The organism is Caloramator mitchellensis (assembly GCF_001440545.1).
GTDB lineage: Bacteria > Bacillota > Clostridia > Clostridiales > Caloramatoraceae > Caloramator > Caloramator mitchellensis.
In genome coordinates, this window is sequence record NZ_LKHP01000015.1 from 1 (window position 1) to 42,903 (window position 42,903).

The window sequence follows — 42,903 nt, forward strand, 5'->3', positions numbered from 1 at the left end:
TGGAGCAGGTAACGGGAATCGAACCCGCATAGCCGGCTTGGGAAGCCGGAGCTCTGCCATTGAGCTATACCTGCACCATAATATTATTATAAATCTTCAGAATATTTTACACAATTAGTAAATTCATTAAATATCTACAAAAAGGATGAGTTTTCTAAAAAAATCTTATTATAGATTTTTTTTATTGATTTTTTCATAAAATCTAGACGTTTGAAATATACTTATTATTGTGCTAACTTCAAATTAAAGGGGGATGATTACAATGCACTACGTTAAATACGAAGTGAAAAACAACATTCCACACTTCAATTGCTCCTTTTGTGGAAAATGTTTAGGCTTTCTAGAAGCCACTTCCTATTTAACAATCAAATCAAGGGGATGTTGCTGGTATTTTCCAAAATACAAACTAATCGACATAAAAAATATACTCGACATAGGAAGAGAGGATTTCATATATGAAATTTACAATCTTCCCTATACAAAAATAGAAAAATACTTCATTGAAATACTTGGGTTCTTTGATGAGGAAAAATATAATAAATCAAAAATGAACAACAATGAATTCGACTCAAAATTGTTTTTCAGGCTGTGCCCCTTTTTTGAGAAATCCGGATGCAAGCTTTATTTTGCTCTAAAACCTCATCCTTGCAACCTGTATCTATGTAGAGGAGTAATAGATGCTTGTGGTGAAGATTATGAAAAATATAATCGTGAAAGAAAAGATTACTTTGCATATTGCAATTATTATAATGATTTAATGCAGAAGGAATTTGAGACAAGAAAAATAAGTCTTATGAAAGATTTCGACAAATCAATAGAGTTTCTTAAAATGATGCAAATACCAAAATTTGATTTTAGAAAACTTGAGGTTTTAAGGTTTAATATAGATTTGATTTCTATTGTAAGTTCAGACATTGTTGTAGCTGGATGATTATAGGTGGGACTTAAGCAAATGTATGTCTTAAAATAATTTCTTGTAAAATTTCGAAGTATTGCTACAAATAAGCATAATCTAAAATATTTCTACTGAGCCTCATGAAAAGTATGAAAACAGCATCCCTCACGAACCTTTGCGACTCTTACTTTTAAACTTTATGGAGATTTTCTCAAATAAAAGTTAAAAGTTGCTCAGTTCAGTGAAAGAATTCCTATAATGTAATTCATGAGGCTCAAAATAGAAAAACTTTAATTGTCAAACAATTCAAGAAGTCAAGAAATCAAGTGAATGTCACAGCTATCCTTGTATCCCTTTATTTCATTTATAAGTTCAGGAAGTATTTTATACAAATCTCCAACTAGTGCTACATCTGCTATCGACATTATAGGTGCAGTTTCATCCTTGTTTATGGCTATTATAAAGTCGCTCTCCTGCATTCCTGCAAGGTGCTGTATAGCTCCTGAGATTCCACATGCTATATATAGATTTGGCCTTACAGTTTTTCCTGTTTGTCCAACCTGATGATCCTTTCCAATCCATCCTGCGTCGACCGCTGCACGTGAAGCTCCTACTACTCCGCCTAATAAATGGGCAAGTTCCTTTAAAAGTGCAAAGCCCTCCTCATTTCCTACTCCTCTTCCTCCAGATACTATTACCTTAGCCTCAGTTATGTCTACCTTATCCTCAAGTGACTTTACTATCTTTTCTACAACCGTCCTTATATCGCTTTCCTTTATCTGTGCAGCAACCTTTTCAATTTTTCCTTTCCTTCTATCATCAGCACATGGAACTGCGAAAACTCCTGGTCTTACAGTTGCCATCTGTGGCCTGTGGTTTGGACATTCTATGGTTGCCATTAGGTTTCCTCCAAAGGCTGGTCTTGTCATCAAAAGATTTTTAGTATTCTCATCTATATCAAGCCCTGTGCAGTCTGCTGTAAGCCCTGTCTTTAGCCTTGCTGCAAGTCTTGGCCCTAAATCTCTTCCTATATTCGTAGCCCCAATGAAAATTATCTCTGGTTTTCTTTCCATCGCAATCTGGGCAATCGCCTTTGTATATCCATCAGTTGTATAGTTCTTTAAAAGAATATGGTCCAATATTATTACCTCATCAGCTCCATGTTTTATCAATGTATCTGCTATCTTTTCTACTTCATAACCTGCAAGAACTGCGACAAGTTTTTCTTCAAGCTTATCTGCTATCTGTCTTCCCTTTCCTAAAAGTTCTAATGATACCTTCTGCAAAGTTCCTTCCCTTTGCTCTGCTATAACCCAAACGCTCATCATTATCCCCCCTATATAAAATGCTTTTCCTTTAATTTATTTGCTGCATATTGTGCTGCCTCAACTGGAGGAAGGTTTATTATCTCTCCCTTGCCCTTTGGCTCTTTAGTAAAGGTCTTTCTTACCTTAGTAGGTGAGCCTGAAAGTCCTATTTCTTCTTTATCTAGCTCTAAATCCTGTGTTGTAAGTATCTTTATCTCCTTTTGATAGCATGTGAATATATCATATATGTTCATATATCTTGGGTTGTTTAATTCCTTTATACATGTTAAAAGGCATGGCTTTTGTATTCTTATAATTTCATATCCATCTTCCAGGGCTCTTTTAATTCTCAATGAATCCTTTTCTATTTCTACCTTTTCTACATAGGTTACCTGTGGAATATTTAAATGTTCTGCTATCTCTGATCCAACCTGTGCTGTGTCACCGTCTATTGCTTGTCTACCTGCAAATATCAAATCATACCCTATTTTTTGTATTGCCCTTGCAAGCGTCAAAGAAGTAGCCCATGTATCTGCTCCTGCAAACAATCTATCCGTTAAAAGATATGCCTCATCTGCTCCCATGGCTAAAGCTTCCCTTAAAACCTTTTCAGCCTGTGGCGGTCCCATAGTTACTACTATAACTGTTGCACCATATTCATCCTTTAACCTCAATGCTTCTTCAAGAGCGTTTTTATCGTCCGGATTCATTATGCTTGGAACGCCTTCCCTTATCAAAGTCCCCTTTACTGGGTCTATTCTCACTTCGTTTGTATCTGGAACTTGCTTTATGCAAACTACTATTCTCATACTATCCCCCCATTACTTTAATACGTGTGCTGATATTACCATCTTTTGAACTTCACTTGTCCCTTCATATATCTCTGTTATCTTTGCATCCCTCATCATTCTTTCAACTGGGTAATCCCTTGTGTAGCCATAGCCTCCAAATATTTGAACTACCTTAGTTGTAACTTCCATCGCTGTTTCTGATGCGTAAAGTTTTGCCATAGCTGCATCAAAGCTTATCGGCATATTATTCTGTTTCTTCCATGCAGCTTTGTATACCAAAAGCTTTGCTGCTTCTACCTTTGTTGCCATCTCAGCTATATACCATTGAAGCCCCTGGAAGGTTGCTATTGGCTTTCCAAACTGTTTTCTTTCCTTCATATATTTAACTGCTTCATCAAGGGCTCCCTCTGCTATTCCAAGTGCCTGTGCTGCAATACCTATTCTTCCTCCATCAAGTGTCGCCATCGCGATTGAAAATCCTTTTCCTTCCTGTCCTAACAGGTTTTCCTTTGGAACCCTGCAATCCTTAAAAATCAGCTCTGCTGTTGATGAACCTCTAATTCCCATCTTTTCTTCTATCTTTCCTATCTCGAATCCTTCAAATCCCTTTTCTACTATAAAGGCTGATATTCCCTTTGTTCCTTTGCTTCTGTCTGTCATTGCAAATACTATGAATACATCTGCATATCCACCGTTAGTAATGAACACTTTGCTGCCATTTAATATGTAATAGTCGCCCTCAAGCTTAGCAACCGTCTGCTGGCTTGCTGCATCCGTTCCTGCATTTGGTTCTGTAAGGGCAAAGGCTCCTAGTCTTTCACCCTTTAAAAGTGAAGGCAGATATTTTTTCTTCTGCTCCTCGTTGCCAAAGTTATATATAGGCCAGCAGCATAGGGATGTATGGGCAGATAATATTACCCCTGTTGTTGCACATGCCTTTGATATTTCTTCAACCGCCATAATGTAACTTATGAAGTCTCCTCCGCTTCCTCCAACTTCTTTAGAAAACGGGATGCCCATGAGTCCTAACTTTGCCATTTTTTTAACATTTTCAAGCGGAAAAGTTTCCTTCTCATCAACTTCTGCAGCCATAGGTTTTACTTCGTTTTCTACAAATTTCTCCAGCATTTCCTTTACAAGTTCCTGTTCCCTTGTTAATTTAAATTCCAAAACCATCACCCCATTGCGGAAAAATTTTAATTTTTCAGATTTTTCAACAATTATATTATACTATAAAAACATTTTTTTAACAAATAATTTTGACCATTTTGTCTTTTGATAATCATGTAGAATTATGTAACATATTATCATTTTATGAATATCTTATTATAGGAAAAAAATCATTGGAGGGATTTATTATGAATACAACTAACACTACAGTAAATCTTTATACTTTAAAAGAATCTGAAACCAGAGAACTCAAGAATGAAGGTGAGGAAATTCGTATAGATTTACAGCTGTTTGACAATCCAAATTTAGAATCAGGTTCAGTCTTTGGGACTGTAAAGGATGAAAATTGCAATCCAATATTAGGTGCAGTCGTTAAATTGCTTGACGAAAATGAAAATCTTTTAGCAGTTACCTACTCAGATGCAAAAGGATATTTTGTTTTTTCTCCCGTTCATTCAGGTGTTCAATACAAGATTGCAGCTATTGCTAATGGATATTTCTTGTCCGATATAGTTCCATTTACATTACAAATACAGCAACAACTCGAAATCAACTTTACTCTTATTACAAATTCTAAGTATAACTTATCTGTTATTGCAGGAAATGTATTAGATTACCAGGACAACCCTATAGATGGTTGTTCTCTTAAATTATTTACGATAAACGAAGACATGCAAGAAGGGCTTTTTTCTACAACATTTACCAATGAAAGTGGACAATTTTTATTTGCAGATGTCCCGGTTGGGATATATAAAGTGATAGCTTCTAAATTAGGTTACGAAAATGAAATCACTACTGTTAGAGTAGACAGAGTTAATAATGTCACAAGATTATTAGTAAGGCTCAGACAATATCCAAAAAATTCTAGTGCTGCTATCTTTGGTGTAATAAAAGATAATAATGATAAGCCCATTCCAAATGCAATAGTAACTCTTTACAGAATTGAAGTTAATTCATTAGCAACACCTATTTGCTATACAAGATCAAACAATAATGGAGTATATATTTTTACAGATATTCAGCCTGGATATCAATATAAAATTGCTGCTACTAAAATAAATAAAACAGAATAAGGAGAGAAATTTTTCTCCTTATTCTGTATATTAATTGATTAAACGATAAAACTCAAACGGTAATGAATATCATTTAGTATTTTATTCAATTAAAGTTTTGATTGTGACTTAAATTTTTTACATTCAATCATTCCTAACATTTAATCATCTAAAATATCAACAATTATGTCAATATATTTTAAATTGTTAGTTATTAAAAGTTTTTGTAAAAAAAGGCAGGTAATCCTGCCTAAAATCAATTTATATTTTCTAAAATAGATTTCCAAGCTTCTTTATTTATTATTTGATATAACCGTCTAAAACCTATGTTGCTAATAAGCATAATAATAAATTTTTCAATGTCCTTGTCACATTCAATTTTTCCATCAACAATTTTAAATTTGGTAGGGGCTATTTTTTCAAAGGTTTTCATTTCAACACTTGTAGGTTCAAGCTTAACTTTGAAACATGGTTCCTTTTCGAGTATTTTTTCCTCCATTGCATCGATAATGAATTCATCAAGGGCTTGACTTAAAGTTAATGCAAGTTCTTCATTTCCGGAATCAATTGCTAAATAAAGCGCCTCCTTAAGCTTTTCGATTCTTTCTCCGTTTCCAGTCCCATGAAAATCCCCCCTATAAATATTTGCAGGAAAAACATAAACTTCCTGCATTATATATATTATTCTTTCTAAAATTGTAATTTCCTTCTATCAATAAGTTAAGATTTGTTAAAAAATTATAATACTTTTCTTCAATAGCATGTCCAAATTGTTAAACAACTCAAGAACTCAAGAAATCAAGTGAATGTCACTAAAAGATGCTTAAGTCGAGTTCCCTTGAAAGTTCTTCAAGGACTTTTAGACCGCCGATGCTGTTTCCTTTTGCATCAAGGGATGGACCATAGACTCCAATGCCCATTCGGCCTGGAACGGATGCTAAAATTCCTCCGCCAACTCCACTTTTTCCTGGTATTCCTATTCTAACTGCAAATTCACCTGATGCATCATACATACCGCATGTGACCATTATGGTTTTTACAATTCTTGCTATTTGTCTTGGAATTATTCTTTCACCGCTCCAGGGCATAACTCCATCGTTGGCAAGCATGGCTCCTATCCTTGCTATATCTTTGCAGGTAACTTCGATTGAGCACTGCTTAAAATAGACGTCAAGGGCATCTTCAACGCTTCCCTCTATTATACCGGTGCTTTTCATGAAATAAGCAAGAGCCCTGTTTCTGTCTCCAGTTTCTTTTTCTGATTTATATACATCGTAGTTTATATCGATTGTTGGATTGTTAGTTATCTTTCTTGTAAACTTTAATATTCTTTCTATTGCTTCGCTTCCGTCTTTACCGCTTATCATGGATGATGTAACAATCGCACCAGAATTTATCATTGGGTTTAATGGCTTGTTTGGATTTCTTTTTTCAAGGCTGCTTATAGAATTAAAGGTGTCCGCAGTAGGTTCCATATCAACCTTCGAGAAAACATATTCCTTTCCATTGTCTAATAGTGCAAGCATTAAGGCTACGACCTTTGATACGCTTTGCATTGTAAATTTAACATCGCAGTCCCCTGCATAATATTCTTCATTATCGATGGTATATACTGCAACACCTAAATGTTCTTTATTAGCCTTTGATAATTCAGGTATATATGTTGCAACATTTCCCTTTTTAGTCCATTCTCTGTTGTTTTCAATCGCTGCTTCTAATAGCCTCTTCATATGCATTCCCCCAGTTTTTCAAGTTTATATATTATATATGTTGCTGCAACTAAATCCGCCGACCCTCCCGGGCTTATATTTTTGTTTATAAACATTTTGCCCATAAATTCTATATAATTTCTCCCGATTTTAGATTTCATCAATCCTAAGTATATCGCATTTTTAGCCATGCTCTTGGCAAAATATAACCCTGCAATTCCTTTCCTGTTTAAAATAGTAGTATCATCTGTTTTAGAAATAATAACTATAAGCGCATTTATAAGCGAATCATTTATGTTTAACCCTGATTTTAGCGCCCCTTCAAATTCAGGCAGGCCATATTTAATAACAGTTGGGAGTCCATTTTCAACCTCTCCTCTTATTCCTTCAACTCCATATTTTATATAAAGCCTTTCACCATTTGTCAGGTCTTTTTTTGAGTATGCGCTTTTTAATTCCCTCTCAACTATTCCTTTGGTTGTTTCCTTTATTATATTTGACAAATTGTATCTATCTAAAGTTGTCCCAAGCCTTCTGCACCTTCCTGCTGCTACTCCTATTAATGCAGATAAAAAAAGAATTCCCTTTTGAGTATTAATTCCATTTGTGGCCTTGAACATGTCTTTTTCTGCTAAAATGCCAACTTCTCTTATCCTTTGTAGTAGTCCCTCGTTATAGTTATAACCTATACTTACAAACTCCGACATGTATTTTGAAAGTGCTGCCGTGCTTTTTAAAAAGGTATTATAGTCCATATCCCTGTGGCTCCCATTGGAAAATGGTGAGACAAGTCCCGGAGATGGATGGGATATAACCTCTAATATCATACCTTCTATTATAATCTGTGCTGTAGTTTTAGCAAATTCTTTGATATCTAAATCCTTATCTAATAACACTGAATTCAAACTTCATCTTCCTCTGCTTTTGTTTGTAATTGGTCTTATATTAATCATTGTTTTTATTGCATCGTTTTTAGGATGCTTTGAACCGAGCGGTCTATCAATTATAACCTTTACTTTTTTGCCTAAATATTCTTTCATAGACACCTCTAAACATACAAAATGTTTCATATTCTCTTTCGCCTTCTGAAATTGCTTTTCCTATCGCTGTTGCCTCTGCACATACAGCAATATAATATTTTGAGCAGCTTTTATAAGTTCTCTATCTTTTTCGTCAATTCTAATAACTGCCACGTTCTTCCCTGCTTTCCCCATTATTTTTAAAATCATAACAATATCAAACCTTAATGACCAATATTTAAACCATATCATTTATAGACTCATATTTCGCAATATATCTTCTAATTCTGCTATTAATAAAACTTAAAACCTCATCAACTGTGTGCCTTAACTCCCTTGCACACACCCTTGCATCTTCGCCGCAGACTATGCATCTTCTCTCTTTAAATCCCAAATCTTTGCGTGAAACAGATTTTTCTCCCTCATAAACATCTATGTCGAAAATTCTACCTAATGAGTGAGTTTCTTCTATTTCAACTGCCATTTTTTTTATTTTCATTTTGTCTAAATTCAATACCATTAAAACGCTTTTTCCGTCAAACCCATCATCTACTTCATTATGAATTGTATATTCTCTGAACTGTTCAATCAATAGAGAATATAACACATTAAAGGCAGAAACTGCCTCTAATGTGTTTTTGTTATTTCCCGGGTAATTTATTTTTCCGACAAGAATCGGAAAGCTATATTTTTCATAAAGCGACAAAACCTTAAAAAATCTTTTTTCTCTATCCTCAAGTATCCTCTTCAATGTGGAGTATCGCTCCTTTTTATTTTATCTATAATTTCTTTTGCTTCGTCTGAAACTAAAAAATTAAAGGTAGTTTCAGGGACATATTTGTAAGTATCCTCAATTTTTCCTTTTCTAATAAGTTCCCTGACAAAGGAGGCACTTACTGCCGTATTATCAATTTGTTTTCTTTCAACAATCCTAACTTCTATGCCAAAGGAAGGCAGAACATCCACAAGAGCATTATTATAGGCATCTGTTACATTGCAATACGGTTCTGTTCCTACATAACGTTTATCAATATTAAATTCCTTTGCAATATACTTTCCAAATATAGCTGCATCCAGCCTTGTATAAGCCCTCAGCCTTTCATCCTCCTGCCTTAAGAAGTAGCTTGGAAATGTAGCAGATGATATAATATATCTACCTCCGGGGATTACAGCTACATTTTTTAAATCCTTTACACCCTCTTTTACCAGGTTAAGCCTTACATCAAAAGGGAAAAGCGAGCGATTTTCTTCCACTATGAATACCACAACCTCATCATTTTCGTAAGATGCAGTTTCGATAAGGAATCTATGCCCAAGTGTAAAAGGATTGCAGTTCATAACAAGCGCAGCCTTTTTACCATTTGAAAGTCCGCTTTTCTTGAACATATCCTTAACATATTTTTCAACATTTGCTGTTCCACCTTCTAAAAGGACTACGTCATCGTTTCCTTCAACAAATCTATATCCAAGCCCCTCGAATATATATTTGTTTTCAGGCTTAGTGAATATAAATGTATCATAAACCCCTTTGTCAAAAAGCTTGTTTTGAATAAAGGTCAGCAGCTTTGCTGCAACACCTTCGTTTTGATATTCCACTGATACTGCAAAGTCCTTTATAACATGCCCAGCAGCTGAACAGGTTCCAATTATTTTATCGTTTTCTACCGCAACAACAGTCATATCAACATCCTGTTCAAGCCTTAAATCAAATCCCTCTAAAAATTCCCTGACCTCATCTAAATGCTTGGTTTGATAAATTTCCATAGAATCACCTAACCTGCCTTACTACATCTATAACCGTTCCGTCCCTATACTCTACAATTGCAACAATTTTATCTTCAAATTCAATCTTTTCTGGAACTCCAGTCATCTTTTCTGCCATTTGTTTAAGCTCTTCTATAGTAAATATAGGGAGTTTGCTTTCTTTAAGTTTTTCTAAAAGGTCCAATCTTTTTGGATTTATTGCAATTCCCCTCTCAGTAACTACAGCGTCTATTGTTTCACCTGGTGTAGTAACTGTAGTTACCCTGTCGACTATAATAGGAAGTCTTGCTTTGGTTAATTGAGTTACAACTATTGCAAGCTTAGAACCAGCTGCTGTATCCGAGTGACCTCCAGAGCCTCCCATTATAACTCCATTGGAACCTGTTGTAACATTTACATTAAAGTCAGTATCTATTTCAGTTGCTCCAAGTATCATTACATCGAGATTGTTGACAACTGCGCCCCTGTTGTGGGGGTTTCCATACATTGACGAGGACATTCCCTGATGTGCTTTATTGTTTTTGTAGCTCTCAACTGCCTTTAAATCAAAACATTGAACATCGAATAGTGACCTGAATAGCCCTTCTTCGAACATTTCAACGATGTATCCAGTTATTCCGCCTGCTGCAAAGCTTCCCTTAATATTATTTTTCTTCATCATTTCCTTTACAAAAGCTGCAACCGCAAGGGATGTTCCACCAGCACCTGTCTGAAATGAAAATCCGTCCTTTAATAGTCCCGATTCCTCAATTAGCTGTGCTGCAAGTTTTGCAATTTTAAGTCCTACTGGGTCCTTTGTAATTCTTGTTGTCCCTGAAACTATTCCCTTAGGGTCTCCTATAGCTTCAACCTCTACTATATAATCAACATACTCCTGGCTGATCTCGATTGGACATGCTGGATATGGCACTAAATTATCAGTTATAGCAACAACCCTATCTGCATACATAGCATCTGGAATAGCATATCCCAAACTGCCACAGGCAGATTTTCCCTCTACTCCATTTATATTCCCATAGGTATCACAGGCTGGAGATGCAATAAATGCGATGTCAATGTGCAAATCTCCGCTTTCGATTGCCCTTGCCCTGCCTCCATGGGTATGCATAATTGCCGGATACTTTAGTATTCCCTTTGATACAGCCTCTGCAACAGGGCCCGACATATAGTTTGCATAAATTCCTGTTACTACACCATTTTTTATATGTTCAACAAGAGGTGCGTGGCATGGGAAAATTGAACTTGCTGCAACCTTTATGTCCTTTAGTCCAAGCTTTGCAATCTCATCAACAACCATATTCAAAACAAAATCACCATTTCTTAAATGGTGGTGGAATGAAATAGTATAACCATCCTTTATTTCACATTTTAAAAGAGCCTCTTTTATTGAGGATAGAACTTTATCATCCCCAGGCTTTACACTTTTAAGCTTAACCGATGATTTCACAACCTCTTTATAATTTTCAAATGCTCCAGCAAATGGCTTAACTTTTCCATAACCTTCTATATAATCAGGTAAGTTTCTTCCTAAAGCGTTAATCATAGCATCGCCCCCTATATCAAACCTACTGCCTTAGCCTTTTCAATTACATTTTTTGCCCTTGCTAAAATTGGAGCATCTACCATTTTTCCATCCAGTGAGAATACACCCTTGCCTTCTCTTTGTGCTTCTTCATATGCCTCTATAACCCTTGTTGCCCATTTTAAATCATCTAAACTTGGTGAGAAAACTTCATTTATTATATCAACCTGTCTTGGATTAATAGCCGCCTTTCCCGTCATTCCTATTAGTTTTGCCTTTTCACAGTCTTTTAAAAGTCCATCAAAATCGTTTACATCGGTAAAGGGAGTGTCAATTGCATCAACCTTAAGTGCCTTGCATACTGAAACTATTCTGCTTCTTGCATAGAATATTTCCTCTCCCTCTTTAGTCCTTTTTATCTCCATATCAGCCGTTAAATCCTCAGCACCCAAAAGGACTGCTTTAACTCTCTTTGAAGATTTTACAATATTGAAAACATCCTCAAGTCCAAATGCAGTTTCTATAAGAGGAATTATTTTAATGCTTCCAAGCTTAAATCCCTCTTCCCTTTCAATAGTAGAAAGAAGCTCATCTATCTCTTCTATAGCATCCTCACTTGCTTTGGGCACTAATATTGCATCGGGTTTTACCCTTGCTATGCAGTCTATATCATCGTATCCAAGCTCCGTTGCTATGCTGTTTATTCTTACAACCTTTTCAGCGTCCCCAAAATCCAGGCTCAACAGTGCATTCCTTACAAGATGCCTTGCCGCATCCTTTTCATCTATACTTACCGCATCCTCCAAATCCAGTATTATGCTGTCCGCCCCGAGTATTGGAGAATTCTGCACCATCGAAGGATTATTCCCCGGTATAAACAACATACTTCTCCTCATAATGCACCTCCATAAGTGACATTCACTTGATTTCTTGACTTCTTGAATTGTTTGTCAATTCAATCCTACTCGCTTGCCCTCTTTATAGCCGTCTCCATCCTTGCCCTAATAGTATAATCAAGCGCTCCTCTATCCTTTGCAACTACAAGAGCATTATCAACTTCAAGTTCGTTTAATGTATCCATTATTACCCTTTCAATTGCCTTTCCAAACTGCTTTAAAACTATGCTATCAAGCTGAATCTCATTCCCATTTTCGTTTGGGTATATCATTATGTATATATCATTTGACTCCATCGTCCCTGCTTTAGCTGGCCTTACTATCTTCATAGTGCACCTCCATGAGTGACATTCACTTGATTTCTTGACTTCTTGAATTGTTTGTCAATTCAATATACTCCCTCTGCCCTATTTCATAATAGTTATTGCCCTGGCTGTCTATTACAACAACAAGTGGCAAGTCCTCAACATATAGCCTTCTAATCGCCTCAGCACCCAAATCCTCATATGCAACCAGTTCGGATTGCTTAACACATTTTGCAGTTAATGCTGCTGCACCACCAATTGCAGCAAAGTATACAGCACCGTTTTTCTTTATAGATTCGACTACCTCTGCACCTCTTTTTCCTTTGCCTATCATTCCCTTCAATCCCTTTTCAAGAAGCGCTGGAGTATATGAATCCATTCTATAGCTTGTTGTTGGCCCTGCTGAACCTATCGGCTGTCCTTCCTTTGCAGGAGTCGGCCCAACATAATATATTACTTGGCCTTCTATATCAAATGGCAATTCTTTTCCTTGGTTTATCAAATCCACCAATCTTTTGTGTGCAGCATCCCTTGCGGTGTAAACATATCCAGTTAACAAAACGCTGTCTCCTGCCTTAAGATTATTTATTTGTTCCATGGTAAGGGGTGTTGTAATTTTTTTGCTCATCCTCAATCCTCCCCAATTTTTTCTTCTATTATACAAATTAATTGAAACTAGCTTTAAAATTCAATCTCTGCATGCCTTGTGGCATGGCAGCTTATATTAACTGCAACCGGAAGACCTGCTATATGAGTTGCAAATGCTTCAACATTTACTGCAAGAGCAGTAGTCCTTCCTCCAAACCCTTGAGGCCCAATTCCAAGCTTGTTTATGCTGTCCAAAAGTTCCTCTTCAAGTTTAGCATAAAATGTATTGCTGTTTCTTTTATCAATTGACCTTAACAGCGCCTTTTTAGCAAGATATGCCGAATAATCAAATGTCCCTCCAATTCCAACTCCAACAATAATAGGAGGGCATGGATTAGGTCCAGCTTCCTTCACGACCTTCAAAACAAATTTCTTAACCCCTTCAATTCCATCTGCTGGTTTTAACATTTTAAGCTGGCTCATATTTTCGCTTCCAAATCCCTTTGGAACAACCGTTATCTTTATTCTATCCCCTTCAACAATATTTGTGTATATAACAGCAGGGGTATTGTCCTTTGTATTTATTCTTTCAATCGGGTCGCCTACAACTGATTTTCTTAAATATCCTTCTATGTATCCTTTTCTTACCCCTTCGTTAATCGCATCGTTTAAATTTCCACCCACAATATGAACATCCTGTCCTAAATCTATAAAAACAACTGTCATCCCCGTATCCTGACACATAGGCATATTTTCATTTGCAGCAATCTCAGCATTTTTAATCAATATATCCATTATATCTTTCGCAAGCTTAAATTCTTCTTCGTCGCTCGCCTTCAGAAAGGCATTTTTTATATCTTCATTCAAATAATAGTTAGCCTCTATACACAAATCCCTAACAGCCTTGGTAATCTCCGATACTTGAATCTCCCTCATTATACCACCTCTTTCAATAGCTGTAGTAAATCAAATGGGCTGTCTCAAAATATAAATTGTTTAAATAATCATAGAAAGTTTTTTATAAACCCAAGATATGATTTCGGAAGGGCATCTCTCATGAGCCATAGTAACTCTTGCTTTTCGACTTTTAAAAAACAAAGAAAAGCTTAGAGTTACTTGGTATAATGAGCGAATGACCGGAGAAATCATATCTTGGGGTTCACATAAATAACAATCTTAAAAAACTTTATTTTGAGACAGCCCTACTTATTATCTTTTTATAGCCTTATTTATCCTATCTCTATTTTTTTCAAGCTGCAATACCCTTTGCATTTCGTTGTAAACTATCATAAATCCTTCGTCTACTCCCATTCCTGGTTTTGCAAGGCATTGGTCTGCATCGCAAGCTATTGCAATATTTGTTAGAACCTGTGCTGAACGGTCTGTTTCGTTGCATGTTCCGCCGCAGTATGCTCCAACTCCATGCTTTTTGCAGTAAAGAATCGACTCTGCTACATTGTTTATACCGCCTAAATCAGGAGTCTTTATCTGAATCATGTCAGCTGCACCTTCGTCAACGAACAGCTTTATATCTTCCCAAGTGTTGCACCATTCATCTGCAACAAGTTCAACGCCTATTCCCTTTTGCTTTAATATATTTCTTAGCTTTTTAAGTGCTTCACACTGTCCCTCTCTGTTTTCAACATCCATTGGACCTTCTATTCTTAACTTAAATGGCTTTGCTGTCTCTTCAAGCTCTCCCAAATAGTTAGCCATTTTTTCGTAGTCCATGTTGAATGCAATTCCAATTGTTCCATATACATCTATGTGCAGAACAGGGTTGTATTCTTCTGTTGTCCTAAGCTTTAGTATTCTATCCCTTAACCAAGCCACATATTCCTTTAAAAGCTCTCCATTCTCACCTAATTTTTCCTTAACATTGTTTATAAGCCCGTGTGGCAATACATCCGCACCCTTTAGAATCATCTTATCAACATTGTTGTATCTATCGTCGCCGGATTGAGTAAAAATAGGTATCTTCTTAAACTCAACTCCTGTTGCATACTCTTCCCTGATAACTTCCGCCATTGTAAGCCTTTTTGCCTTTGCCACAGCATCGAGTATTGCCTGTGTAACTCCGTATCTTATTGCTGTATGAAGTCTTTTGCCTTCTACTTCCATATTGTCGATTTCTTCTGCCATTTCCTTGAAGGTTGTAATTTCTCTTTCTATAAGCTTTGGAGCTATATGCTTTTCAATTACTGGAATGAATTCTTCTGCTAAAAACAGAGGGTCTCTTCCTCCTGCTCCTGAATATTGAACTGCTGCACAATCACCATATGCAACCTGTCCATCCTCAAGTATAAGCATAACCGATATCGATTCTCCAGCCATTCTTATCTTCTTAAATCCTTCTGTTACCGGTTCCCCTACATATACAAATCCATCGTGAGCTGCTCCCATTTTAATCGCCCTTTGGTCATCGAAGAAAAACCCAGTTCTTCCTGCTGATAAAACAACGTCAACTATTTTCATTATGATATCCTCCATTCGTTTTCATTAGTATTATAGATTTGGTCGTCCAACCAAGAATCCCTTTCCAACTGCATATATATCATCTACAACCATCTGGAATCCTACTTCTCTGTTTTCAACCTTTGCTCTTGCTTCTAATAGGCTTCTGTGGAAATCCTTTATCTCCTTAGTAAATGGAATATTTCCAAACTCAAGTATTCTTACAGCACCATTATTATCTCTTGCTGGAAGTATCTTGCCTGCGTTATATTTGCTTGGCGCAAATGGTATATCGAGTATACCAAGCTCAAATGCCTTTACAGCACCTACTGCTAAGTCTCCATTTCCTACTTCAAACACCTTATCAAGTATGCACTTTGTTTCAGCCTTTATTAGCTTGATTTCCTCTTCAAGTTCCTTGGACATTGGAAGTCTTTGTCCTCTTAATAGGTTCAATGTCTGCTTTGTTGCCTTAATTCCTGCTGCATTAGCCTCTTTAGTTGGAATTCCAACTGCCTCATGAGGAGTTTTAACAATAACCTTAGTTGCGCCAGCAAGGGCTGCCGTCGCTGAACCCCATGAAATAACCCCAAATGCCTTTGATTCGTCCTGTGGGAATCCACCCATCCATTGATGGAATACAGTCGTTAAGTAAACGTCATATCCATACATTTTGAAGTATTCATTTGCCTGCTCCTCAAGCGCCCTCATCGCCGCAACGTCCTGAACCAGATTACCGCATTGTCCATAACCTAATGTCAAGTTCCTTACTCCCTGCTCTGCGGCAAGCAATCCTTCTATTATTGCAACTGCGTTTGATACGCTTGGTGGCACAAGTGTTCCAGTCAAAGGTCCAAATGGTTCTCTGTTTAAAGAGATTCCCATTTCTTCATAAAGTCCTGCTAATCTATCGCAATACTGCCAGTCGAGGATTGTCTTTTCAAGGCTTACGCTCTTTGCATAAGGTATATTATATGATATACCGCCGCCTTCGTTTGATGTCCAGCCCGATGCGTGAATTATTTCTGATAAAAGCCTTGCATCAGGTGTTCCGTGTCTTGCCTGAAGAGGTAGGTTTACAGCTTCAAAAACTCTTCTACAGCCTTCAACGCCATGGTTTACAGCAGGAAAGCCGTTTAGCATTGAACGTCCTGCTTTTCTGCTCTCTTCAAGTCCAACCTCGCATTCGTTGTATCTGTTTTGTCTTGTATAACTGTCGATTGTGGATGGTAAAAGGTCTGCCTCACCTTCATTTTGAAGATATGTTAAAAGATTTATATGGTCCTCAACAAGCGCAACCCCAGCTCTTGGCTGTGCAAGTGTTATTCCCTCTTCCTTTGCCTTTTTAAGTTTTGCTGGAAAACTCTTATGTTCTGGCACCTTTTTTAGATACTCAGCAGCATCTTCTAAATTTACGTCCTTTCCAGTTGGCCAGTGATTTAATATTTCCTCTCTTACCTTAAAAAACTGTTCTTGGCTCCATTTTTTATTTTTAAGCTCCATATATAAACCTCCTCAAGCCTTCACAATATATTTTTTCATTATTCTTATTGCCTTATCAGGATATTTTTCCGCCAAAAGCCCCATAGCTGATAATATATATGTCTTATCTATTAAAATCTCTGGATTAGTTGGTTTTAAATAGTTAGGAGATTCCATAGTAAATTTACCTGCCGATAAAATCTTTTTGGGATTTTGGCTGTGGACTATAACTCCGCCTGTTCCAATTAAATACCTTACATTTAAAAGGTCCTTACCAACCTGTGAATATATAATTCCCATTGGGGTATATACGCTCTCTATAATCCCAACATGCCTTTCCATGGCCATTTCAGTAGCAACCATACCCATAGCTTCGTCAAATTCAACATCCTCTTCCTTTTCAGGGATGAAGTTAACATTAGCCTGAAGGTATCTGCATCTGTCCTCTATTTCGTATGGCGTATTCGGAACAAACTTTTTAATCCTTCTTGTTCCTGCAGCCTCCCAAAGGGATACTGCGCTAACCCTCATTCCAAGGTCTCCCTCAACTGTTCTTTTGGCATAGGGCTCCTGAAGCCCTCTTAGAGTAACTCCTGCCTTCGATGGTTCACCGCTTGCTATGGAATGAACGTCTGTAGTTGCGCCGCCAATGTCTATTATGATGAGCTCTCCAATTCCCTCTTCCTTATCCGTTCCATCAGCAAGAACTCTTGCAGCCTTCAAAACTGCCGCTGGAGTTGGCATCAAAATCCCCCTCACAAAGCTCTCGGCCTTTTTCATTCCCTTTGCTTCAACTATCTTTTCCATAAATATTTCTCTTATAACTTCTCTTGCAGGCTCAACATTTATTTGGTTAAGCCTCGGCATAACATTTTCAGTTATCTTAAAATATACTCCTGCTTCCTTGAATATTTCCTCTATCTCTTCCTGTGCATTTTTATTTCCTGCAACAACCACAGGAACACTTCCTATGTATTTTGCCAACAATTTTGCGTTGTGGATTATGCAGTCCCTGTTGCCTCCGTCTGTTCCTCCAGCAAGAAGTATTATATCTGGATTTTTGCTCAATATTTCATCCATCTCGTGTTTGGTAAGCTCATAGCTGTATACCCCAAGTATCCTTGCACCGGCACCCAATGCAGCCCTTTTTGCTGCCTCCGCTGTTAATTCTGGCACAAGTCCAATTGCTATCATCTTAAGTCCACCTGCAGCTGATGAACAAGCCAATTTTTCCACAAAATTTACATTGCTTAAATCAATTTTCTCCTTTAACTTATCAAATGCTTTATTAAAACCAATCATTATATCCGTTTGAACAGTTGTCAAATCCTTTGCTGTAGCAAGTATCTCTTCATTTTCCAAATCAACTGCCGTCAATTTGGTATAGGTGCTTCCAAAATCAATCAAAAGCGCTGCATCCATAAAATCACCCTACTATAGCCCTAAATCGTTTTTTAAATCTTTAATTCCAATTTCTGGTGAAGTTCCTGGTGGGTAAACCCTGTTAAATCCCATTTCTTTAAACCTTTTTTCAACTTCGCTCCAATCCTGCTTACCAACAACAAGGTTTCCGCCAGCGTATAATAATATATCTTTAAGTCCTGCTTCTTCACATTTTTCCCTTAACCCTCTGCAGTCAATTTCACCATGTCCGTATAAGGATGAAACTATAATCGCATCTGCGTTTGTTTCTATTGCCGCGTTTATAAACTCTTCCTGCGAGCACATAACTCCTATGTTGATAACGTTAAATCCGGCGTCTGAAAACGCCCTGTCTAATATTTTGTTACCTACAGCGTGGCAGTCTGCACCAATAACTCCTAAAATGATAGTTTTGCTCATAATTGGCCTCCTTATAATATATTTTTTGTTTCAATTATTTTTGACATAATAGCCTTTACAGACCCCTGGTCAAGGGTATAATCAAAACTTATTACTTCTTTATTATTTGCAATTTTTAAAGCATCCTCTCTTCTTCCTGGGGAAACTATTATAACATCTGATGAGTCGATTAAATCCTTCACGTCCTCAGTCCTTTTGCTTATCGACGCACGTATATCCCCAACTTCAAGCCCGGCACTTTTTAGTGCATTTTGAACCTTGAATGCAAATTCCCTTGAAATGCATAAAAGCCCAAAATTAGTCCCCTTGGGATACCGTGCAATTTTTACAATAGTCTCAAGACATGGATTAATAGCAACACCTAATACTTCCTTGTTTAAATGGGAAGTCAGCGTCTTAACCTCATTGACATGGTTGAAAGTTGCAATTATAAGATGGGATTGGTTTAACATTTTTTCTGTCTTTTCATCCATTTCCTTTAAATCCGATATGGTAAGTGGATTTACGTTCATTTTAGTATAAAAGCCCAGTTCCTTTGCAAATTCCCTAGCCTGTTCTATATTGCACTCAACAAATACTGCGTTAATGCTCTTTAAAAGTTCTTCCTTTTCATTTATTCTCTGCTGGACTAATGCCAAAAATTCCTTTGGACTTAAGCCAAGTTCCAACGCTTCTTCAAGCCCTAAATCAACAATCTTCAATAATTTTTCCCTTACATTCTGCTGTTTCCATGTAGTCCCTTCCTCTGCAACAAATGTGCCTTTACCCTGATACGAAACTAAAACACCTTCAGCTTCAAGCAAATTATACGCTGTGCTAATTGTGTTTCTGCTTGTCTTAACCTTTTGGGCCAATTCCCTTTCAGTTGGCATTTTATCGCCTATTTTTAGATTTCCATTCTTAATCTCGCTCATTATTTGATTTTTAACCTGTATATATAATGGGACCTCACTTTTTTTATCAATATAAATGTTCATCTTTTCACCCCATTAGTCCATTTAGTAATTGGCTTAGTCCAATTATATTGTAACATATATGTTTAACATTGTAATTTTCTAATTTGACGATTTTACTTCATATTTCCCCAAAAAAGACGATTAAATTCTATTATTAATAATTTTTTGAATTTTTTCTTTCATTATTGAAAGTTAAGAGCCCCTAAAATATTATTTAGGGGCTCAAACATCCAAAACAACTCAATCAAACAATAGCAGGAATATTCTTTAAAATATAATCCAATTTCATAAGTTTTCTTGATTCATTTTCAATCTTTTGCTTTACTCTCTTGTATTCATAGGATATGCTCTCTAACATATTTTTGTCATCCAAATCTGAAATTTTAATGTCGAATATATTCTTATAAGCATTTCCTGAAATATTTATTCTTATTCCTCTTAAATTAACAATGCATTTTATGTCCTTTAAAAAACCCTTCTTAAACGTCCCATCTCCATCCTCTATGATGGCTATGCTTTTAATTTCTTCTTTTATATGTTCCTTTATATGTTCCTTAATCGCCATCAAAATAGCATAGTGCATATAAAAAGACGCACACCTGGGTTTTTTTATAGCTAATATTTCTCTATTTTTGATTAGTTCCTCTTCCCATTCAGCATCAAATGTAAATTTCACCTGGCTGTATTCAAAAACCCTTTTTAGGTTATTTTTCTTATTTACTGCGTATATTTCTTCATCTGTTAGAAATAAAACATCGTATAATGTTTTTCTCCCCTTTAAACTTACCTTCAAAAAAATCACCCCACTTTAAAACACATGAGGTGATTATAGCACTTTAATATGTCCTATTCAAATGTAAATATTGCATTATTTATCATATAAAATCAGCTTTTCCTCCAAGGCCCACCTTTTGTTTAAAACGCCCTTTAACGATTGCTGCTCCATTGTTTCAAAAATAATATTCAAATCTTCAAACTTATCTTTAATATCCTTTAAATTCTTTATTGTCATTGTATCCTCAATACAACTCAAATTATCAGTCTTTAAAAGTGCCCGCAGCGTTACGTTCAAATTATTACAAAGAGCACTTCTGATTGCATTTAATATAGTTTTTTCCTGAATAAATGGCTTATGAAAATAATCATACTCTATTATAAGTCCATTAAGTCCTATCTTTTTTAAATCGTTTAATACAGAATAATATATATCGATATCTCCCCAATATCCATTAGTTACAATATATTTTTTTAAACAATAATTTTTAATCTTTTTTAAATACTTATAAACCCTTGCGATATCTAAAAAAGCTTCCCCGCCTTCAATTATTATATAATCCCTATATCCCTCTTCAAAAGCGCTTAAAAAATGCTCATAAAATTTATCAACCGGCATAAACCCCTTTTTAAATGGTGCACACTTAAATCTGCATATGCTACACATAAAATTGCAGCTATATGTCACAACAAACCTTATCCCCTTCACCTTACCCCTCCATCGAGAGTTAAATAAATATCTGCAAATTCTATATTTATTTTTTCAACCAAATTGTATTTATTATTATTATCTTTTCGTTCCATTCTTTCTATTATTCTGACAGGAAGTTCTATTGTAAATTTTGTTCCCCTTCCCTTCTTGCTCTCTACATTAATTTGGCCATTATGCATCTCAACTAATCTCTTTACAAGTGAAAGTCCAAGCCCAGTTCCTTCATTTTCTTTGTAGTTTTTCTTCATATTCCTAAATTTATTGAATACATCCTTTAAATCTTCTTTATCCATTCCTACTCCATTGTCCTGAACTGTTAAAATTACTTTTTCGTTTAAATCGATTATTTTTACAACTATTCTGCCTCCAATAGGCGTAAATTTAAGTGCATTTGAAATCAGATTCAATAATATCCTTTCAATCTTATCCGGGTCAAACGCCATTAGTTTTTCAGATACATTTGATGTTACAGAAATTCTTATGCCCTTTAAATCGGCATAATCTCTTACTGAACTTGTTATATTCTTTATAACTTTAACTATATCAGCATTAACAAACTCCATGCTGAACAAATCCGAATCAATCTTTGTCAAATCTAATATATTATTTACAAGCCTAATTAATCTTAGGCTGTTTTGCTTCATCATACTTGAGTATTTTTTAAACAGGGTTTTATCCTCATAAAGTCTTCCTGTAACATCGTATAGTTCCATTATCTGCAAAGTACTTAAAATAATATTCAGGGGAGTTTTTAAGTCATGACAAATGCTGTTAAAGCTCTCAATAATATTAAGCGGACAATTTTGATTTTCACATTCAACATTTTTCCCCTTCGAACAACTGCACGGAGACTTAATCTCACTCATCCCCACACCCCCAAAAATTTATTTAATTTTTCCATTTATAATATTCTACACAAGTTTAAATTTTCCTTTTATTTCTATTAAAAATATTAAAAAATTGTGAACATCTTCCAATAAATTATCAGGAGAATATTGTAACAAGTTATTTTAGTTCAGCATAAATTATATTAGAAACTAAAACAAGGGAGGGTGAGAAATGGATGTAACAAGTCTTTTATCAGGATTAAATTTTAGCGGCAAAGATGACAATAATTTACTCAGCATATTAATTTTCCTGGCTATAATATTCTTCTTTGGCGAGGAAGATTCATGCTGCCAGGAAAAGTGCTGTTGCAAAAAACATCATAAGCACCATAAACATCATAAATGCTGCTCATGCGGCTGTGGAAGAAGGGGCGGTTTTGGTTCAGGCTTTTTCGGAGATGATTCATTCTTCTTAATATTACTAATAGCATTAGTTTTTCTACTAAATAACTCTAATAACCACAATGTTTGCTAATTAATTTTATATAAAGGGGGGTTTATATATGTCAAGAAGATGCAGAGACAGACATGAACATGGAGATTTTAACAGCCTACTTGCTTTAATCTTAATCGTAACTCAGTTTGGAAGAGTGCCAGGTCTTTTAGGTCAAGGACAAGGACATGGACACGACTGCAATGAAGGTGGATTAGTTGACAATAGCTTACTCTTCATCATCGCTCTCTACCTTGTAATATGCGGATGTTGTCCATTCAAAAGAAGTTGTTAAGGATAAGTGAATATGGATATGGCAATACCATCAAATCCTTGATGGCATTGCCATATCCATAAAATCAATTTTTAGGAGGATATCTATGCCCCATAAAAAAAGACACAATAATGAAAGAGATGATAATGTGAAGAACATTCAAATTCCTGATTTAGATTTGCAAAATTTTAATCTTGAAGATGTTTTAAAAAACATCGACAAAGAAAAATTGAATAATTTATTAAGCTTACTTAACACAGCTAAAAAACAAAGCGGCAGAGAAGTTGAAGTCTTAGCAGCTCTGAAAGAATTTTTACCTGAAAGAAGACGAAGAATCGTCGATAAATTAATTTCCGTTTTAAGTGGAGAAATATACGAAAATTAATTAGCCTGACAAAGGAAGATTTAGCACTTTAGCAGCTATTATCAATACTACAGAGATAAAATTAAACACAACATGATTTAAAACCGCAGCCCTATATCCAAACTTGTCGTATAAATAGCAGTTTAAAATTCCAACAGCAAAAAAAGATAAAGAACCTGCTAGGTTATAATGAAGTAATGTAAATAATAAACTTGTAAAGATAACTGCAAATGCCTTATTTTTCTTTTTTACCCCCCTATACAACATATGCCTGAATATGAATTCTTCAACTATTGGTGCAAATATAACTGTAGTTATGCTGAGAAAAATAACCTGAATCCAACTTGCTTTCAAGAACATTCCAATAACTTCTTGACTTTCAACAGTAAAACCTAACTTTGTGAGTAAAAAAACATAAATAACGCTTAAAATTGTAATCGCAAATTTAAACAAAACTGCAATACCTATTATCTCTGCCGTCCATCCTTTTAGCGATCTAAAATGAAACATTAGCTCTTCATCATTCTGTTTTTTAATAAAATATAAAGTTAATATCACGGCAATAAATGGCAATAGATTCTGTGTAAATAGTGTAGCAACAACATACGGAATAAAAATTAAAAACCACATATATTTTTTCTTCTTAAATAAATTAGAATACCTAATAAGCGCCAAAAATGGAGGCAGTGCAAGAAGAATAAGAATACTAAGCATCTTTATTATTTCAAAATACCAATTATTGAACATAACATCTCTCCTTATGTCGCTAAACAAAACTATATGTTTAATATTCTTTTATTAAGCCCCATGAATGATTTCTGTGGCTCGCTCATTGCACCAAGATACTTTAGCTTTTCTTTGTTTTAAAATCCTTAAAAAATTACGGACATTTTATAAGCCTAACGCTAAGAGCTACTAAGGTTCATGAGAGACGCCTTTTGAAATCGAATCATGGGGCTAATATAATGTATCACTATAAGCTATCCAATTTATTAATCAAAATCATATATATTGCTCGATTTTGTTTAGCAACTCTTCTCTACCTATTTTTTTGAGGGAAGAAAATTGCAAAAGTGTATCCTCGGAACTTAGCTGCAATTCCTTCTTAATCATATTTATATTCTTATTAAGTTCATTTCTTGTCAATTTATCAGTTTTTGTCATCACCACTATTACTTTTTTATTGCTGCTTCTGATATACTGAAGCATCAGTTTGTCGTCATCAGTTGGATTATGCCTTGAATCAACAAGCAATACTACTAACCTTAGCTGTTGCCTGTTGTTTAGATAATCCTCTATCATCTTCCCCCACTTCGCCTTTTCTTCCTTAGACACCTTTGCATAACCGTATCCAGGAAGGTCAACAAAGTAAAATGCGTCGTTTATATTATAAAAATTTATGGTCCTTGTTTTACCTGGAGTAGAACTTATCCTTGCTAATGATTTTCTATTTACAAGGGTGTTGATAAGAGATGATTTTCCAACATTCGAGCGCCCTGCAAGTGCAATTTCCGGGCGACCGTCCTCTGGATACTGTCTTTGGTCCACTGCTACCTTCTCAAGTTCAGCCTTAATTATCTTCATTATTCTTCACCCTTTAACGCAATTTCTAATACTTCTTCCACTTTCTCAACGAATATATATTTTATCTTCTTTCTTATGTTTTCTGGGACCTTTTCAATATCCCTCTTGTTTTCCTTTGGAAGTATCACCGTTTTAATTCCTATCCTATATGCCGCAAGAGACTTTTCCTTAACTCCACCTATCGGCAATACCCTTCCTGTCAGCGTTACCTCACCAGTCATTGCAATATCGCTTCTTACTGGCCTTTTAGAAAGCGCCGATACCATTGCAGTAACCATCGTAATGCCTGCTGAAGGTCCATCCTTTGGGACCGCTCCCTCTGGAACATGAATGTGCAGGTCAATCTTTTCGTAGAATTTTGGGTCAATACCAAACTTCTCTGCATTTCCCCTTATATAGCTATAACCTGCCCTTGCTGATTCCTTCATAACATCTCCAAGCTGACCTGTTAGCTCAAGTTTTCCGCTTCCCGCCATCGTCATCACTTCAATTGGAAGTGTATCTCCTCCAAAAGGAGTCCATGCAAGTCCCGTTGCAACCCCAATCTGGTCCTTATTTACTCTATCCTCTGGCTTAAACCTTGGTATTCCGAGATATTTTTCAAGGTTCTTATTAGTAATCTTTACATTCTTATCGAGATTGTTTACAACTTCAATTGCAACCTTTCTGCAAATCGAACCTATTCTTCTTTCAAGAGTTCTAACACCCGATTCCCTTGTGTAAAGGTTTACTATATCCTTAATAACTGATTCCGACAATGTTATATTTTCTGCTTTAAGTCCATTTTCTTTTATTTGCCTTGGTAGTAAATATCTGCTGCATATTTTAACCTTTTCTTCATCTGTATAGCCCGATATTTCAATAACTTCCATTCTATCAAGAAGAGGCCTTGGTATAGTATCCAAAGTATTGGCTGTTGTAATAAATAGAACCTTGGATAAATCATATTGAAGCTCTATATAGTGGTCTCTGAAACTGTGGTTTTGCTCTGCATCTAAAACCTCTAAAAGTGCATCAGCTGGGTCACCTCTAAAGTCAGAGCTAAGTTTATCTATCTCGTCAAATAGATAAACTGGATTTTTAGAGCCTGCCTGCTTCATACCATATATTATTCTTCCTGGAATTGCTCCAATATAAGTTCTTCTATGACCTCTGATTTCTGCTTCGTCCCTAACTCCTCCGAGCGATATCCTTACAAAATTCCTTCCAAGTGCGTTGGCTATTGACCTTGCAATAGAAGTTTTACCAACTCCAGGAGGTCCTACAAGGCAAAGTATCGGCCCCTTCATAGTTTTGTTTAATTTTCTAACTGCTATGTATTCGAGTATTCTTTCCTTAACTTCCTCAAGCCCATAGTGTTCATTTTCAAGAACTTCCTTAACCTTATCAAGGCTCTCTACATCCTTTGTCTCCTTAGCCCATGGAAGGTCGAGAACCCAATCGAGGTATGTCCTAATAACTCCACTTTCTGGAGAATTCGGTCCAATTCTTTCCAGTCTTTTTAATTCGTAATTAACTTTATCTTTAGCTTCTTTTGGCAGCTTTGCCTTTTCAAGTTTTTTCTTATACTGCTCAATCTCCTCTTGTATGCCTTCCTTTTCCCCAAGTTCTTCTTGAATTACTTTAAGCTGCTCTCTTAAGTAATACTCCTTTTGCATTTTGTCAATTTTCTTCTTAACCTTAATACCAATTCTCTTTTCAATCTTTAATATGTCTATTTCCCTTGATAAAATTTCAAGCAGCTTTCTAAGTCTTGCAATTGGGTCAATAGCTTCTAAAAGCTCCTGTCTTTTTTCGGTCTTTATATTCAGATATGAAGTGACAACGTCTGCAAGTTTACCAGGTTCCTGTATGTCCTCAACGGTTCCAAGTATTTCGTCGGGTATAGTGTTGTTTTGGTTTATGTAATCTTCGAATGTCTTGACAACCTGTCTCATCAATGCTTCAACATCAACAGTCATTTCAATAGGCTCTTCTTTAAAAACCTTTAATCTTCCAGCTATGTATGGCTCCCTTTGAGTGAATTCCTCAAGTTCAGCTCTATATATTCCCTCTACTAAAACTCTTATATTATCTCCAGGAAGTTTTAGTATCTGTTTTATCTTTGAGATAGTGCCTATCTTATATACATCATCCACATCAGGCTCTTCAACCTTTGCATCCCTTTGGGTTACTAAAAAAATCATCTGGTCGTTTACCATCGCCTCTTCAAGTGCAAGTATCGACTTTTGTCTTCCAACGTCAAAGTGCAATACCATGTGTGGAAAAATAGTAACTCCCCTAAGTGCTATCAAAGGCAGTTCATTATTTTTTATTTCCTCCATCTATATCAACTCCCTTCATTATGAGTATTTCCTATTTAGACTAATATATTATACCTTAATTTAGCAGTTTTTGTGAATACCCATAAGAAAATAAATATTAATTGATAGGATTTATAGAAAATCCCATGATTTGATTCCTAAGGTGCAATAAAAAATCTCAGGAAATCAATCATGGGATTTAATTTTTTTAAAACATTTAAATGAATTTTGCACTACGCTGTATTTTTCTTCATAATAGTTCGCTTCTCGATAAGTGCCTCCGATATTACTTCTTCAATTCTTTCAACTGGAATTACCTCGATATCAAATTCTGCGAAGTTTTCCTGATAGTTCTCCTTTGGTATTAATACCTTTTTAGCTCCAGCCTTCTTAGCTGCATCTATTTTTGCAATTATCCCACCTACAGGTTTGACAAATCCTCTTATTGATATTTCTCCAGTCATTGCTATTTCGTTGTTTACTGGAATACCAGTGATAGCGCTGTATATTGCAGTTGTTATCGTAATTCCAGCAGAAGGTCCGTCTATTGGCATACCTCCTGGGAAATTGACGTGAATATCATAATTTTTAGGGTCAATATCCAGGTTTCTTTTTAACACAGTCAAAACATTTTCGACAGAACCCTTTGAGGTGCTCTTTCTTCTTAGTTTTCTGCCATAGCTTCCTGTTTCCTCTTCGTCTATTATTCCGGTGATTGTTATGTTTCCTCTTCCCTTTTCAACCTCTGTTGCTGTTGCTTCAACTTCTAATAAAACGCCGAGGTTTGAGCCTACAACTGCAAGACCGTTAACACAGCCAACCTGAGGTGTGTTTTCAACCTTTTTATCCGGCCTTGGACTGTAGTGCCCACTTTCTATAACATATTCCACGTCCAGCATTCTTATATTCCATCTGTTTTCGTTTATAGCAATACCACCTGCGATTTGAACTATATTAACTGCTTCGCGTCCATTAGTTGCATATTTGGCTACCGTCCTTACAGCCTCATCTTCAATTGAAAATCCTCCCTTTTTAGCGGCGTTTCTTGCAATCACTTCTATCTCATCCTGAGTAAGTGCTCTAAAGAATACTTCAACACATCTTGAACGTATAGCAGGAGGGATTTCTTCAGGATTTCTTGTCGTGGCTCCAACAAGCCTGAAATCTGCTGGAAGTCCATTTTCAAATATATCTTTAATATGGGTTGGAATATTTGGGTCCTCGGTTGAAAAATATACGCTGTCCAAAAATACCCTTCTATCCTCAAGAACCTTCAATAACTTATTCATCTGAATTGGATGAAGCTCGCCTATTTCATCAAGGAACAGTATCCCACCGTGTGCCTTTGTTACAGCCCCAGGCTTTGGCTGAGGTATTCCTGCTACACCTAATGGTCCAGCACCTTGGTAAATAGGGTCGTGAACAGAACCAATTAGCGGGTCTGCTATACCCCTGTCGTCAAATCTAACCGTTGCTGCATCCACTTCTATGAATTTGGCATATCCTTTAAATGGCGAAATAGGATTTTTCTTGGCCTCCTCAAGGACAAGCCTTGCTGCAGCAGTTTTGCCTACTCCCGGTGGTCCGTAAATCAATACGTGCTGTGGATTTGGTCCGCAAAGAGCAGCTTTAAGAGCTTTTATTCCCATCTCCTGGCCTATTATCTCTTCAAAGGACGATGGCCTTGTTTTTTCTGACAAAGGTTCTGTAAGCCTTATAGACCTCATCTTGTTTAATTTATCAAGTTCCTTTCGGCTCTCCTTTTCTATGTAGACCTTTGTGCTCTGCTGCCCTTTTATAAGGTTGTAAAAATATATGGCGATTATAGCTGTAAAAATAAGGTTTAATACGACAAGAAGTTGACTTGCAATCATACTCTCCCCTCCCTTTTGTTACAGCTATATTATTAACACTTTTTGCTAAAATTATGCAAAAAAATGAGGCTAAATTTAGCCTCACGAAACTATCTGCGTTTTAAGTTTTGAACGTTTTGAACTTGCCTTCTTTTTCTTTAACGATTCTCCAATCACTATTTGAGGAGGCTGCTTATTAACAACCGTATCAAGGGTTACGATGCACTTTGCAACATCATCCCTCGATGGTATGTCAAACATGACATCAAGCATTAACTCCTCCATAATTGCCCTTAATCCTCTTGCACCTGTTTTTCTCTTAAGTGCTTCATCGGCTATTGCCTCTAAAGCTTGCTTTTCAAATTCAAGCTCTACTCCGTCCATTTCAAAAAGCTTAGCATATTGCTTTACAAGTGCATTCTTAGGCTCAGTTAAAATATTTATCAATGTATCTCTATCAAGCTGATTTAATGTTACTACTATTGGAATTCTACCAACGAGCTCTGGTATAAGTCCAAATTTTAAAAGGTCTTCAGGCAAAATATTCTTTAGTATTTCGCCTATTTGCTTTTCCTTTTTGCTCTTAATTTCAGCTCCAAATCCTATTGAATTTGTATGCATTCTCTTTTCTATTATTTTGTCAATTCCTTCAAATGCACCTCCGCAGATGAACAATATGTTAGTTGTGTCAATCTGCAGGAATTCCTGATGAGGATGCTTTCTTCCTCCCTGAGGTGGAACATTAGCAACGGTTCCTTCAAGTATCTTTAAAAGCGCCTGTTGAACTCCTTCTCCGGAAACATCCCTTGTAATCGAAGGATTTTCTGATTTTCTTGCAATTTTATCTATTTCATCTATATAGATAATTCCCTTTTCAGCCTTTTCAATATCGTAATCGGCATTTTGAATCAGCCTTAAAAGTATGTTTTCAACGTCCTCACCGACATAACCTGCTTCGGTTAATGTAGTTGCATCGGCGATAGCAAATGGAACGTTTAACATCTTTGCAAGTGTTTGAGCAAGAAGAGTCTTTCCTGAACCAGTAGGTCCAAGTAGTAATATATTGCTCTTTTGAAGTTCAACATCATCTTTTCTTCCCTTTGGAGCATTTATTCTTTTGTAGTGATTATACACGGCAACAGCAAGGGCCTTTTTGGCTTCATGTTGTCCTATTACATATTGGTCAAGGTATTCCTTAATCTGCTGCGGTTTTGGCAGGTCGTTTGATTCGTAATCATAATCAAATTCAAGTTCTTCGGTTATTATCTCAGAACACAATTCAATACATTCATCACAAATATATACTCCCGGACCTGCGATAAGCCTCTTTACTTGTTCCTGAGCCTTACCACAAAAGGAACATTTTAACTTTTTTTCATCAATTTTTGCCATCAAAACACCCCGCAACTATTTATTAATCTTCTTTGTTATTACATCGTCTATTAGTCCATATTCTTTAGCTTCAATTGCTGACATGAAGTTATCTCTGTCTGTATCCTTTTCAATTCTCTCTATTGGCTGACCTGTCTTTTCGCTCAATATTTCATTCAATCTCTTCTTTAATTTTAATATATGTTCAGCCTGAATTGCAATATCCGTTGCCTGACCTTTAGCTCCTCCGAGAGGCTGGTGTATCATTATTTCGCTGTTTGGAAGTGCAAATCTTTTTCCCTTTGCTCCTGCAGCTAATAATACTGCTGCCATTGAAGCTGCCATACCAACGCATATCGTTGAAACATCTGGCTTTATATACTGCATAGTATCATATATCGCAAGACCTGAAGAGATTACCCCACCTGGGCTGTTTATATATAAATAGATATCCTTATCTGGATCTTCTGATTCTAAAAAAAGAAGCTGTGCAATCACAAGATTTGCTGTCTGGTCGTTTATCTCATCCCCTAAGAATATTATTCTCTCTTTTAAGAGCCTTGAATAAATATCATAGGACCTTTCTCCTCTACTTGTTTGCTCAACAACAATTGGAACCAAACTCATTTTATCCCCTCCTGAATTTAATTTAAAGCAATTGCATAATGCAATTGCTTTATTTATTAGCCTATTATATTGCTTTTCTTTACAACAAGGTCGATAACCTTGTTATTAACTATTTCTTCAGCAATAAGTGTTCTTTGTGATTCCAATATAGCACTCTTCATCTTTTCAACGTCCTTAGTTCCATATCTCTTTGCTATTTCTTCAGCTCTTTCGTTTATTTCTTCCTCTGTTGCAGTTATGTTTTCAGCCTTTGCAATTGCTTCTAATACAAGACCGGTCTTAACTCTGCTTGTAGCCATTTCCTTTAAGTCACTTCTTAAATGGTCCATCGTTATTCCCATCATTTGAGTATACTGGTCTATGTTAAGACCTTGATATCTTAATCTATAGTCCATATCCTTAATCATGTAATCTATTTCTTGATTAACCATAGCTTCAGGAATTTCGACCTCTGATGATTCAACAACCTTAGCTATAACTTGGTCTTCAAATTCTCTTTTTGCTCTTTCACCGTTTTGTTCTTCAAGCTTCTTTCTTAAATCAGCCTTTAATTCATCAAGTGTATCAAATTCTGATACTTCCTTTGCAAATTCGTCATCTACAACTGGATATTCTTTTGCTTTAATTTCATGAACAGTAACCTTAAATAATGCTGGTTTTCCCTTTAATTCTTCTGCATGATAATCTTCTGGGAAAGTAACATTTACATCAACTGTTTCACCAGTTTTTGCACCAACTAGCTGGTCTTCAAATCCTGGAATAAATGTTCCTGAACCTATTACAAGTTCATAGTTTTCTCCCTTTCCACCTTCAAATGGTGTTCCATCTATAAATCCTTCAAAGTCGATAACTGCAGTATCTCCTTTTTCTATTGTTCCATTTTCTTTAGTTATAATTCTAGCATTTTTTTCCTTCAACATATTTATTTCAGACTCAACATCTTCGTCAGTAACAAGGTAGCTTATTTTTGAAGCTTCAACTCCCTTGTATTGTCCAAGCTTAACTTCTGGCTTAACTGTAACCTTTGCACTGTATATTAAGTCGATATCCTTTCCAATTTGGATTACATCAAGCTCTGGATAATCTACAGGTGTTATGTTGTTTTCTTCAATCGCTTTTGGATATGTTTCTTCTACTGCAAAATTTATAGCATCTTCATAAAAAACGCCTTCACCGTAGTATTTTTCAATTACGGACATTGGTGCCTTACCCTTTCTGAATCCTGGAACGCTAAACCTTGCAGCATTCTTTTCATATGACTTTTTCATAGCAGCCTTAAAAGTTTCAGCAGGAACAGTAACCTCAATCTTTACTACATTGTTTTCTATTTTTTCTACTTTTGTGTTCATCAAAAATCCTCCATTCTATATATTCAATTATTTTTTACAATTTTAAACACACAACTATCATATCATACATATTTTAACCATTCAAGTGTTATAAATCAATGGATATCATTAATAATTATATCCATTTTAGCATTTTTTTCAAACATCATTTTAGCAATTCAATATTCTGCCCATCCATAGCAAATATTATCGTTCCACTTTCATCCGTCCTTAGAATATTTATTCCTAATGAATTTAAAATTTCTAAAGTTTCTTTATGAGGATGCCCATAATCGTTATCCCTACCGCATGATATCACAGCATACTTAGGGCTTACCTTTTTGATAAAACTTTTCCCTGTTGAAGATACGCTTCCATGATGACCTATTTTTATTATGTCTGCCTTTACATCGTATTTTTTTATTATTTCACCTTCTGATAACTTTTCTGCATCACCCATTAGCAGCATCGTATTGTTGTTATAGGTAACCTTCAATACTGCACTATAGTTGTTTAAATCCTCGTATCTATCTTTGTTTGGAGCTAAAAAATCAAACCTTACTCCATCAACTTCAAAACTCTGACCTGCCTTAGCAGTCGTAATCTTTAGGTTCTTAGACTTAATCGCCTCCATAAGCTTCTCAAAAGTTTTAGTATTTGCAGTTACCTTTGGCATGTATACCTTTTTGACATCATAATTATTAATTACATAATCAATATTTCCAATATGATCCTCGTGAGGATGAGTAGCAATGACATAATCTATTTTAAAAATATCATTTTTATCCAAAAAATCGATAAATTTCCCTTCTTCCTTTTCAGAACCTGCATCTATTAGCACAAAGTTTTCATTAGGCGTTCTGATAAGGAGCCCATCCCCCTGACCAACGTCAATTGTATAAAAAATAAGTTTCCCTCTAAGGTCAACTTTTATTATATTTGTATCGATTTGATTACAGGATATGGTTCCTAATAAAATTAATAAAACCAAAAATAATTTTAAAAATTTTTTCATTTTTACCTCCAAATTTTTTTCCTTTCATGTATAAATTTTTAACTGATGGATAAAATACTCATTAGGTGCATTAAATAAAAGGCAATCCCATTCCTGTTTTGTTCCTGTTTCCTGTTTCAGTGCTGCCGCCTCATCTTGTTTAAGGGGTTGCCTTTTTAACCTTCATAATTAGAACAAGCCTTATATTTATCAGTTGTAACACTAAATTTATTGCATAATTGCTCCCCATCAAAGTATTTACAACTTGCACAATACAGATATTTAATGTTGTCATATGGATAATCTTGAATTTTATAATAGTAGCTTAAGAGGCTGTCAAAATACTTATATGGATTGTTCTTGAGCTTAGCTATATCATCATTCATATTTAATCCTGACTTTATCAAAATTGCTTGTTTTATAAAATTTATTGCCTTATATATATCCTTTCTTTTTTGTTCAACCCCTAAGATTTCAAAACAATTATAGGTGCATCTATCATTTAATATTTTTTCTCCCGTAATTATCTCAGCATTTTTAAAAAGTTCATATCTATTAAATAGTATTCTATCTATCATACTCTGAAATCTTTTTTCATCATAAAGGAGCATATATATTTGTGCCTTTAAATACCATAGCTGTTCAATCCATGATACATGGTATACTCCAAGTTCATCCCCCAACAAGACATCCCTTGACCAGTTTTTCTCTGCCCTTTCTATAAAATTCATAGCTTTGTCTAAATTTCCTTCTTCAATATATTCTTGGGCCAACACGTAAAGGTTCCATATCAGTAAATTTCTTTCCAACAAGTTTTCTGTATCATCCTCAATTGAACTAATTATTTCAAGCGACATATTTATTCCTTCGTGTCTTATCCCAAATGTCCTGTGGAATCCTGCAACGATTGATGATAATAGAAAATTTCTAAAATTTTTCTTGTAATTTTCGATTATATTAGGTGATGCTATCCTTTCTATATCGTCCGTATCGTGATATCTTAGCATATAATCACCACAAAGATTGCTTAATATAATTATATGATACAAACCATTTATTGATAATGGAATTTTAGGAGAACTGTGCAATTTATTTGCTTAATTTGTTCGAGCCGATGCTTAATTTATAAATTGCATTACCCACCTTAATCTTTAAATTTGTTCCTTCGTATCCCATATATTCAATAAGCTCTAGTTTGTCCGTTCCAAGGGTGCCTATTCTTTTAGTTTCTTTTTTATTTAAATCATAAGACCATAGATAAAATTCAGCAGTGCTTTTAAAATATGGAAGCTGAGAAATATATATTACTCTGTTATCATTGGTTATGAACGGTTTAGCAGCCCATATATACTCCGGCTTATATTTTAATATGTCCTTTCTATATAAGTTTTTGTTTAAACTTTTTGACCTGTAATAATCCTGCGATATTTCAGCAATATTTCCATTAACATCACACATTAGTATTTGTCCAGCCTTTATATCATCAAATACAATAAAATCTTTGCTTTTGTCAATTACGTAATTTGTCCTTTCAGATGTATCATTTAATTTAAATATTTTATTCGTTGAAGCGTCGATTAATATTTCGATTATCTTGCCGTCCGCCTTTGTATATTCAACTTTTTTATATTCAACCCTATCTTCAGGAACTGTTTGATTTGATGGTTGGTTAGAATTGTTTTCCTGCTTTTTTTCTTCGGCCTTCTTTTCAATCTTAGGAAAGTTAAAGCTTATTTTAGGAATTTTAATATTTATATTCATCAATGCAAAAATTCTATCTCCAAAGAAATAAAATATACTTATAATCAAAAGAATAAACAACATTAAATTTACTCTTCTTCTTCTCATTATTTTATAATAATCCCTGCTGAATCTGCTTGGTTTCAAATCCTAACACCTCCAAACTATGTCTACATTTAGATTATACATTATTGAGTCTTTTTATTAAAGTAAAAAAAACTTAATCTTTAGTGCCAGGCACTTAAGATTAAGTTTTTTGGTGGACCATCGGGGACTCGAACCCAGGACACCCTGATTAAGAGTCAGGTGCTCTACCAACTGAGCTAATGGTCCATGTATATAAATTTTTATTTACTGGTGCGCCCAGTAGGATTCGAACCTACGACCTCCAGATTCGAAGTCTGTAACTCTATCCAGCTGAGCTATGGGCGCTAATCACAATTTTATGCATCTGTAAATCGCCCATTTTAAATAAATGGTGGGCCATCGGGGACTCGAACCCAGGACACCCTGATTAAGAGTCAGGTGCTCTACCAACTGAGCTAATGGCCCATGCATCATTAATGGTGCGCCCTAAGGGATTCGAACCCCTGGCACACGGCTTAGAAGGCCGTTGCTCTATCCAGCTGAGCTAAGGGCGCTCAATTTGGAGCGGGTGATGGGAATCGAACCCACGTAACCAGCTTGGAAGGCTGGGGCTCTACCATTGAGCTACACCCGCAAATTAATGGAGCGGGAAACGGGACTCGAACCCGCGACTTTCACCTTGGCAAGGTGACGCTCTACCAACTGAGCTATTCCCGCAAGTGGTGCGGGCAGAGGGACTTGAACCCCCACGCCGTAGGCGCTAGATCCTAAGTCTAGTGCGTCTGCCAATTCCGCCATGCCCGCATGTAAACTTCTATATTTATTTTTGGTGAGCCACCGGGGAATCGAACCCCGGACACCAAGATTAAAAGTCTTGTGCTCTGCCGACTGAGCTAGTGGCTCTAATTTGGCTGGGCAGGCAGGACTCGAACCTACGCATGCGGGAGTCAAAGTCCCGTGCCTTACCGACTTGGCGACTGCCCAACGTTTATGGGGTGGATAGTGGGACTCGAACCCACGGCCTCCAGAGCCACAATCTGGCGCTCTAACCAACTGAACTATATCCACCATATGGTGCGCCCTAAGGGATTCGAACCCCTGGCACACGGCTTAGAAGGCCGTTGCTCTATCCAGCTGAGCTAAGGGCGCTCAATTTGGAGCGGGTGATGGGAATCGAACCCACGTAACCAGCTTGGAAGGCTGGGGCTCTACCATTGAGCTACACCCGCAAGTAACAGCATAATCTATTATATCAGCTATTTTGACTTTGTCAAGCGGTTTTTATTTAATGGTCGGGGTGACAGGGATTGAACCTGCGACCTCATGGTCCCAAACCACGCGCGCTCCCATCTGCGCCACACCCCGATTCATTATGCCGTCCGCCTGACGACATAATAGAGTATACAACAGATTGAGTTGTGTGTCAATACTTTTTATCAAAATTTTTTTATGTAAATTTAATATTCAAATCTAATAGGCTCTATATCTACTTCCCCATTGTCTAGAATTGTCATCTTTATGCAGCCCGGATTTCTATCCCTTGGAAGTGATGTGCTGCCCGGGTTTATGAATAATATGTTGTTTATCCATTCTATATGTTGAACGTGAGTGTGTCCATATAGAACAACATCGGCTTCAAGTTCTGCAGCTCTATAATATAGCCTATCTAGCCCAAAATAGACATTGTATTTATGGCCGTGGGTTAATAGTATTTTCTTACCCTTTAGAACTATTAACTTTTCACTTTCGCCTTCTCTTAAAAAATCGTTATTCCCTAATACCGCTTCATAATCTAAATTATATTTGGTATTTATCTTTATCAAATCCTCTTTGCAGTCCCCAAGGTGAATTAACAAATCAATATCGCCCATTAGTTTAATTGCTTTATCCAGCATAAACAAATTTTTATGCGTATCACTAACAATTCCTATCCTCAATGTCCTTCCCCCTGATTACCTTTTCCTCAAATATTCTAATAAAATTATCAAGTGCTCTTTTCCTATGGCTTATTTTATTTTTTTCCTCGGATGATAGCTCTGCAAATGTTTTGTTTAATTCTGGATATATAAACAGTGGGTCATATCCAAAACCATTGCTGCCCTTTTCTTCAAATGCTATTTTGCCTAAAACCTCTCCCCTTGCAGTAAATTTTTCGCCCTCAGGTGATACGAACGCAATTACAGTAACAAATCTTGCACTTCTCTCCTCCTCAGGAATATTTGAGAGCTCTTTTAATAGTTTTTCATTATTCTTTTTATAATTTCCATGCTCTCCGCTATACCTTGCAGAATAAACTCCAGGCTCTCCGTTTAATGCAAAAACTTCTAATCCAGAATCATCTGCGATCACAGGTAGGTTCGTAATTTTGCAAATTTCAACTGCCTTTTTCATTGCATTCTCCTCGAATGTCCTTCCATCCTCCTCAACTTCAACATCTATTCCTGCTTCTTCTAATGACAATACATCTATATTAAATTGCTTTAGAATTACCTTAATTTCATCAACCTTGTGTTTGTTATTGCTGGCTAAAATCAACCTGTCCATTTTCATCAATTATTTCCTCCTCGCCTATTCTTGCTGCTCCTTCTTTAAGTGTATTCCTTTGTAAGTTTATAAGCTCCTTTATTCCCTTTTCAGCAGCCTCAATTAATTCAAACATTTGTTCCTTTGTAAACGGTGAATCCTCACCCGTTCCCTGAATCTCAACAAATTCTCCCTTGTCTGTCATAACAACGTTCATGTCTACCTTGGCATTCGAATCCTCCTGGTAGCATAAATCAAGCAAAATCTCATCATCTACTATTCCAACGCTAACGGCAGCAACAAAGCTTCTTATTGGATAAACTGCAAACTTTTCCTGTGCATCAATCTTGTTTATGGCATCCACAAGAGCAATAAATGCGCCAGTTATTGAGGCTGTTCTTGTCCCTCCATCTGCCTGTATGACATCGCAATCAATCCATATTGTTTTTTCTCCAAGTTTTGTAAGGTCAACAATAGACCTTAAAGCTCTCCCTATAAGCCTTTGAATCTCTGCTGTTCTTCCGTCTATTTTTCCCTTTGCTGCCTCCCTTGGTTTTCTATCGTTTGTTGACCTTGGCAGCATGCCATATTCGCAGGTTATCCATCCTTCTCCTGTTCCCTTTAAAAACGGCGGAACCTTATCGTCGATTGATGCAGTGCAAATGACCTTTGTATCACCAAATTCTATTAAAACTGAGCCCTCTGCGTGTTTTATGTAGTTTCTTGTAATTTTAATTGGTCTTAAGATTAAATTTTCCCTACCATCAATTCTCATAGTCATCCTCCTCAAAAATTAACTTTGTATATTTCATCCGACTGTGGTTGCTGGATTTCCGTTTCAATTCCGTTTTCAACGACAATGCAGCCCTTCTCTGTTATTTTTCCTATTATTTTTGCTTCTATTCCTTCTTTGGATAATGCATCACAAAGTTTAATTCCATCCTGAGTCGTAATAATCATCGAACCGCTGGAGATTAATTTATACGGGTTTAAATTTAAAGCATTGCATATCTTTATAGTTTCATCCAATATAGGAATTTGTTCTTTGTAAATTTTAACTCCCATTTTGCTTGCCTTTGCCACTTCCCAAACAGCTCCAAAAATTCCCCCCTCGGTTGCATCATGCATTGAATGAACACCAAATTTTCCTGCTATTAACCCTGCTTTTAAAACGCTCAAATCAGGTGATGAATTTAAAAATTTTACCAAAGTGTTTTCTCCAACGATGTCTTTTAGCTTTGAATAATACTCATTTGCAAGTATATATGTCCCCTCAAGTCCAGCGTAGCCGGTCATAACAATGTCATCTCCTACCTTTGCGCCCGAGGTGGTAACAAATTGATTTATTTTTCCTTTCCCTATAGCAGTTATCGATAAAACAATCCTATTAACTGCATCAGTAATTTCGGTATGCCCACCCAAAATATCAACTCCAAGTTCTTTGCTTGTATTGATTACCTCCGTCATAATGCTCTCAATATCCTCTATTTTAGAGTCGGGGGGTGCTAGAAGTGTTACTGTTATGCCTATGGGTCTTACCCCTGATGAAGCTATGTCGTTTGTATTTATTATAACCCCAAGACGCCCCACATTTTTAGTCGCCGCAGTTATAGGGTCTGTAGTCACTACACAAACATCTTCGTCGAATCTAATAGCCCCGCAGTCCTCTCCAATAGATGGCAAAATATAAACTTCCTCATTAATTCTTTTAATATTTTTCAAAATGCTTTCGTGCAAAACTTCATTGGGTAATTTTCCGATGTCCATAATATTACCTCCAATCTATATTATTATAAAATAATTTCGCAAAGTTTTAAACTAAATTTATTTTTAAATTATTTTGTAACTTTGCTTGTCCTAAAAGCATATTATATATATAGAAATCTGTTTGTCTGGTGGTGTGTGTGGAAAATTATGATAACTTAAAAGAACTCTTTACAAGGTTAGAATATTATGCGATTGATAATTTATTTTGGACACTCTTTTATTCTGGATGCGGTTTACCCTACTTTTTCAGCGAAAAGGAAATAAGCTACTTGAACTCATTTGGCGACGAAGATAAGGAATTTATAGAAAATCTTATGCCCATTAGATGCCTTTACAAAAAAGCAAAAGCAGTATTTTCTGAGGCACCTCATGAAATATTAAATGCTGGAAAATATGTTTGGGATTTCGAGTCCTTCGATAAGGAAATCAGTGTTCAAACTCAAGTGTTTGCTGTTTTATCGATGATGCAGCTTTTAAATTACAACAAATTTAATAATAAGTTGTTTAAATATGTCTCAAACAGGCAAATTAAAAATTTTATAGACTTTTTGACAGCCTATATGAGGAATAAGGATGGATTGTTTGTTGATGTTGTAGATAAAACAAGATATTTAAATGAAGAACTGAAAATCAAGCAACAGAAGGATTTAAGACTTATAAATCAATTCTTTGCACTTGAAGCGATGTTATCATACTCAAAATTCGTAGAAATTAACAATAATCAAATTTACAATAGCGAAGCCAATTCAATCTTTAAATATATTTTTGAAAATTTCAATTTTGTTTTAGATTTAACTACAAGAGAAGTATGTTTAATTGCTTCATCTCTATACAGAGCTAGCAGCATGGCTCAGGATGATGCAATGATAACCTCAATGAGTGAGCTTATTGCCCTATGCTGTGCTGAAATTGAATCCAGAATAAAAATAAATGGAGAAATTGAAAAGTCCAGCAATAATTATTCTCCTTCTTCTTTAGTCACTCATTTTAGAGCAATAAGTGCTCTTTTGGAGGGTTACAAGCAGACGAGAATTGAAAAATTTAAACATTCTGCCAAAAGAATAGCTGATTTTTTAATTGATTTATTCGATGAGGATATTATGCTTTTTAATACATTTGAATCTGAATATAAATACACTATAAGGGACATATCAGAGATAATAAAGGCATTATTGCTTTTAAGAGATGTTCTTGATGATGAAATGGCTCTTGAAGTGCTTAAAAAATTTGTAGAAGCATCCATTGAAAATAGTGGAATTGTGCAGTCAGTTACTGAGGAAAAATTTAAGGACGATACAAAATCTCTGTTTAGCGATGTGAACCTTGCCCCTGTGTTTTTACGTTCTTTTACCTTTAAACGGGATTTGCTTTCCAAATATGAAGTTTCAAGCTCTGTTAATTTATATTACTCTGTTTATGCAAGCTATTTAATGCTTATGTCAATTTCTGCATTAGATAAATTTTTAGAAGAAAAAAAATTAGCGTATAATGATGATTTAAATGAAAATTTAACTGTATCTACCACCGCTGAGGAGGATAAAATTCCTGATGCGTGAGATAATATAATCAGGAGGGGATAGAATGACAAACATTAATTGTTCGGCAAATTGTGTATATGAACAGGATGGAAAGTGCACCCTAGACCATGTAAGCATTACTCAAAACGTATTACATCAAGGAACAGAGTGTGCATATTTTACCCAGAGAAAAAACCCTCCAAGCAAAAATAAACCCGCAAAATAGCGGGTTTATTTTTTATGTTTTATTATTTTTCAATATAACCGTATTCGAAGTATACGAATCCAAGAGCTGACTTATGAACATCCTTAACGTATGGCTTTATGCAAGCTACGTTAGTGTAGTAGTAAATTGGAATAAGTGGCATATCGTTCATAAGTATATCTTCTGCTTCATGAAGAAGTTGCATTCTCTTTGCTGGGTCTGCTTCCTTCTTAGCAGCTTCAATTCTCTTGTCGTATTCTGGGTTGCTGTAACCTATGTTGTTTTGTCCACCATTAGTTATCCACATATCAAGGAAAGTCATTGGGTCAACATAGTCAGCTATCCAACCATGTCTAGCAAATATATAGTTCTTATCGTTTCTTGTCTTCTGGAATACCTTCCATTCTTGATTTGCAAGTTCAACTTCTACACCAAGGTTCTTCTTTAACATGTCTTGCATAGCCATTGCTATTGCTTGATGTCCTTGGCTTGTGTTATACATTAATGTAATCTTTGGGAATCCCTTTCCATCTGGGTATCCTGCTTCAGCAAGAAGTTTCTTAGCTTCTTCTACATTTCCTTCTGCTGGATAATAGTCCTTCTTCTTGAAGTCTGATCCATCTGCATCTGGAATACCATTTGGAACGAATGATGTAGCTGTTAACTGTCCACCCTTAGTTACGTTTTCTACTATTGCCTTTCTATCGATTGCAAGAGCAAATGCCTTTCTTACTCTTACATCGCTTATAGCCTTAGCTGCCGCTGGGTCAACCTTAGCAGCATTTGGTGAAAGGTTGAATATATAGAAGTATGTTCCAAGGTATGGGAATATCTTAGCATCACCACTTGCTAAAAGGTTAGGTATTTCAGCTGATGGTGGTGATTCTATATAATCTAATTGACCTGATTTAAATGCTGCAAGTGAGCTTGTTTGGTCTTCTATCATCTTCATTTCGATTGTTGAGAACTTAACCTTGTCAGCATTATACCAGTTTGGATTCTTTTCAAGAACTATAGCATCCTTTGGTCTCCATTCCTTTAATTTGAATGGTCCGTTTGATACATAAGTTTCTGGCTTAGTTGCCCATCCTTGTGGGTCCTTTTCAACTACATCCTTTCTTACAGGCATGTAAGTTGGGAATGCTGTTAATGATAAGAAGTAAGCTGTTGGAGCTTCAAGAGTTACTTCTAATGTAGTATCATCTATTGCTTTAACTCCAAGTTGGTCAACTGCCATTTTACCTTCACTTATTGCTTGACCGTTCTTTACATACCATACTTGGTAAGCATATTCTGATGCAGTTGCAGGGTCAACTGCTCTTTGCCATGCGTAAACGAAATCCTGAGCCTTAACTGGCTGTCCGTCTGTCCATTTTGCATCTTTTCTTAAGAAGAACTTGTAAGTTAATCCATCTGCTGAAACTTCCCATTTTTCAGCCATTGCAGCAACTGGTTTGTCGCTTGCATCAAGTCTTGTTAGACCATCAAATGTGTTAACTATTACTGTTGCACCGTCAACAGCACTGTTTAATTGTGGGTCGATAGTAGCTGGTTCTGCACCTAAATTATACTTAATTGTTTGGCCAGCTCCGCCACCCTTTGCACAGCCTGCAAATAGTGAAACACCTAATGCAAGCACTACGGCAAGGACGATTAATAATTTCGCCTTTTTCATCTTCATTCCTCCCCTTTATATAGTATGTATATTTATCCGGCAATTATGCCGGATAATATCAAATTAATACAAATGACATGCGCACATATGTCCGCCGCCGATGTCCTTTAATTCAGGCTCTTGTTCACTGCAG

The 42,903-nt window shown here is 36.0% G+C and carries 44 protein-coding genes and 14 tRNA genes; 7 read left to right on the forward strand and 51 right to left on the reverse strand.

Annotated elements, in window-relative coordinates:
* Positions 1–74 (reverse strand) — tRNA-Gly (locus ABG79_RS10110).
* A gap of 188 nt (positions 75–262) precedes the next feature.
* Here ABG79_RS10110 and ABG79_RS10115 point away from each other — a divergent pair.
* On the forward strand, positions 263–931 hold the full coding sequence (locus ABG79_RS10115) for a hypothetical protein (RefSeq protein WP_057979361.1): 669 nt from the start codon (positions 263–265) through the stop codon (positions 929–931).
* A gap of 278 nt (positions 932–1,209) precedes the next feature.
* Here ABG79_RS10115 and ABG79_RS10120 read toward each other — a convergent pair whose 3' ends face one another.
* Genes ABG79_RS10120 through ABG79_RS10130 form a run of 3 tightly spaced genes read right to left on the reverse strand, consistent with a single transcriptional unit; the run spans position 1,210 to position 4,163 of the window.
* A complete protein-coding gene (locus ABG79_RS10120) occupies positions 1,210–2,220 on the reverse strand; it encodes an electron transfer flavoprotein subunit alpha/FixB family protein (protein WP_057979362.1) in 1,011 nt (336 codons plus the stop codon).
* 11 nt (positions 2,221–2,231) lie between these two features.
* On the reverse strand, positions 2,232–3,011 hold the full coding sequence (locus tag ABG79_RS10125; protein ID WP_057979363.1) for an electron transfer flavoprotein subunit beta/FixA family protein: 780 nt from the start codon (positions 3,009–3,011) through the stop codon (positions 2,232–2,234).
* Positions 3,012–3,023: 12 nt separating this feature from the next.
* Complete coding sequence (locus tag ABG79_RS10130) at positions 3,024–4,163, reverse strand: acyl-CoA dehydrogenase (RefSeq protein WP_057979364.1); 1,140 nt, start codon at positions 4,161–4,163, stop codon at positions 3,024–3,026.
* Between the two features lie 188 nt (positions 4,164–4,351).
* On the opposite strand from ABG79_RS10130, the gene ABG79_RS10135 reads away from it, so the two are divergent.
* The gene (locus ABG79_RS10135) at positions 4,352–5,236 is read left to right on the forward strand and encodes an MSCRAMM family protein (protein ID WP_057979365.1); all 885 of its coding nucleotides are present in this window, start codon (positions 4,352–4,354) and stop codon (positions 5,234–5,236) included.
* A 235-nt stretch (positions 5,237–5,471) separates the two neighbouring features.
* Here ABG79_RS10135 and ABG79_RS10140 read toward each other — a convergent pair whose 3' ends face one another.
* The 19 genes from ABG79_RS10140 to ABG79_RS10225 all read right to left on the reverse strand — a co-directional run bounded on the left by ABG79_RS10140 (position 5,472) and on the right by ABG79_RS10225 (position 22,104).
* A complete protein-coding gene (locus tag ABG79_RS10140) occupies positions 5,472–5,888 on the reverse strand; it encodes a hypothetical protein (RefSeq protein ID WP_057979366.1) in 417 nt (138 codons plus the stop codon).
* Between the two features lie 139 nt (positions 5,889–6,027).
* Positions 6,028–6,945 carry a glutaminase A gene (gene glsA / locus ABG79_RS10145; protein ID WP_057979367.1) on the reverse strand — a complete coding sequence of 306 codons (918 nt, stop codon included), beginning with the start codon at positions 6,943–6,945 and terminating at the stop codon, positions 6,028–6,030.
* Positions 6,942–7,820: a triphosphoribosyl-dephospho-CoA synthase gene (locus tag ABG79_RS10150; RefSeq protein WP_242859333.1), complete on the reverse strand. Its 879-nt coding sequence runs from the start codon at positions 7,818–7,820 to the stop codon at positions 6,942–6,944. Before ABG79_RS10150 ends, glsA begins: the two co-directional genes overlap by 4 nt.
* A gap of 12 nt (positions 7,821–7,832) precedes the next feature.
* On the reverse strand, positions 7,833–7,964 hold the full coding sequence (locus ABG79_RS12750; RefSeq protein ID WP_278287122.1) for a hypothetical protein: 132 nt from the start codon (positions 7,962–7,964) through the stop codon (positions 7,833–7,835).
* 217 nt (positions 7,965–8,181) lie between these two features.
* The gene (gene citX / locus ABG79_RS10155) at positions 8,182–8,694 is read right to left on the reverse strand and encodes a citrate lyase holo-[acyl-carrier protein] synthase (RefSeq protein WP_057979369.1); all 513 of its coding nucleotides are present in this window, start codon (positions 8,692–8,694) and stop codon (positions 8,182–8,184) included.
* Positions 8,691–9,707, reverse strand: coding sequence for a [citrate (pro-3S)-lyase] ligase (citC, locus tag ABG79_RS10160; RefSeq protein ID WP_057979370.1), 1,017 nt, complete (start codon positions 9,705–9,707; stop codon positions 8,691–8,693). The genes citX and citC overlap by 4 nt, the downstream gene beginning before the upstream one ends.
* Positions 9,708–9,711: 4 nt before the next feature.
* Entirely contained in the window at positions 9,712–11,250 is a 1,539-nt protein-coding gene (citF, locus tag ABG79_RS10165; RefSeq protein WP_057979371.1) for a citrate lyase subunit alpha, read from the reverse strand.
* An 11-nt stretch (positions 11,251–11,261) separates the two neighbouring features.
* Positions 11,262–12,125: an HpcH/HpaI aldolase/citrate lyase family protein gene (locus ABG79_RS10170; RefSeq protein ID WP_057979372.1), complete on the reverse strand. Its 864-nt coding sequence runs from the start codon at positions 12,123–12,125 to the stop codon at positions 11,262–11,264.
* Between the two features lie 65 nt (positions 12,126–12,190).
* Positions 12,191–12,454 carry a citrate lyase acyl carrier protein gene (citD, locus tag ABG79_RS10175; RefSeq protein WP_057979373.1) on the reverse strand — a complete coding sequence of 88 codons (264 nt, stop codon included), beginning with the start codon at positions 12,452–12,454 and terminating at the stop codon, positions 12,191–12,193.
* A 22-nt stretch (positions 12,455–12,476) separates the two neighbouring features.
* Positions 12,477–13,058 carry a Fe-S-containing hydro-lyase gene (locus ABG79_RS10180; RefSeq protein ID WP_057979374.1) on the reverse strand — a complete coding sequence of 194 codons (582 nt, stop codon included), beginning with the start codon at positions 13,056–13,058 and terminating at the stop codon, positions 12,477–12,479.
* 53 nt (positions 13,059–13,111) lie between these two features.
* Positions 13,112–13,954 (reverse strand): fumarate hydratase, encoded by an 843-nt coding sequence (locus ABG79_RS10185; protein WP_057979375.1) that lies wholly within the window; start codon positions 13,952–13,954, stop codon positions 13,112–13,114.
* Between the two features lie 273 nt (positions 13,955–14,227).
* Positions 14,228–15,493: a methylaspartate ammonia-lyase gene (locus ABG79_RS10190; protein WP_057979376.1), complete on the reverse strand. Its 1,266-nt coding sequence runs from the start codon at positions 15,491–15,493 to the stop codon at positions 14,228–14,230.
* Positions 15,494–15,523: 30 nt separating this feature from the next.
* The gene (locus tag ABG79_RS10195) at positions 15,524–16,975 is read right to left on the reverse strand and encodes a methylaspartate mutase subunit E (RefSeq protein ID WP_057979377.1); all 1,452 of its coding nucleotides are present in this window, start codon (positions 16,973–16,975) and stop codon (positions 15,524–15,526) included.
* A 12-nt stretch (positions 16,976–16,987) separates the two neighbouring features.
* Complete coding sequence (gene glmL / locus ABG79_RS10200; protein ID WP_057979378.1) at positions 16,988–18,376, reverse strand: methylaspartate mutase accessory protein GlmL; 1,389 nt, start codon at positions 18,374–18,376, stop codon at positions 16,988–16,990.
* A gap of 12 nt (positions 18,377–18,388) precedes the next feature.
* Positions 18,389–18,796, reverse strand: a complete 408-nt coding sequence (glmS, locus tag ABG79_RS10205; RefSeq protein WP_057979379.1) for a methylaspartate mutase subunit S — start codon at positions 18,794–18,796, stop codon at positions 18,389–18,391.
* Between the two features lie 11 nt (positions 18,797–18,807).
* The gene (locus tag ABG79_RS10210; protein ID WP_057979380.1) at positions 18,808–19,773 is read right to left on the reverse strand and encodes a GntR family transcriptional regulator; all 966 of its coding nucleotides are present in this window, start codon (positions 19,771–19,773) and stop codon (positions 18,808–18,810) included.
* Between the two features lie 223 nt (positions 19,774–19,996).
* On the reverse strand, positions 19,997–20,545 hold the full coding sequence (locus tag ABG79_RS10215) for a hypothetical protein (RefSeq protein ID WP_057979381.1): 549 nt from the start codon (positions 20,543–20,545) through the stop codon (positions 19,997–19,999).
* A 75-nt stretch (positions 20,546–20,620) separates the two neighbouring features.
* A complete protein-coding gene (locus ABG79_RS10220; RefSeq protein ID WP_057979382.1) occupies positions 20,621–21,235 on the reverse strand; it encodes a radical SAM protein in 615 nt (204 codons plus the stop codon).
* Positions 21,232–22,104 carry a sensor histidine kinase gene (locus ABG79_RS10225; RefSeq protein ID WP_057979383.1) on the reverse strand — a complete coding sequence of 291 codons (873 nt, stop codon included), beginning with the start codon at positions 22,102–22,104 and terminating at the stop codon, positions 21,232–21,234. The genes ABG79_RS10220 and ABG79_RS10225 overlap by 4 nt, the downstream gene beginning before the upstream one ends.
* Positions 22,105–22,297: 193 nt before the next feature.
* On the opposite strand from ABG79_RS10225, the gene ABG79_RS10230 reads away from it, so the two are divergent.
* From ABG79_RS10230 to ABG79_RS10240, 3 genes are all read left to right on the forward strand, one after another.
* A complete protein-coding gene (locus ABG79_RS10230) occupies positions 22,298–22,600 on the forward strand; it encodes a hypothetical protein (protein WP_057979384.1) in 303 nt (100 codons plus the stop codon).
* 28 nt (positions 22,601–22,628) lie between these two features.
* Positions 22,629–22,853, forward strand: a complete 225-nt coding sequence (locus tag ABG79_RS10235) for a hypothetical protein (protein ID WP_057979385.1) — start codon at positions 22,629–22,631, stop codon at positions 22,851–22,853.
* A gap of 85 nt (positions 22,854–22,938) precedes the next feature.
* On the forward strand, positions 22,939–23,217 hold the full coding sequence (locus ABG79_RS10240) for a hypothetical protein (RefSeq protein ID WP_057979386.1): 279 nt from the start codon (positions 22,939–22,941) through the stop codon (positions 23,215–23,217).
* Here ABG79_RS10240 and ABG79_RS10245 read toward each other — a convergent pair whose 3' ends face one another.
* The 27 genes from ABG79_RS10245 to ABG79_RS10375 form a co-directional block, all read right to left on the reverse strand.
* Positions 23,218–23,943 (reverse strand): CPBP family intramembrane glutamic endopeptidase, encoded by a 726-nt coding sequence (locus ABG79_RS10245; RefSeq protein ID WP_057979387.1) that lies wholly within the window; start codon positions 23,941–23,943, stop codon positions 23,218–23,220.
* Between the two features lie 255 nt (positions 23,944–24,198).
* On the reverse strand, positions 24,199–24,780 hold the full coding sequence (yihA, locus tag ABG79_RS10250; protein ID WP_057979388.1) for a ribosome biogenesis GTP-binding protein YihA/YsxC: 582 nt from the start codon (positions 24,778–24,780) through the stop codon (positions 24,199–24,201).
* On the reverse strand, positions 24,780–27,095 hold the full coding sequence (lon, locus tag ABG79_RS10255; protein WP_479722827.1) for an endopeptidase La: 2,316 nt from the start codon (positions 27,093–27,095) through the stop codon (positions 24,780–24,782). Before lon ends, yihA begins: the two co-directional genes overlap by 1 nt.
* 221 nt (positions 27,096–27,316) lie before the next feature.
* On the reverse strand, positions 27,317–28,957 hold the full coding sequence (lonB, locus tag ABG79_RS10260) for an ATP-dependent protease LonB (protein WP_057979390.1): 1,641 nt from the start codon (positions 28,955–28,957) through the stop codon (positions 27,317–27,319).
* Positions 28,958–29,038: 81 nt separating this feature from the next.
* Complete coding sequence (gene clpX / locus ABG79_RS10265) at positions 29,039–30,328, reverse strand: ATP-dependent protease ATP-binding subunit ClpX (RefSeq protein ID WP_057979391.1); 1,290 nt, start codon at positions 30,326–30,328, stop codon at positions 29,039–29,041.
* 15 nt (positions 30,329–30,343) lie between these two features.
* Positions 30,344–30,934, reverse strand: coding sequence for an ATP-dependent Clp endopeptidase proteolytic subunit ClpP (gene clpP, locus ABG79_RS10270; protein WP_057979392.1), 591 nt, complete (start codon positions 30,932–30,934; stop codon positions 30,344–30,346).
* A gap of 56 nt (positions 30,935–30,990) precedes the next feature.
* Positions 30,991–32,283, reverse strand: a complete 1,293-nt coding sequence (gene tig / locus ABG79_RS10275) for a trigger factor (protein WP_057979393.1) — start codon at positions 32,281–32,283, stop codon at positions 30,991–30,993.
* A gap of 145 nt (positions 32,284–32,428) precedes the next feature.
* Positions 32,429–33,277: a ComEC/Rec2 family competence protein gene (locus ABG79_RS10280; RefSeq protein WP_057979394.1), complete on the reverse strand. Its 849-nt coding sequence runs from the start codon at positions 33,275–33,277 to the stop codon at positions 32,429–32,431.
* A 155-nt stretch (positions 33,278–33,432) separates the two neighbouring features.
* Complete coding sequence (locus ABG79_RS10285; protein WP_057979395.1) at positions 33,433–34,263, reverse strand: hypothetical protein; 831 nt, start codon at positions 34,261–34,263, stop codon at positions 33,433–33,435.
* An 82-nt stretch (positions 34,264–34,345) separates the two neighbouring features.
* Complete coding sequence (locus tag ABG79_RS10290) at positions 34,346–35,143, reverse strand: hypothetical protein (protein WP_057979396.1); 798 nt, start codon at positions 35,141–35,143, stop codon at positions 34,346–34,348.
* 110 nt (positions 35,144–35,253) lie between these two features.
* Positions 35,254–35,329: transfer RNA gene (locus ABG79_RS10295), tRNA-Lys, on the reverse strand.
* A 22-nt stretch (positions 35,330–35,351) separates the two neighbouring features.
* Positions 35,352–35,428 (reverse strand) — tRNA-Arg (locus ABG79_RS10300).
* Positions 35,429–35,472: 44 nt separating this feature from the next.
* A tRNA-Lys gene (locus ABG79_RS10305) sits at positions 35,473–35,548 on the reverse strand.
* Between the two features lie 12 nt (positions 35,549–35,560).
* Positions 35,561–35,637, reverse strand: a tRNA-Arg gene (locus tag ABG79_RS10310).
* Between the two features lie 6 nt (positions 35,638–35,643).
* Positions 35,644–35,717: transfer RNA gene (locus ABG79_RS10315), tRNA-Gly, on the reverse strand.
* A gap of 7 nt (positions 35,718–35,724) precedes the next feature.
* Positions 35,725–35,800: transfer RNA gene (locus ABG79_RS10320), tRNA-Gly, on the reverse strand.
* 3 nt (positions 35,801–35,803) lie between these two features.
* Positions 35,804–35,887: transfer RNA gene (locus ABG79_RS10325), tRNA-Leu, on the reverse strand.
* Between the two features lie 23 nt (positions 35,888–35,910).
* Positions 35,911–35,986, reverse strand: a tRNA-Lys gene (locus tag ABG79_RS10330).
* 5 nt (positions 35,987–35,991) lie between these two features.
* Positions 35,992–36,067: transfer RNA gene (locus ABG79_RS10335), tRNA-Gln, on the reverse strand.
* A 7-nt stretch (positions 36,068–36,074) separates the two neighbouring features.
* A tRNA-His gene (locus ABG79_RS10340) sits at positions 36,075–36,151 on the reverse strand.
* 4 nt (positions 36,152–36,155) lie between these two features.
* A tRNA-Arg gene (locus ABG79_RS10345) sits at positions 36,156–36,232 on the reverse strand.
* A gap of 6 nt (positions 36,233–36,238) precedes the next feature.
* Positions 36,239–36,312: transfer RNA gene (locus ABG79_RS10350), tRNA-Gly, on the reverse strand.
* A gap of 60 nt (positions 36,313–36,372) precedes the next feature.
* A tRNA-Pro gene (locus ABG79_RS10355) sits at positions 36,373–36,448 on the reverse strand.
* 92 nt (positions 36,449–36,540) lie between these two features.
* A complete protein-coding gene (locus ABG79_RS10360) occupies positions 36,541–37,020 on the reverse strand; it encodes a metallophosphoesterase family protein (protein WP_057979397.1) in 480 nt (159 codons plus the stop codon).
* On the reverse strand, positions 37,001–37,627 hold the full coding sequence (locus ABG79_RS10365; RefSeq protein WP_057979402.1) for an XTP/dITP diphosphatase: 627 nt from the start codon (positions 37,625–37,627) through the stop codon (positions 37,001–37,003). The genes ABG79_RS10360 and ABG79_RS10365 overlap by 20 nt, the downstream gene beginning before the upstream one ends.
* On the reverse strand, positions 37,599–38,381 hold the full coding sequence (gene rph / locus ABG79_RS10370) for a ribonuclease PH (protein ID WP_057979398.1): 783 nt from the start codon (positions 38,379–38,381) through the stop codon (positions 37,599–37,601). Before rph ends, ABG79_RS10365 begins: the two co-directional genes overlap by 29 nt.
* 11 nt (positions 38,382–38,392) lie before the next feature.
* Positions 38,393–39,373 (reverse strand): AIR synthase family protein, encoded by a 981-nt coding sequence (locus tag ABG79_RS10375; protein WP_057979399.1) that lies wholly within the window; start codon positions 39,371–39,373, stop codon positions 38,393–38,395.
* 137 nt (positions 39,374–39,510) lie between these two features.
* On the opposite strand from ABG79_RS10375, the gene ABG79_RS10380 reads away from it, so the two are divergent.
* Both ABG79_RS10380 and ABG79_RS12420 read left to right on the forward strand, forming a co-directional pair.
* Positions 39,511–40,929 carry a hypothetical protein gene (locus ABG79_RS10380; protein ID WP_057979400.1) on the forward strand — a complete coding sequence of 473 codons (1,419 nt, stop codon included), beginning with the start codon at positions 39,511–39,513 and terminating at the stop codon, positions 40,927–40,929.
* 25 nt (positions 40,930–40,954) lie between these two features.
* Complete coding sequence (locus tag ABG79_RS12420) at positions 40,955–41,116, forward strand: DUF1540 domain-containing protein (RefSeq protein WP_152978240.1); 162 nt, start codon at positions 40,955–40,957, stop codon at positions 41,114–41,116.
* Positions 41,117–41,138: 22 nt separating this feature from the next.
* On the opposite strand, the gene ABG79_RS10385 is transcribed toward ABG79_RS12420, so the two are convergent.
* Positions 41,139–42,776 carry a peptide ABC transporter substrate-binding protein gene (locus tag ABG79_RS10385; RefSeq protein ID WP_057979401.1) on the reverse strand — a complete coding sequence of 546 codons (1,638 nt, stop codon included), beginning with the start codon at positions 42,774–42,776 and terminating at the stop codon, positions 41,139–41,141.
* Positions 42,777–42,903: the final 127 nt, after the last annotated feature.

Coding starts and splice junctions, on each gene's coding strand:
- ABG79_RS10115 (WP_057979361.1), top strand. CDS start 263: ATGCACTACGTTAAATACGAAGTGAAAAACAACATTCCACACTTCAAT.
- ABG79_RS10120 (WP_057979362.1), bottom strand. CDS start 2,220: ATGAGCGTTTGGGTTATAGCAGAGCAAAGGGAAGGAACTTTGCAGAAG.
- ABG79_RS10125 (WP_057979363.1), bottom strand. CDS start 3,011: ATGAGAATAGTAGTTTGCATAAAGCAAGTTCCAGATACAAACGAAGTG.
- ABG79_RS10135 (WP_057979365.1), top strand. CDS start 4,352: ATGAATACAACTAACACTACAGTAAATCTTTATACTTTAAAAGAATCT.
- ABG79_RS10140 (WP_057979366.1), bottom strand. CDS start 5,888: ATGCAGGAAGTTTATGTTTTTCCTGCAAATATTTATAGGGGGGATTTT.
- glsA (WP_057979367.1), bottom strand. CDS start 6,945: ATGAAGAGGCTATTAGAAGCAGCGATTGAAAACAACAGAGAATGGACT.
- ABG79_RS12750 (WP_278287122.1), bottom strand. CDS start 7,964: ATGAAAGAATATTTAGGCAAAAAAGTAAAGGTTATAATTGATAGACCG.
- citC (WP_057979370.1), bottom strand. CDS start 9,707: ATGGAAATTTATCAAACCAAGCATTTAGATGAGGTCAGGGAATTTTTA.
- citF (WP_057979371.1), bottom strand. CDS start 11,250: ATGATTAACGCTTTAGGAAGAAACTTACCTGATTATATAGAAGGTTAT.
- ABG79_RS10170 (WP_057979372.1), bottom strand. CDS start 12,125: ATGAGGAGAAGTATGTTGTTTATACCGGGGAATAATCCTTCGATGGTG.
- citD (WP_057979373.1), bottom strand. CDS start 12,454: ATGAAGATAGTAAGGCCAGCTAAAGCAGGGACGATGGAGTCAAATGAT.
- ABG79_RS10180 (WP_057979374.1), bottom strand. CDS start 13,058: ATGAGCAAAAAAATTACAACACCCCTTACCATGGAACAAATAAATAAT.
- ABG79_RS10185 (WP_057979375.1), bottom strand. CDS start 13,954: ATGAGGGAGATTCAAGTATCGGAGATTACCAAGGCTGTTAGGGATTTG.
- ABG79_RS10190 (WP_057979376.1), bottom strand. CDS start 15,493: ATGAAAATAGTTGACGTTGTTTTATCAGCAGGAAGAACTGGGTTTTTC.
- ABG79_RS10195 (WP_057979377.1), bottom strand. CDS start 16,975: ATGGAGCTTAAAAATAAAAAATGGAGCCAAGAACAGTTTTTTAAGGTA.
- glmL (WP_057979378.1), bottom strand. CDS start 18,376: ATGGATGCAGCGCTTTTGATTGATTTTGGAAGCACCTATACCAAATTG.
- glmS (WP_057979379.1), bottom strand. CDS start 18,796: ATGAGCAAAACTATCATTTTAGGAGTTATTGGTGCAGACTGCCACGCT.
- ABG79_RS10210 (WP_057979380.1), bottom strand. CDS start 19,773: ATGAACATTTATATTGATAAAAAAAGTGAGGTCCCATTATATATACAG.
- ABG79_RS10225 (WP_057979383.1), bottom strand. CDS start 22,104: ATGAGTGAGATTAAGTCTCCGTGCAGTTGTTCGAAGGGGAAAAATGTT.
- ABG79_RS10230 (WP_057979384.1), top strand. CDS start 22,298: ATGGATGTAACAAGTCTTTTATCAGGATTAAATTTTAGCGGCAAAGAT.
- ABG79_RS10235 (WP_057979385.1), top strand. CDS start 22,629: ATGTCAAGAAGATGCAGAGACAGACATGAACATGGAGATTTTAACAGC.
- ABG79_RS10240 (WP_057979386.1), top strand. CDS start 22,939: ATGCCCCATAAAAAAAGACACAATAATGAAAGAGATGATAATGTGAAG.
- ABG79_RS10245 (WP_057979387.1), bottom strand. CDS start 23,943: ATGTTCAATAATTGGTATTTTGAAATAATAAAGATGCTTAGTATTCTT.
- yihA (WP_057979388.1), bottom strand. CDS start 24,780: ATGAAGATAATTAAGGCTGAACTTGAGAAGGTAGCAGTGGACCAAAGA.
- lonB (WP_057979390.1), bottom strand. CDS start 28,957: ATGATTGCAAGTCAACTTCTTGTCGTATTAAACCTTATTTTTACAGCT.
- clpX (WP_057979391.1), bottom strand. CDS start 30,328: ATGGCAAAAATTGATGAAAAAAAGTTAAAATGTTCCTTTTGTGGTAAG.
- clpP (WP_057979392.1), bottom strand. CDS start 30,934: ATGAGTTTGGTTCCAATTGTTGTTGAGCAAACAAGTAGAGGAGAAAGG.
- tig (WP_057979393.1), bottom strand. CDS start 32,283: ATGAACACAAAAGTAGAAAAAATAGAAAACAATGTAGTAAAGATTGAG.
- ABG79_RS10280 (WP_057979394.1), bottom strand. CDS start 33,277: ATGAAAAAATTTTTAAAATTATTTTTGGTTTTATTAATTTTATTAGGA.
- ABG79_RS10285 (WP_057979395.1), bottom strand. CDS start 34,263: ATGCTAAGATATCACGATACGGACGATATAGAAAGGATAGCATCACCT.
- ABG79_RS10365 (WP_057979402.1), bottom strand. CDS start 37,627: ATGGACAGGTTGATTTTAGCCAGCAATAACAAACACAAGGTTGATGAA.
- rph (WP_057979398.1), bottom strand. CDS start 38,381: ATGAGAATTGATGGTAGGGAAAATTTAATCTTAAGACCAATTAAAATT.
- ABG79_RS10375 (WP_057979399.1), bottom strand. CDS start 39,373: ATGGACATCGGAAAATTACCCAATGAAGTTTTGCACGAAAGCATTTTG.
- ABG79_RS12420 (WP_152978240.1), top strand. CDS start 40,955: ATGACAAACATTAATTGTTCGGCAAATTGTGTATATGAACAGGATGGA.
- ABG79_RS10385 (WP_057979401.1), bottom strand. CDS start 42,776: ATGAAGATGAAAAAGGCGAAATTATTAATCGTCCTTGCCGTAGTGCTT.